This is a genomic window from Mucilaginibacter ginsenosidivorans (assembly GCF_007971025.1).
Classification (GTDB): Bacteria; Bacteroidota; Bacteroidia; order Sphingobacteriales; family Sphingobacteriaceae; genus Mucilaginibacter; species Mucilaginibacter ginsenosidivorans.
This window is the reverse complement of sequence record NZ_CP042436.1, coordinates 5,070,657-5,126,016: the sequence shown is the minus strand read 5'-3', so window position 1 is coordinate 5,126,016 and position 55,360 is coordinate 5,070,657. Positions and strand designations below refer to the sequence as shown.

Sequence of the window (55,360 nt, the reverse complement as noted above, 5' to 3'; positions counted from 1 at the left end):
GCCTGCCTGAAAACAAGGGATGTATTAAGCGAAGCGCAGATCAGTAAGCTGGAGAGCCTGGAGAAGGCGGTTAAATAGCTGACGGCGTTAAATGGCTGATAAAGTTGACAAGGGCATTCTAAAACAACTTATTCAAACTTAATCGGCCTAATCCAAGTTAAGTTGTTTAACTTTGCAACCCGTTACAAAGCATATGAAGATCACTTTTGATTTTGAAAAGCCTTTGGCCGATCTGCAAGCGCAGATAGATAAGGTGCAGCAGGTTGAAGAAAAGACCAAGGTAGATATGTCTGCAACTATTAATGAGTTGCAGGAGAAATTTGAAACTACCAAAACCCAGATATACTCGAATTTGACGGGTTGGCAGCGTGTCCAGATATCCCGCCACCCCGAAAGGCCCTATACCCTGCAATATCTTGAACTGATGTGCGACGATTTTATCGAACTGCACGGCGACCGTACGGTAGGGGACGATAAGGCGATCATAGGTGGTTTTGGGTCTATCAATGGCGAGACCGCCATGTTCATCGGTCACCAGAAGGGCCGCAACACCAAGGACAGGCAATACCGTAATTTTGGTATGGCTAATCCCGAAGGTTACCGCAAAGCGCTGCGCCTGATGAAGCTGGCCGAGAAATTCAATAAGCCTGTTATTACCCTGATAGATACCCCCGGAGCGTTCCCCGGTCTTGAAGCCGAAGAACGCGGGCAGGGCGAAGCCATCGCACGCAACCTGCTCGAAATGTCGGTGCTGCGTGTGCCTGTCATTTGTGTCATCATCGGCGAAGGGGCATCGGGCGGTGCACTTGGCCTCGCGATTGGCGACAAGGTATTTATGCTTGAAAATTCGTGGTACTCGGTTATCTCGCCCGAGAACTGTTCCACCATTCTTTGGAAAACCTGGGAAAATAAAGAAAAAGCGGCCGAGGTATTAAAACTGAGCTCGCCTGAAATGCTTAAAAATAAGCTGATAGACGGTGTAATAAAAGAGCCTATGGGCGGCGCGCACCAGGACCCTGTGGCTATGGCCACTATCCTGAAAAAGCACCTGATCAAAGATCTGAAAGAATTGAAAGCCAAAGATGTTGATCAGCTGGTAACCGAAAGGATAGATAAATTTTGCGCGATGGGCGTGGTTGTTGAGGACTAGTCAACGCTCATTTCAGGCACTTTTTATCCGTCCCGCACTTTTTTGAAATTAGCTTTTGAACTTCAAAAAATCGTCTTACATTTGCATTCCATTTTGAAAGGCAGCTTTTAAGGTGGAAATTGTCCGATAGTATAAGGGTAGTACAAGTGATTTTGGTTCATTTAGTCTTGGTTCGAATCCAGGTCGGACAACACAGAATTTCGGATTTCGGATTTTCAATTTCGGAGTAGTTCGATTGAAATTTCTAAATCCGAATTGTTTTTTTGTAGGTTAGATAAAAAAAATCTAAAACAGATGCCAGTACAATTTAACCCGATCAAATTATTTGCCGGTTCGGCCACTACCGAACTTGCAGACAAAATTGCCAAAGCTTATGGCAAAGAATTGGGGGAAGTTGACGTATCACGTTTCAGCGACGGTGAATTTCAGCCGCATTTCAACGAGACGGTACGCGGATGCGACGTGTTCTTAATACAATCGACATGCCCGCCGACTGACAACCTGATGGAACTGCTGATGATGATCGATGCTGCGCGACGCGCATCGGCGCATTATGTTACTGCGGTTATCCCGTATTACGGGCTGGCACGGCAGGACAGGAAAGACAGGCCGCGTGTAGCGATAGGTTCAAAACTGGTTGCCAATTTGCTGGTTGCCGCAGGCATCAACCGTATTATGACCATGGACCTGCACGCAGCGCAGATACAGGGCTTTTTCGATATTCCGGTTGACCATTTGGACGCGTCCATCATATTTGTACCGTATATCAAGAGCCTGGCGCTTGAAAGCCTGACTATCGCATCGCCTGATATGGGCGGATCGTACAGGGCAAGAAGCTTTGCCAAGTTCTTTAATGCCGAGGTGGTGATATGCGACAAGCGCCGTAAACGGGCCAACGAGATAGAATCCATGACCCTGATAGGTGATGTAACCGACCAGGATATTGTGCTGATAGATGATATTTGCGACACTGCAGGCACACTGGCAAAAGCTGCGGGCCTGATCATGGAGCGCGGAGCGCGCAGCGTAAGGGCCGTATGTACGCACCCGGTTTTATCGGGTAAGGCTTACGAGACGATAGAAAACTCGGTGCTTACAGAATTGATCGTAACAGATACTATTCCGCTGAAGCACGAAAGTAAGAAGATAAAAGTATTGTCGACGGCGGAATTGTTTGCCAAAGCGATACTGAATGTGAACGAACACGGCTCTATAAGCCAGTTGTTTAAGGTAGACTGATTTTTTGGTCCATGGTCGATAGACGATGGTCCATAGTTAAAAAGAAAATAAACTATCATCTATGGGCTATTGACCGTGGACTTTTAAATAAAAACAAACAAATAAAAAATAATGAAATCAATTGCTATTAGCGGTTCTCCAAGAGAGAACGTAGGGAAACGCGACGCTAAGGAACTGCGCTACCAGGGTTTGGTGCCTGCAGTACTTTACGGTGGGACAACCCAAACCCACTTTGCAGTGTCCGCAGCTGATTTGAAGCCGGTAATTTATACCCCGGTTGTTCATTTCATCGACATTACCGTTGCCGGTAAAACAACACAGGCTATCGTACAGGACATCCAGTTCCATCCGTTGACCGAGCAGATACTGCACGTCGACTTTTTGCAACTGGACGAAAAGAAACCTATCGCCATCGAGATCCCGATCCGTTTGACCGGAACTTCGCCTGGTGTTAAAATGGGTGGTAAACTGGTACAGAAACTGCGCAAACTGCGTATCAAAGCTTTGCCAAAAGATCACCTGGATAACATCGACGTAAGTATCGAAGGCTTGGAAGTGGGTAAATCTGTTCGTGTAAGCGACCTGAGCTTTGACAAACTGGTTATTACCAACGCCAAAGAAGATACCATTGTATCTGTAACTACCTCGCGTGCATTGCGCCAGGCCGAGCAGGAAGCTGCAGGTAAAAAATAATCAGGGGATTACACCGATAAGGTTGTGATTACACCGATTTGAATAGCGATAGGTAAAAGCCTGTCGCTATTTTTGTATAATTGAACTTTCGTGATATAGTTAGCGGCCATGCTATTGACCATCGACTATTGACCATTAACTACAATATGAAATATCTCATCGTCGGTTTAGGGAACATAGGACAGGAATATGCTGATACACGGCATAATATCGGCTTTATGGTGCTGGATGAGCTGGCCAAACAGGAAAATGTGGGGTTTTATAATATGCGGCTTGGATATTATACCGAAGTTCCGTACAAGGGACGGACGCTTTGCCTGGTGAAACCGACTACCTATATGAACCTGAGCGGCAAAGCCCTGAATTACTGGATGCAGGAGCTGAAAGTGCCCATAGAAAATGTACTGGTGATAGTAGATGATATTGCGCTTCCGCTCGGAACATTGCGGCTAAAACCCAAAGGCAGCGCCGCAGGGCACAATGGCCTGAAGCATATCGAAATGACCCTCGGGCATAATAACTACGCCAGGCTGCGTTTTGGTGTCAGCGATAACTTTCCAAAAGGCCGGCAGGTGGATTATGTGCTGAGTGGTTTCGATGATGACGAATTACCTGAATTACCCGCGCTGATAGAACGTTCTATCGAAATGATCAAAAGCTTTGCTACTGCTGGTACTGAACTAACCATGACCCGGTATAATAAATAGCAAGGGTTTGCGAGGGGTAGCCCCTGACGGGGCAAAATTATGTTATGATTCTTTCTCTATAAACAGGTAGCTCCTACGGAGCAACTGGGAATTTGCGGCCGCATAGTTTTACAGAATTGTTTTTCTACAAACAAGTAGTTGCCACAGGCAATTTGTGATCGCGCAGCAAACTAATGAAATTTTTTTTACTGATTTTCTGTTAGTTACAATGATCATAAAACAAACCTAAGAAAGATTTCTTACTTTTTATTTGGAATATAAGAAATTTTTCTTAGGTTTGTTTTATGAAATCATCTAAACAGGAAAATAACACTTCAGAACCAACCAAATCGGAATTGGAAATACTACAGGTGTTATGGCAATACGGGCCGTCGACCGTGAGATTTGTGAATGATAAGCTGAACGAGCAAAAGCGCGAGGTGAATTACATGTCGACCCAAAAGCTGATGCTGATCATGCTTGATAAAGGTTTTGTTACAAAAGACGCAAGCCAGATGACCCATATTTATAAGGCAGCGGTTGACGAAAATAAAACCAAGGGTTTCCTGCTCGATAGGGTGGTGGATAACCTGTTCAACGGGTCGGCAAGCAGCCTGATGATGCAATTGCTGGGCAATAAGAAAATATCGCCCGAAGAAATGGAAGAATTTAAAGAATTGATCAAAAAGATCGACCAAAAATCATAAAGCCATGAAAACATTCTGGACGCCGTATATTTCGGATCACACCATTAACGCCATTTGCTGGACACTGATCCATTCGCTTTGGATAGGTTTGGCCGCAGCCCTGCTAACCGGGCTCGTGATTACCTTTACCCGTAAATCGGCCGCCGCGTTACGCTACCGGTTGCTGTGTGGTATCCTGGTGCTTTTTGTAGCGGCGGCGGGTATTACATTTTATATACAAATGCGTTTTGGAACCCCGGTGCAATTATCGCCCGGAAAAAACATCGTAATCATCGGTCCGGTTAGTGCCGTTGGCACAGATTCTGCGGCTCCGGCTACTCACACGAGCCTTTTTACAGGGCTAACTACGCTTATTAAGCAAAATACGAGCATCATTTTCCTGGTATGGCTGCTGTTTTTCGTATTGAAGAGCCTGAAAATGGTAAGCGGGCTGCTGTATATACAGCGCATACGCAATTATAAAGTGCACGTTGTTGCCGGAGAAGTTAAACAGAAGGTACAACAATTCAGCGAACAACTGGGAATAAGCAGGGCGGTCAGGCTGATGCAATCCGAGTTGGTTAAAGTACCTGTAGCGGTAGGCTGGCTGAAGCCGGTTATCCTGCTGCCGGTGGGCATTGTGTTGCAATTATCGGCCGAACAATTGGAAAGCATTTTATGGCACGAACTGGCGCATATCCGTCGCCGTGATTATCTGGTGAATATTTTGCAGGGACTGGTGGAGACGGTATTCTTTTTTAACCCCGCATTGCTGTGGCTGTCGTCGCTTATTCGCGCCGAAAGGGAGGCCTGCTGCGACGATATGGTACTGAGCCGCATGAACCGTAAAGCCAATTACCTGGAGGCATTGCTCGCTTTTGGATATGAAGATACCAGCCGCACAAGCCTGGTTATGAGTATAGGATCGGGTAGCCAGTTGCGCGACCGTTTAAAAAGGATGGTGAGCCAGGAAAATAAAAGGTTAAGTATTGCGGAGAAGGCAGTGCTTGCCGCAAGCCTTATCTTGCTGTCGGCGTTTACGGCACTACCCAAAGCCGATAATGCCGTGCAATATCTGTCGCACCTCATTTTAAAAAACCCGGTAAAAGCCGCTTTGGCAAAACATCGAGCTGTCGGCACGGCTGCAAAAAAACAGCCGGTTTTTAACTACGCCGCACAACATTCAGGGGATACGACCATCAAAAAGCACGATACAACGATACATATCACAAGTGTTTTGTATAGTAAGAACAATGCCGACCCGGCGAATACAGAAATGAGCGTCAAAGATGATAAAGGGGATATTTATGACATGGTGGTTGCCAATAATAAGCTTACGTCCCTGCGTATCAACGGTACCAAAGTTGATGATAGCAAACTGGCGGATTACGACCATATTGTACGGGAGGTTAATCAACAGGTTGCGGAAAAGAGGCGGTTTATGGCCGATGATATGGCCGGCTTTAAGCCGATGTCATCCAAGGCTAAATTTAAAATGAAGGATTGGGCCGATACCGGCAAAGTGAAACTTCGCCTGGGCTGGACCAAACCCGATTCTGGCTTCACAAAATTGAAGTTGTTATCTGATAAACCCTTTCCACAAAAGATGACAAAGCAGGAGTGGCTTGGGTTGAGATTACAGCAGGACAGCGCCGGCTACACTGCCGACCAGGTAAGGGCCAATGCGGTGATTGCCGACCTGGTAGCAGAGAAGGTAGTAGCCAGCGCTACGGCTGTAAAATGGTTCGGGTTAAGCAATGATGAACTGATAGTGAACGGTCAGAAACAGCCTGATGCTTTGCACGACAAACTTAAAGCGAAATACGGCATAAGTGAAGATAACGGACTGTATTACGGGCCTGTTAAAATGACGGGTAAAGGAGTATTTGTTGATGACGAACCGCATATAAAATTCCAGCAGCACAGCCTGCAGAAGCTTATGCTGAAACAGCAGCAATTTGCTATGAACGACATGAAATTTAAGCCGATGCCCAAAAAAATGTGGGCGCCCGACAAACAATTTATGATGAAGCAGAAAAACCTGCTAAAGCTTGACCAGCAGCACAACGGTTTCTTCAAGTCAAATTTCTCATTAAACGAAGTTATATCATCGGTAACGGACGACCTGGTTGGTGAAAATGTGATCAAAGATAAAAGCGACCTTTCGTCGTTCAAATTAACCAATACCTTTTTGATGGTTAACGGTAAGAAGCAACCTGATGATATTCACGAAAAGCTGAAAGAAAAATACCTCGACCAGCCCGGCTACTCAATGGACCGGCAGATAACGCGCGATCCGCATTTCGGCATACATTATACAAAAAGCGGCAGCATGGGCATCGGTATTGATGTAGACCGGGACGATCCTTAACACCCCCCTGTAACGTGCGTGTTACAGCCCTTAAAATTGCCATCCCCCCATTAGGGGGATTTTTTTCCGGCAATAGTTAAAATATGTTAAAATCAGCCATTTAAGTGTTAAATAAGCATTTTTCACTGTAACGTTTTATGCTCCCGAACGTCATTTCGCGTAAACCGGCGTGTATGAAAATTTCTTTACTTGCATTACTATTTTGCTTTGTCGCAAGCCTTGCTTTTTCGCAGGCGGCACAGCCAACTGTCACCATAAAAGGTAATGTCCTCGACTCGGCTGCCAGCAAGCCATTGGGGTTTGTAACGGTGGCACTGCAAAATGCGAAAACCCATGCAGGCATCCGCAGCGGGTTGACGAGGGAGGATGGAAGTTTTTCATTAAGCGCCAACCCGGCGCAGCCACTGGAAGTAGCGTTCGTTTTTGTTGGGTATAAAACCAAAATTGTGCCGGTTACAGGCGCCGGGCTCAATATCGATATAGGTAAAGTGATGCTTTCGGCATCATCCAGCCAATTGCAGGAAGTATCGGTTACGGCTGCAAAACCGCTGATGAAGCAGGAAGTGGACCGTATTACCTATGATATCCAGGCAGACCCCGATAGCAAACAACAGTCGGTTTTGGATATGATGCGCAAGGTGCCTTTATTATCCGTGGACGCCAATGACAATATCAGGCTGAAAGGGAGCGGCAGTTACAAAATACTGATCAATGGCCGGGAGTCGGCACTGATGGCTAAAAATCCTTCTGATATACTAAAATCGATGCCGGCCGTCAATATCCAGAAGATTGAGGTAATAACAACTCCGCCGGCTAAATACGACGCCGAGGGCCTGGCAGGCATTATCAATATCATTACCAAAAGAAGGGTCGACCAGGGATATAACGTGGGGATATTTACACGGTTCAATTCGGTGTATGGTGCAGGTTATAATGTGAACGGCACATTTAAGCAGGGCAAATTTGGGATGGCCTTTTTTGGCGGATTCGGCAGAAGTTTTAACAGTACTGGTGGCAGCCAGCCAACAGCGCTGGGAAGCACCGAAAATATTTTTGCCACGCAGACAACCATTTCGCAATCGGGTACTACGTTTCAAAACGGTAATTTTCATTACGGCGGCACCGAATTAAGTTATGAGGTTGATACGCTTAACCTGGTGACCGCATCGGTCAATTTTTTCGGCGAGGACCTGAACCTGCATAACCTTCAGCTTTCAAATACAGATAGCCTTGACGTGCTGAAGCAAACCTATTACCTGCAAAGTACAGGTCATACCCATACCCTGGGATTTGACGGCGCGATCAACTACCAGATGGGTTTCAAAAAATCGAAGGACCGCCTGCTTACTTTTTCGTATAAATACAGCTATGCGCCAAACCGGCAATTTAACGATAACATGTTCAGCGACAGGTTTAATTATCCTGCGGGGTTATTTCCCGATTATCAGCAATACAATAACGCGGGCAACAGGGATCATACCATCCAGGTGGATTATGCCGGACCGTTCATCAAACGGGTAGAAATAGAGGCCGGTGCAAAAATGATACTGAGAAACAATTACAGCAATTTCCATGTTGACGACCGGGACACCGCCAGCCAGCAATACCTGACCAACAATGCACTGACCAATGATTTTAACTATCACCAGGATATCTATAGCCTTTATAACTCGTACCAGGTAAAACTGGACAAATGGACGGGCAAAGCGGGTCTCAGGCTGGAACGCACAGCCATAAGCGCCGACTTTATTTCGGCCCGGGTTACAACTGCGCCAAGTTACAGTAACCTGATACCGTCCGTATCGGTACAGCGCAGCTTTAAAAGCAGCAGTGTTAACCTGGGTTTTACGCAGCGGATACAGCGCCCGGGTATTTTCCAGCTTAACCCGTTTGTCGACAGTTCGAACCCGGCCTTCATCAGCACCGGGAACCCCGGTTTAAAACCTGAGCTTGATAATACTTTCGACCTTACCTATAGTAACTTTTCAAAAGGTTCCATTAATATCGACCTGAGTTACGCGTTTTCCAATAATTCGATACAGAATGTCTCCAGCCTGCATATCGAGGATGTGAATAACCGCACGGATACGGTTACCTACACGACTTTCGAAAACTTAGGAACAAATAAGACGCTGGGGCTCAATATAAACACGAATCTAAGCATAGGGAAAAACTTTACGCTGAACCTGAACGGGCAATTAAACCATATATGGCTGAGCGGTACATTTGCCGGAAGCCAGTATAAAAACAATGGCTTTACCGGAAGCGGATTTGGGAGCATGCGCTATAAATTTGGCGCCAGCGGCTTTGCTTTCTCTTTCAATGCGGGCTATTTCAGCGGCAACGTAAACCTGCAGGGCCGTACTGCCGATTTCATATTTAATCAATATTTGGTAACAAAAGATTTCTTCAACAAGAAGCTAACCGTTGGGCTTGCCGCTAATAACCCCTACTCTAAATTTTACAATCTTAAGAATACTACCCGCACGAACGACTTTTACCAGGAGACCAACACGCAGGTCTATAACCGTTCGTTCGCCCTGCGTTTCAATTATCGCTTTGGCAAGCTGAAGGGTGATATAAAAAGAAATCAGCACGGGATAGAGAACGACGACACCAAAGGAAAGGATAATGGCAATAAAGGAGGCGGAAATCAGAAGTAAAGCGTCATTTTTTAGGCAAACAGGTAAAAGCTCCGTTACAAAACTAATTAATTAGTTAAATTATGTTAAAATGTTTTCCTTTGCGGGCCGATGAATTTACCTTGTACTACCCTAAAATCTGAGCCTTTGCATGAAAACTTTTCTGACTATTATATTTTCCTTTTTACTTTCAACTTTTGCGCTGGCACAAACTGCGGTCGGACCCAATATTACGATCAGGGGAACAGTTGTTGATTCGGCCACCAAGGCGCCCATAAGTTTTGTGACGGTTACCTTACAGGATGCCGCTACCAGGCAGGCAATAAAAAGCGGCCTGACACAGGACAACGGCTCGTTTTCGATAAGCGCGCCGGAAGGCAAAAGCTACCAGGTAACCTTTGTTTTTATAGGGTATGCTAATAAAACCGTTCAGCTTACCGGAACAGGCAAGGAGGTCAATATAGGCATAGTAGCCCTTTTTGCAACAAGCAAACAATTACAGGATGTTTCGATAACGGCCGTGAAGCCGTTGGTGAAGCAGGAGATAGACCGGATAAGCTATGATGTGCAGGCCGACCCGGAAACCAAGACCCAAAACGTGCTGGACATGCTGCGCAAGGTACCGTTGGTGACAGTAGACGCCAGTGACAATATCCAGTTGAAGGGCAGTGGCAATTATAAGATACTGATCAATGGCAAGCCATCGTCGCTGATAGCGCACAACCCTTCGGATGTGTTCAAGTCGATGCCCGCAAGCAGTATTCAGAAAATAGAGGTGATAACCACGCCGCCTGCGAAATACGATGCCGAGGGGTTGACCGGTATCATCAATATCATTACCAATAAAAAAGTTGACCAAGGCTACAATGGAAACATCAACCTGCGCGAGAATACCATATACGGCCCCGGAGGCGGACTGTCGCTTACGGTAAAACAGGGAAAATTTGGCTTGTCGATGTATAGTGGCGCCAGTGACCGCACCAGGACAACCGTTACCTCCCAAAATACTTTGCAAACTTTTGATGATCAGAAGAACCTGCTGTCGAACCTGGCACAATCCAGTTCGAACTCGACCACGGGACATTTTCTGTACACCAGCGAGGAGTTCAGTTACGAAATAGATACCCTGAACCTGCTTACCGCTTCACTCGACCTGAACGGGGCGCATTTTAACAGCCTCGGTAATTCGTCCTCTCAAACCTTTGGGGGCGACGGCGGGCTTACGCAAAGTTATCTTCAAAACAACACCAGTCATACCAGGTGGAGCGGGTTGGATGCTGGTATCAATTACCAGCTCGGTTTTAAAAGCAACAAGGACAGGCTGCTGACGATGTCGTATAAATATGACAGGTCGCCCAATTCTAACGATAACATGATCGACATACTGAGCAGGTATAATTACGCGGTACCCAGTCTGCATCAAACTAACAGTACAGGAACGCGTGAGCAGACATTCCAGGTGGATTATGTACACCCGCTGAAAAAGATCAACATAGAAGGTGGCCTTAAGGCGATATTACGGAAAAATTACAGCGATTTTGAAACCGGCGACCTGGATACTGTAAACCATGTTTACGTCAATGATCCCAGGAGCGACAACACCTTTAATTATGAACAGAACGTTTATAGTTTTTACAATACTTATCAGTTAAACCTGAAGGATTGGGGTTTTAAGGCCGGCCTGCGGATCGAAAATACTGACGTGAACGCCAACTTTGTTACCGAAAATACGCCCCTAAAACAAAACTATACCAATTTTATCCCCTCTATATCCGTCCAACGCAAGTTTAAAGGATCGAGCCTGAATTTCGGTTTCACTAACCGGATACAGCGGCCGGACATTTCACAACTCAACCCCTTCGTCGACAGCCTGAACAGCAAGTTCATCAGCACGGGTAACCCGAATTTGCAGCCGGTTTTAAGCCATGCGTTCGAGCTTAATTACAGCAAATTCTCAAAAGGGTATATTAACCTGGGTATTAGCTACTCGTTCGCTAACAACACCATCCAGAATGTGACCAAGTTGCTCGACACAGTTACCTACACCACCTACCAGAATGTAGGCAGCGATAAAAACCTTGGGGCACACATCAGCCTGAATTACCCGATCACCAAAAAGTTGAACCTGAATATCAACGGAAACTTCTCTTACATTTTCCTGCGGGGCTATATCAACGGACAATTATACTCCAACGAGGGTTTCCAGGGGTATACTTTTGCCTATGCGGGCTACAAGATCAGCGATACCTGGCGGGCGGGTATCAACGGCGGCTTCTACAGCGCCAATGTGCTGTTGCAAGGAAAGTCGAGCGCATATGTGTTCACCTCTATCAGTACATCGAAGGATATATTGAATAAGAAAGGCTCTATATTTATTAATCTGTCCAATCCATATGCACGATATAAAACCAATCGCAGTACAACCAGGGATGTTAATTTTTACCGTACCAGTGCCTCAGAATTCCCATACCGCTCGCTTAACATAGGCTTTAGTTACCGTTTTGGCAAGCTGAAAGCGGAGATCAAAAAGAATAAGCACGGGATCGAAAACGATGATATCAAAGGCGGCAACAAGAGCGGCGATACCGGTAAATAGGATTTTATTGCTGACGTCAAATCAGTAATTTCGCCGCATGACAGTTTACGGGATACCTAATTGCGATACGGTAAAGAAAGCGCTTACCTGGCTAAAAGCCAACCATATTGATTTTGAGTTTCATGATTTTAAAAAACTTGGCATATCTGCCAAAAAATTGAAAGAATGGGATAAGAAGGCCGGCTACGAAAAATTCCTGAACAAGAAATCATCCGTGTGGAAAGACGTTGACGACCGGGTTAAAGAAAGTATAGTGACTCCTGATACCGCATTCCCTTTATTACAGGAGAAAACCAGCATCATCAAACGCCCGGTTATCGAGGACGGCAAATTTCTTTTCTTTGGGTTTGATGAAGCGGTATATAAGAAACATTTTTTGGGGAGTTGATTAGTCAATGGTCAATAGTGAATGGTCAATGGTCCATTGGCTATGGGCCGCATTCAAAAGCTACTCAACTTTATACCGAAAAACCTGCCTGCCGATATTCCCTTTTTCGTCCATACCTTCTATGGTTACTTTGCAGGTACCGGTTCCATCGGCATTGTAATACTCAAATGACGCATTGCCTTCTTTATCCGTTTTTAGCTCCGGCTGCCAGTAAATGGTGCTGCGCAGGTCCTTAAGGTTGGCGTTATTGCCGGGATGTTCATATTTTGGTGCGTAAAATTCACGGGCTTTGTAAAAACCATTAACGGTAATGGGTAATACGCCGGTCGATGAAATATCTTTTGCCTGCAAGCCGCTGCCCTGTTTTGTTGTAATGACAAGTACGCCTTTGGCGCCCTCCATGCCATAAATTGAAGCATTCGCATCATAGAACAATTCGACCGTTTCAACCGCGTTCGGGTTAATATAATCTAATGGGAAATTCCAGCGTACACCATCAAGCATTACAAGCCCGGGGAAATTTCCAGATGAAGTTATCGCATAACCGTATCTGCCACGAAACTTGCCGGCCAGTTTGATCGAAAGCATGCCACCGGTCTTTTCTAATTCTTCAGCATGTACCACCTGATTTGCATGTCCTGGCCCCATCAAACTTGATGACCGATAATTATTATTTTCCTTTATCCCTTTAATTTTAACCTCTTTCAACATCCGGCCCTTTTTACCTAACCCGAGCGCATTTAACTGCTCCTGCTGCTTTTCCGTATTCGCCAGGTAAGCTTTCATCGGCTGATCAATGTTGTCGTGATTTGATGCCGACGCCGCACTGACTGCTGGATTTATGTCCTTGTGATAAACCAATTTCGTATTGTTTTTCCCATTGGCATTCGTGGCATTCAGCACAAAATGAACAGTATCTGTAAAAACCAAATTACTAAACCTGAAATTTCCTTTTTCGTCTGTGGTTTGGCTTAATACAGGTCCGCCCATCTGCGAGATCAACGACACAGTACCTTTGTTGATTGGTTTGCCCAAAACGCTCGTCGCCACGCCGCTGATCTCCAGCCCCTTTTCAGGCTGATAAGCAGGTTTATTATCGGCGCTATCCAATACTTGTTTCCAGGTAAACCTGCAGTAACCGTGGGTCAGCATTACCAGGTCAAGTTCTTTGAGTTTTTGGCCCGTAATGTTGTTGAAGTAATAGTTGGGTTGTTCGATATATCCTTTCAGGTCGGATGTAAGCAGCAGGTCGGATAATATGGTGGTTTCATCATTTTCATCGGTTTTTACTTTGCTTTCATCGACCACGGACACCGAAAAATGACCCTTTGCAGCAGAATCCGCCCGTGTTTTGGCGTTTAGTTTGATGTTCACCTTATCCCGGGGATGATAGGTTTCCTTATCCGTCGCAACGTCGAGGTTTAACTGGTCGTAGTTCTGGATAAATATGAGCCTTTCACAAAGCGGTTCGTTAGCGGATGAAAACAGGGTGATGCGGGTTACACCGGTGAATAGTTTCCGTTTGATCAGGTCGACGGTAATAACATTACTATCGAGCCTGCAGTCAACGGTATTCGCTATGCCGCCCGAATAAATGACCAGGGTATAATCCTTACCTTTATTCTCATCGAAATAAGCTTTACCGGCGCGGATGCTGACGGTAGCCTTTTGCAGGGAGTCGTTGTTTACAGAGAGGGCGATACCCTTATCCCTTGCCTGTGGCAGCATCACTTCATCTTTGGTGCCATCAGTGTAAATCAATTCGGCTTTATAAGTTTTTCCTTCTTCGGGCATCATCGTAAAATAGCCCATGCCCAGCCTTGCCGATGCAAATTCGACTACCTGTTTCCCGGTGTTATCAGTAATGATCCCCTTTACATAAGTACCCAGCCCGTTTGTTCCAATCGCTTTAAAGGCGACCTTGTTTTCGATACCGCTTACCAGTTCGCCACCTTCGGGGAAGAACTGCAGGTCGGCCCTGGCGTTCACGGCTTTTGCAGTATTGCTTTCGGGTACTTTGTTGTTCACCTGTGAACCGATAACGATCTCCTTTTCAAAAAGACTGCCCGGATCGTTCCGCATCCAGTTCGTCCATGCACGAACGCGATAGGTTCCGTCAGGCAGGCTATCCGGCAGGGCAAAATCACCCCAGGCAACGCCATTTGTCAATTGCAGTTTGATCGATTGATCTATTTTGGCTTTCGTATTAATAAGGTCGGCATGCAATACACCGCTAATGCCGGAAGGCAAATGCTTTTCACCCATGGTAACATAAGCTTTGAAGTATATGGTATCGCCGGCTGCGTAATACGTTTTATCGAAATGGAGGTATGCTTTCTCGGTCGGATAAATTTTATTATGAGTTTTGAGTTTTTCGAACAGTTGTTTAACATGCTCATCGCCGGTCTGTGCAGATATTGCATTCGAGATGAATATCGGCACAAACATCAGGACGATTTGAAAAACCCTATTCATGTTTAGGCGGTAACTTAGGCGTCAAAGGCTATTGAAGTATAATGTACAATTAAATCTTACAGATAATTATCAGCCAGGGAAGATTTTTCTGAACGCAGATAGCTATGTGCAGCAATCACCTTATTTGGTAACAATTATTTTACCAGGTACGCAATTCTCTAATTTATACTAAATTGCGCGCTCAATTAACTAACTGAACTGAAATGAAATTGAAAATGATGGCCGGTTTTTCGCTGGCCTTATTGATTGCCGCAGGCGCAGTGAATGCGCAGCAAGCAAATCCCCCGGCTGCGCAGCAGCCTTCGCAAACCGCAACCAATTACGATTACCACGAAACTTTTGGCCCGCCGTTCTACTCAAAAAACGGCAACGAGTTCAGGGCGGCTGATGGCGCCCCGGGTGCAAAATACTGGCAAAACCGGGCCGACTACCAATTGGCTGCCCATTTGGACGATGCAACCAACCAGATAACCGGATCGGAAATATTAACCTATACCAACAATAGCCCGCAAAAGCTTGGCTTTTTATGGATGCAGCTCGATCAGAACCTGTTCAAGTTGGATTCGCGCGGTACGCAGATAGTGCCTCTGGTGGGCAACCCGCCAAAACAGCAAAGCCGCAACTGGGGCCGCGGGCAGGATTTTGACGCGGGCGACAAGATTAAATCGGTAAAATTGCTGAATGCCAAAGGTGCCGCTACCGACCTGAAGTTTTTGATAAGCGATACCCGCATGCAGGTTTTCCTGCCGCAGGACGTGGCGCCAAATGGCGGCCAGGTTAAGTTGCAGATCGAATATTCGTTCATCGAACCAAACTACGGATCGGACCGTACAGGTATACAGGAAACCAAGAACGGTAAGATATTTACTATTGCACAATGGTACCCGCGTATGTGCGTATACGACGATGTGATGGGCTGGAACACGCAGCCATATACCGGTCCGGGTGAATTTTACCTGGAGTACGGCGATTTCGACCTGCGCATTACCGCACCTGCAAACCATATTGTGGTGGCATCGGGCCAGTTGCTTAACCCGCAGGAAGTTTACACCCCTGAGCAACTGAAGCGCTGGGCAGAAGCCGAAAAAAGTGAAAAGACCGTTGTTATCCGCTCGGCCGACGAGGTTACACAAGCTTCATCGCGCCCGGCAGGCAAAAAGGAGCTTACCTGGCACTTTAAAATAAGCAATGCGCGCGACGCGTCATGGGCGTCATCGGCCTCATTTATTATAGATGCTGCTAAAATGGACCTGCCAAGTGGTAAAAAATCCATCGCCATATCAGCTTACCCGGTTGAGAGCGATGGTAATGATGCCTGGGGCCGTTCGACGGAATATGTAAAAAAATCTATTGAATTTAACTCGAAACAATGGTTCGAGTTCCCTTATCCTGCTGCTACGGCCGTTGCCGGTGTAGTTGGCGGTATGGAATACCCCGGTATAGTTTTTTGCGGGTATAAAGCAAAAGGCAGGAGTTTGTGGGGCGTGAACGACCACGAGTTCGGTCATACCTGGTTCCCGATGATCGTAGGATCGAACGAAAGGCTTTACGGTTGGATGGATGAAGGTTTCAATACATTTATTAATACGCTTTCGACCTATGATTTTAACAATGGCGAGTACCGGCATGGCGGTGAAGATATGCATGACCATGCATCAAGGTACACCCGTACAGGGCTTGAACCGATGCTGAGCCAGCCAGCCAACCTAAAGGAGCGGAACACCGGTTTATTATTATATGCGAAACCCGGCGCTGGTTTGACGATGCTGCGCGAGCAGATACTGGGCCCCGAACGTTTTGATTTTGCTTTCAGAACTTACATTAACAGGTGGGCATTTAAGCACCCCACGCCGGATGATTTTTTCCGTACCATGGAGAACGCCGGTGGCGAAAGCCTGCAGTGGTTCTGGCGCGGATGGTTCCTGAATAACTGGAAACTTGATGTTGCGGTTAGCGATGTGAAGTATTTTGATAACGACCCAACGAAAGGTGCTATGATCACCATTGATAATTTGGAGAAAATGGCTATGCCGGTTATACTGGAGATAAAGACCGTTAGCGGTAAAACCGACCGTGTGAAACTGCCGGTGGAGATATGGGAACGTAACAGCACGTGGAGCTTCAAGTATCCATCCACCGAGGCGATACAATCGGTAACGTATGATCCTGATAAAGTATTCCCGGATATTAACCCGGATAACAATACCTGGACGAACGACAAAAAATAAACATTCAACCCGGCGAAAGCCGGGTTTTTTGTTGCCCCCTGCCGACCTGCCAATAAGTAATTTTGTATAAAAATGGTAAGGGAACATAACAAATATTGAGCCGTAGGCTCTACCGGTTTGTAGCTACCAATCCAAAGCAGTTTTTTGCCTCGCAGAGGCTACCCTTTATCCGCCGTTTGCGGAAAAGGTAAAGAGCTGATCATCTGGCTGATTGCGGGTAGCCTCTACGAGGCAAATTTTTTGTTTATTACAGTTTCTACAAACAGGTAGACCCTATGGGTCATTTATCACCTGCCCTATTGCCGGTAGTCCCGATATGGCATAAAGCCTCAGTCATTATTTTATACAAAGCGGTAGAGCCTATAGCTCAAAACATGCGGGCTGAAAGGAAGAAAGATTGGAATAGGTTTGTATGGACCAGGTTTTTATTCATGCCGGCGTCAATTAAATGTTAAATTCGAAACCACGGGGCTAAAAAGTAAGTTTTAGTTATAAATAGCTTATATTTATGCTACCTATCTTTCTTCTATGAATATAAAGAGCTTCGGTATTATTTTTTTGCTGTTCATCAGCAGCGGGCTTTACGCGCAAACTTTGGTGAAGGGGGTAGTAGTTGAATACCGGGACGGCACTAAACTCGAAAATGTATTCGTGCGTGACCTGTCGAACAAACAGGCAACGCTTACCGACAAATCGGGCAGGTTTGAGATCCATACCGAAACAGGGCACCTTTTAATATTCTCGTCACCGGGATATATTGCCGATACGTTGTATGTGGTCGATCTATCCCAAAAGCATGTTGAACTAAAAACCCAGCCGATACAATTGCGTGAAGTTAATATCACTGCCACCCGGACACCTTCGTTTAACCCGCAAAAGGAATACCCCCAGGTTTATGAGAAAGCTAAAGTGTACCCGTTGTCGCCTTCCACATGGTTTGGCCGCGAAGCCCGTAACGCCCGCCGCCTGAAAAGGTATTTTAAGAACGAACAGGAGGAAAGGGTTGTGGATAAGGTATTTACGCGAAACTATGTAGGCAGCATTGTGCCACTGAAGGGGCAGGACCTGGAAGACTTTATGACGCTTTACCGGCCAACATACGCTTTTATTACCGGCAACAACAGCGAATCGCTGGCGGTTTACATTAACGATTCTTATAAAAAATACATGGCCCTGCCTGAGGATAAGCGCCATATCCAGCCTTTGGTTGAGAATTAATTTGTTGGTCGTTGGCCATTAGTGAATACACTTTTGGGCCTCTTTCTTTTGGTGTTCCGACTTATGCGGACTTTCGGACTACCCTATCAAACAAACAACTTCCTTTACTGCTTGTAGTTATATAAAATCTATAACTATGAAGAAGAAATTGATAAGTATGGTAGCACTTGCAGCTATGTGTGCCATTATGTTTACGAGCTGTGCGCCACGACATGGCCTGCCGCCACCACCACCAAAACCGCCTGCGCCATCGCGGTAATTATAATTTGTGGTTTACACCGATTTTAATTAATGATTACACCGATCTTACAGTGGTTATGCTGAATGGGTCGGTGTAATTATTTTAATTCTTTAAATACTCGGCAGGTATCGGGTTCCCTTTGCGTTCCGCATCATAGAACCAGCCCAATATCCAAAACCGGGCGCCATCAAAATAAAGCTCGATGCTGTTGATTCCCCGCTCGGTTACGGGCCCTTCTGCCGTGGCGCGCGACTCATACGTACTGAACACATGGTAAATGGCGCCGAAATGATCCACTTTTCGCGAGATCTCGCGCTCATAAAAACCCTCTTTTTCCAGGTATGGGTCGGACAAACGGTGAAATTCCTTCAGGCTCATATACCGAAACGACAGTTTGCCGCTTTTACCGACGCTTGTCATACCGACGTTAACATTGGGCCAATGCAGCAGGCTGTCCCGCTCGTAGCTGGCCTTTTCGCCTTTTTTTACGGTTACCACATCGTAATAGGCTTTCATGATACCGTCGAGCGTGCTTACGTTGTCGCCGAATTTGGTTGTCACCTGGGCAGATGATTGTTGTGTGATGAATATACAGGAGATGAACGTGAGCAGTAAGGTGAGCTTTCTCATTTTGGATGGTGGTTTTTATCAAAATTACCGAACTATGGTGTATTATATGTGTGTTTAAATCACTTTTTTGGCCTCACCCCAAGTCCTACGGTTGAGACGAGCTTTGTAACGCAGGGCTGCGGGCAACACAATTTATTTTCGGCAGAAAAACGTTAACTTTGAATAATGACCACATTAATTATTAAATCGGATTCTGATAAAAAAACAGACTTGCTCATCAGGTTTGCAGAAGAGCTTTGTTTGCAAACGGTAACCCAGGACTTTAAAGAACTGAATTCATCGGCTATGGCAAAAGGCATTGGCCGTAAGGCTACCGATGCAGAATTGATAGATTACCTGTTGCATGAACAAAATGCAGAATCCATCGATATAGAAACTGCTTTTTCCAGGTACTACATGTAAACCAGGGATCACTTTACCCCGCCCCATCTGGATAATTTGCGTTAACGATTGCAGCGGATACCGGCTATGTGATTAAGGCCTGCGCAGTATAAGCGGAAAGCGTGACCCTGAGGGACGAAGGGAACGCCCGTATCGGCAACCCAACAGCAACTTTTACAGCCTTTTACCTGTACAGAAAACTTTTTGAACCAAGCACTTGAAAATCAAAAAATAAGTCCGTACTTTTGCAGTCCTTAAAATAAGGATAAAACTGTAAAAGAAAAAAAAGCAAGAATGCCTACTATTCAGCAATTAGTTAGAAAAGGTAGAGTAGCTCTGGTTGACAAGAGTAAGTCGCCAGCGTTGGACAGCTGTCCACAGCGAAGAGGAGTGTGCACGAGAGTGTATACCACTACCCCTAAGAAACCAAACTCAGCAATGCGTAAAGTTGCCCGTGTGCGCCTTACAAACGGAAAAGAAGTGAATGCCTACATCCCAGGTGAAGGCCACAACTTACAGGAACACTCTATCGTGTTGATCCGTGGCGGACGTGTGAAAGACTTACCGGGTGTACGTTACCACATCATTCGTGGTGCACTGGATACCTCGGGTGTTAACGGCCGTAACCAGCGCAGAAGTAAATATGGTACTAAACGTCCAAAACCAGGCCAGGCAGCAGCCGCACCTGCAAAAGGTAAAAAGAAATAATTAAGGAGGATAGTAACAATGAGAAAGTCGAAACCAAAAAAGAGAATTATCCTTCCTGATCCAAAGTTCAATGATACTTTGGTAACAAGGTTTGTAAATAACATGATGTATGACGGAAAGAAATCGACCGCATACTCGATATTTTACGATGCTGTTGAAATAGTTGAAAAGAAAACCAGCGAAAACGGCCTGGATACCTGGAAAAAAGCGCTGAACAATGTAATGCCTGCTGTTGAAGTAAAAAGTCGCCGTGTAGGTGGTGCAAACTTCCAGGTGCCTACAGAAGTTCGCCCTGAACGTAAAGTTGCTTTGGGTATGAAATGGCTGATCACTTATGCCCGTCGCCGTGGCGAAAAAACCATGCACGAGAAACTGGCAGGCGAGATCATCTCTGCTTCAAAAGGTGAAGGTGCAGCAGTGAAAAAGAAGGAAGATACGCACAAGATGGCTGAAGCCAACAAGGCGTTTTCACACTTCCGCTTCTAACATTTGATTACACTGATTTAATAATACGATTACACCGATTTTGTTAAAATTACAAATCGGTGTAATCACAAATAATAATCGGTGGTATCCAAAAAATAAAAAATATGTCAAGAGACTTAAAATATACAAGAAATATCGGTATTGCCGCGCACATTGATGCCGGTAAAACCACTACTACCGAGCGTATCCTTTACTATTCGGGCGTTAGCCACAAGATAGGCGAGGTGCACGAGGGTGCAGCTACCATGGACTGGATGGCGCAGGAGCAGGAGCGTGGTATTACCATTACTTCGGCTGCTACCACAGTTAACTGGAAATACCGTGGCCATAACTACCACATCAACATTATTGATACCCCGGGGCACGTGGACTTTACCGTTGAGGTAAACCGTTCGCTGCGTGTACTGGATGGTTTGGTGTTCCTGTTCTCGGCTGTTGACGGCGTTGAGCCGCAGTCGGAAACCAACTGGCGTTTGGCTAACAACTACAACGTACCGCGTATCGGTTTCGTTAACAAAATGGACCGGTCAGGTGCCGATTTCTTAAACGTGGTAAAACAGGTTAAAGAGATGCTGGGCAGTACCGCCATTCCGCTGCAGTTGCCTATCGGCGCCGAAGATAACTTCAAAGGCGTGGTCGACCTGATCAACTTCCGTGGTGTGGTTTGGAACGAGCATGATAAAGGTATGACCTTTACCGAGGTGCCTATCCCGGATGATATGGTAGAAGAAGCTACCGAGTGGAGAGAAAAATTACTGGAAGCTGTAGCTGAGTTTGATGACGGACTGATGGAGAAATTCTTCGAAGATCCGACGACTATCACCGAGCGCGAAGTGCTTGACGCTTTACGCCAGGCTACTTTGGCCGGCAAGATAGTTCCGATGACCTGCGGTTCATCATTTAAGAACAAGGGTGTACAAACCATGCTTGATTATGTGATGGAACTGATGCCTTCACCTTTGGATTCAAAAGGTGTTATCGGTCATAACCCGGATACTGAAGAAGAAATATTGGTTAAACCGGATGTAAAAGAACCGTTTGCAGCATTGGCGTTCAAGATAGCTACCGACCCGTTTGTGGGCCGTTTGTGCTTTATCCGTGTTTACTCGGGTAACCTGGATGCCGGTTCGTATGTTTACAATACCCGTTCTGAAAACAAGGAACGTATATCGCGTATATTCCAGATGCACGCTAACAAGCAAAACCCTATCCCTAACGTGGGGGCAGGTGATATTGCAGCAGTAGTAGGCTTTAAGGATATTAAGACCGGTGATACTTTGTGCGATGAAAAACGTCACATCATACTGGAGTCGATGAACTTCCCTGACCCGGTTATTGGTTTGGCAATTGAGCCAAAAACACAGGCCGACGTTGACAAGTTAGGTATCGCCTTAGGTAAACTGGCCGAAGAGGATCCAACGTTCCGTGTACAAACCGACCAGGATACAGGTCAGACTGTGATCTCGGGTATGGGCGAGCTTCACCTGGATATTATCATGGACCGTTTACGCCGCGAATTTAAAGTGGAAGTAAACCAGGGCGCGCCACAGGTAGCTTACAAAGAAGCTATCACCGGTACAACCCAGCATCGTGAAACTTACAAGAAACAAACCGGTGGTCGTGGTAAATTTGCCGACATCCAGGTGGTTATTTCTCCGACGGACGACAACAAAGAAGGTTTACAGTTTGTGAACGAGATTGTTGGTGGTTCTATCCCGCGCGAGTTTATCCCATCTGTTGAGAAGGGCTTTAAAGCCGCTATGGACAATGGTGTACTGGCAGGCTATCCGTTAACCAGCTTAAAAGTAAGGTTGATCGATGGTTCGTTCCACGCGGTCGATTCGGATGCATTATCTTTTGAAATTGCAGCCCGTTCGGCTTACCGCGAGGCATTGCCAAAATGTAAACCAGTACTGCTGGAACCGATCATGAAGATCGAGATATTGACCCCTGAAGAAAACATGGGTGATGTTATCGGTGACATGAACCGTCGTCGTGGCCAGCTGCAGGGTATGGATACCCGTGCCGGTTCGCAGGTGATCAAAGCTATGGTGCCGCTTTCTGAAATGTTTGGTTATGTAACCCAGTTGCGTACCATCACTTCTGGCCGTGCAACTTCAACCATGGAGTTTGACCATTACGCTGAAGCACCGCGTAACGTACAGGAAGAAGTTATAGCTAAAAACAAGGGCCGCAAAAAAGGTACTGTAGACGTAGAGTAATAAAATATGATAACACCGATCAGTTTGTGATTCCACAGATCATCGGTGTAATCTAATAAATAATCAACAGGATCATTTCCTAATAAATAGCTCTTAGGGTGGTCTATTAACAAATCGGCGAAATCATCATTAAATCGGTGAAATCCCACAACAAAAACAAAAATGAGCCAAAGGATCAGAATTAAATTAAAATCCTACGATTACAACCTGGTTGATAAATCAGCCGAGAAGATCGTAAAGACAGTAAAGCCTACGGGCGCTGTAGTTAGCGGACCGCTTCCGCTGCCAACTGAAAAGAAAGTGTTTACTGTACTGCGTTCGCCGCACGTAAACAAAAAGGCACGCGAGCAGTTCCAGCTTTGCTCTTACAAGAGGTTGCTGGATATCTACAGCTCCAACTCAAAAACTGTTGACGCTTTGATGAAGCTTGAATTGCCAAGCGGCGTTGAAGTTGAGATCAAGGTGTGAGTTTATAGAACCAGGAGTCAAAAGACAAGATTCAAGACGATCATCATATTAAGCCATCCGGAAACGGGTGGCTTTTTTGTTTTGAACGATAACCCACCACGTCATTGCGAGGAACGAAGCAATCTCCCTTTAAGCAAATCAAGCAGAACTCATTCTTTTATAATGTCATCATATAGATCCTTCCAGTCGGGATTTAATGAGATAGCCAGGCTCTCTTTCTTTTTCCGATTACTGCCCTTTAATGTTTTTTCTGCTGCTATGGCTTCTTCGATCCTGGGATAAAACTGATAGTATATAAGTTTATTGCAATTGTATTTCGCTGTAAAACTGCCAGGGTATGTTTTATTCTTATGGTCCCAGGCACGCGCTATGAGATTGGACGTAACGCCGACATAAAGTACATTATGATATGGGTTGGTCATGATGTAAACGCAGCCGCCCTGTTGGAATACCATATGGCAAATTACTCAAAAAAAGATTGTGGTCCTTTGACCGGCAAAATTTGGCTGCCACAACTGTAGGGACCGTGTCTTACAATGACCGGCCGGGAATGTTGGCTAGCCGGGAGATTGCTTCGTCGCTACGCTTCCCGCCTGCCTGCCGGACAGGCTGGCAATGACGGGCGGAGAGTGTTGGCTAGCCGGGAGATTGCTTCGTCGCTACGCTTCCCGCCTGCCTGCCGGACAGGCTGGCAATGACAGGCGGGGAATGCCGCTTAGCCGGGAGATTGCTTCGTCGCTACGTTTCTCGCAATGACGGGCGGGGGTGTTGGTCGGGCGAGACATTGCTTTGTTGCTTTTAATAATATACAGGAATATCGGTTAGCTGGGGGATTGCTTCGTCGCTTCGCTTCCCGCCTGCCTGCCGGACAGGCTGGCAATGACGGGCGGAGAGTGTTGGCTAGCCGGGAGATTGATTCGCCGTTCCTTTCGCCAATAACCGTGGAAAATGTAAAATAAAAAGTATTTCCTGCAACGTTGACCAGCCCGGGGGCGTCTTTTAGAATATAATCATCAAAGTTTTGGGATATGATCAAGAACTACTTCAAAATAGCCTGGCGCAACCTGCTTAAAAGCAAGGTGTATTCGTCTATCAATGTTTTAGGTTTGGCTTGCGGCATGGCAGTAGCTATGCTCATCGGGTTTTGGATGTACGACGAACTGACGTTCAACCATTATCACGCCGATCATGAAAAGATAGCGCAGGTGATGGTCACCCAAACTTTTAATCACGAGACGGGTACAGGAAATGCTATGGCTATCCCGCTTGGCGCCGAATTGAAAAACAAGTATACATCGGATTTTAAATATGTAACGCTTACTTCCTGGAATTTTGGTTTTGTGCTGGGTGTAGGCGAAAAGAAACTGACCAGGACGGGAATGTGGGTGCAGCCGGATTTTCCAAAGATGATGGGGTTGCACATGATCGATGGCAACATCAATGCGCTTACCGACCCTTCATCGATGATGCTGAGCCAGAATGTTGCAAAGGCGATTTTCGGCGATGCCAACCCCATGGGCAAAACCGTGCGCGTTAACAATAAATTCGATTTCAAGGTAGCCGGTATTTACGAGGATATTGCCAAAAATTCGACTTTCAATGACACGTACATCCTGATGTCGTGGGATAAATATATGACCACCGAGAACTGGTTCAAACGGGCCGCTACCCAGTGGGACAACCACAGCTTCCAGATATTTGTGGAGATGAACGATCATGTGGACATGGCAAAAACTTCGGCCAAGATCGAACTGATAACCCAAAAATATGTGAAAAGGTCAGAAGGGAACGAACACCTGCTGCTGCACCCGATGGATAAGTGGAGATTGTACAGCGATTTTGAGAACGGCAAAATAAAGGGCGGGCGCATACAATATATCTGGCTTTTTGGTATCATCGGCGTGTTTGTACTAATGCTGGCCTGTATCAACTTTATGAACCTGAGTACGGCCCGATCGGAAAAAAGGGCCAAAGAAGTGGGTATACGCAAGGCGATAGGTTCGATGCGGAAGCAATTGATCGCGCAGTTTTTAAGCGAATCGGTCCTGATGGCCGGGTTGGCTTTGGTGCTGGCTATAGTGGTGACGCTGCTGTCGCTGCCGGTATTCAATTCGATAGCCGATAAATCGATGTCGATACCGTGGGCCAACCCGGTGTTCTGGCTGATCGTTATCTTATTTACTTTATTTACAGGTATCGTTTCGGGAAGCTATCCTGCATTTTACCTTTCAGGATTTAACCCTGTGAAGGTACTTAAAGGAACCTTTAAGGCAGGTAAGCTGGCCGCGTTACCGCGGCAAATACTGGTAGTGTTGCAGTTTTCCATATCGGTAACTATTATAATCGGCACCATCATCGTATTTAAGCAGATACAGTATGCCAAAAACCGCCCGGTAGGCTATACCCGCCAGGGATTGATTACTGTACCGATGAACACGCCTGACCTGTTCGGCCATTTCGATGCCATCCGGAACGACCTGCTCAACACAGGTGTGGTTGAAAATATGGCCGAATCATCAAGCCCTACTACGGCGGTTTACAGCAACAGCATAGGCTACAGTTGGGAGGGGAAAGACCCGGCGACAAACCCGCTTTTTGGCACTATTGCCGTAACGCATGATTTTGGCAAAACCATAGGTTGGCACATACGCCAGGGCCGCGATTTTTCAAGGGATTTTAAAAGCGATACTGCCGGCATGATATTAAACCAGAGTGCGCTGCAATTGATCGGCTTTAAGGACCCTGTAGGCAAGATCATTCATTTCAATGACAGGAATTACACGGTAGTGGGAGTTATTGACAATATGGTGATGCAGTCGCCTTATATGCCGGTGCAGCCGACCATTTTTATGATGGATTATGGTTGGGCCAACATGATCACGATCAAGATCAAACACGATGCGAAGCTAACCGATGCCTTAACTAAAATAGGAGGGGTATTCAAGAAATATAACCCCGGCAGCCCATTCGATTACCAATTTACAGATGAGGAGTACGCCAAAAAGTTTTCGGACGAGGAGCGTATTGGCAAACTGGCATCGGTACTGGCTTTTATCGCCATATTTATTTCGTCGCTCGGGTTGTTCGGACTGGCATCGTTCGTAGCGGAACAGCGTACCAAAGAGATCGGGGTAAGAAAGGTACTTGGCGCTTCGGTATTTAACCTGTGGGGCATGCTATCGAAGGATTTTGTGGTGCTGGTAACCATATCGTGCCTTATAGCCACGCCTGTTTCGTGGTTTTTCCTGGCGGGATGGCTGAAGAACTATAAATACCACACCGATATTTCGCTATGGATATTTTTGGTGGCCTGCCTGGGCGCAATGGTAATTACGTTGCTTACAGTAAGCTACCAGAGTGTAAAAGCAGCGTTGGCCAACCCGGTGAAGAGCCTTCGCTCGGAGTAAGGGACTGATACCGACCCGCTTACGCGGGAGAGCGGAGGTCAGGTTTCTGTTTAGAGTGGGCTATCCCCGTCCCAGCAACTCGTCAAGCTTATTGCGCTCGGTTTGCAGTTCGCGGGCCAGTTTGAGTTCCTTTTCGTGGGCCTTGGCTTTAAAGGTTTTATATTCTTCGTCAATTTCCTCGTAAAGTTCGGTGCGGTATTTGGCTTCGTGTTTGTGTTTGGCCGTGGTGGCTATAACAATTACCAGGGCGACCGCCAGTACGCCAACAGCACCAAACATTACCACGTTATAGGTGGATTTTGGCATCAGCATTCCAAATACACTGATGGCATCGGCTTTTGCGTTTGATTCGGTAAGCGACTGTTGTTTGCCCGTCAGATCGGTCTTGAGGCTGTCGACCGATTTTACCTGCGTACTAAGTTTGGCCTGGGCCGCTTTCAATTGACTGCGGCTTTGGTTCAGCGTGTCCATCGCGTTTTTCCATAAGGCCGCCAGCAGGGGCTGCTGGTAGTGATATACTTTGGTAAGCAGGTATTGGTATTGGCCGTTAAGGCTTTTGTCGTTCAGTTGAGCAGGGTCCATCTGCGCTTTTTGTGCCGAATCGGCGGCCGCGGACAGTTTGGGTAGTAACGGGCGGTGGTAAACAGGCTTTAAGCCCGTAGGTTTTACGGTGATTTTCGGAGGCGCGCTTTTTTTAGTCGTATCCTGTAAATGTGCCTGTGCGGTGAATGCGCTGAAGCATAATATCAAAACAAAAAAATAATTAAATAAGCGCCTTATCATCAGTATAAATTTTAAGTTTCGTAAGTTAATTATTAATTAATGGCCCATGCAAATTTTTTTCTAATGTCTTTATACTTCTCTTTTGAGATAAAAGATATACTAATTTAAATAAAAATCGATTGCAATGCTAAAACCAATGTTAAGCTTAAATTATAAAATACGCTCGTCATCGGTATATTAGCGCAATGAATATCGGGATCATAGGTTTAGGCGACATGGGGAAATTGTACGCCAAAGCTTTTGCCAAAGCCGGCTATACCGTTTGCGGATGCGACCTGCCGGAAAACATGCACCGGCTGGCGGAAGAAATGGAGCCCTTCGGTATAAAAATTATAGAACATGGCAGCGATGTGGCACGTTCGTGCGACCTGGTCGTTTATTCGGTAGAGGCCGACAGGCTGGCTGATGTGGTTGCAGCTTATGGACCATCTACCAAATATGGCGCTATAGTAGCGGGGCAAACATCTGTCAAACACCCCGAAATAGCCATTTTTGAGAAGCACCTGCCGGCAGATGCGCAGATCATCACTTTTCATGCCATGCATGGACCTGGTTTCGAGCCGAAGGGTCAGAAACTTATATTGATAAAGCACAGGGCGGGCGAAGCGGCTTATAAGAGGATGATGGAACTGTTTACTGCCGTGGAAACCGATATAGTTGAAATTGCCGACTATCACGAACACGACAAAATAGTAGCCGATACGCAGGCCGTAACGCATGTGGGGTTCGAAAGTATGGGAACCGCGTGGAAGGAAGCCGGCTTTTTCCCCTGGGATAATGGTTCGTACATTGGCGGGATAGATAATGTGAAAATACTGACCACCCTGCGGATATTCAGTTATAAGGCACACGTTTACGCTGGCCTGGCTATCCTTAATCCCTATGCCCGGCAGCAGGTGAAGCGCTATGCTATTTCTGAATCAGAGCTTTTTAAGCTGATGATAAAGGAGGAGGAAAAGGCATTCCGCGACAGGCTTTACCGGGCGCGCGATTTTGTGTTTCACGAAAGCCGCAAGCCCATTATGCTGAATGATAAAGTGATGCGCGAGTTTTCGCTGGGGCAAAATGCTGAAACGCGCAAGCCTAACTCGCACCTGAGCATATTGAGCATGGTTGATGCCTGGTACCATTTGGGCGTAAACCCTTATGATAACCTGATATGCCAGACACCGCCGTTCCGTTTGCGGTTGGGCATTGCCGAATACTTGTTTAAAAACGAAGAACTTTTAGAGGAGTCGATAGAAACGGCCCTGTATGATAAAACCATCCGCGGCGACGACCTGGAGTTTCATTCGGCGGTCCGGGAATGGTCGGCTATTATAGGTTACGGCGATATGGAGGGCTACAAAAAACATTTTAACGATGTGCAGGCCTTTTTTAAGGACCGGCTGGAGGACGGGAAAAAGCAAAGCGCCGAGTTGATAAGAAGGTTGATGATGGAATAAACTAATTAGCGACTAACCTTATCACATGAAGAGTTTTGTTGTAAAATTCAGACTAATATTTGTTCCCTATCTAATTGTCTCAACAGGAACAATAGTTATTTACAGCTTTTTGCGATGGTTGCTGTTTATAAAAAGCAACGCGATCGTTGTTGATGAGGATATCCTTAATTTTTGGGCGCCTTGTTTTCTTGTGTGGATACCAATCTATATATGGCTTGGACCGCGAATCAAAATATTGGATCTAACGGCCCGGGGAGTTCGATCAGATCCGTTTGCTGGCTTTATGCTTTTAGGGTCAATGGCCGTTCTTGCTCCTACTGTTTTAGCCCAAACTTATCTTGAAACAGCAACCGGGAAATTAACCAAACTCGATCGTATCAGCCAAATTGATAGCGTAGCGCAAACTAAATTCTACTCAGTTAAAACCTTTTATGCGGATAAGAAACTTGCACGATTCAAACCTTATATAGCAATAACAAACAAGTCTTCGAACTTTGATATGAGTCTGTACCTGGTAGTGCCTGTATATAATTCAAACCATGTAATTAAAAAATATAGTTATAGGATCGGAAAAAAGGGGGATACCGCCACCATGAACAATGCCCTACTGGTTATCAATGGGCATCCCAGCTTAAATGACACCCTTAGCTGGATCAATCCTCGTTCAATAAAGCACATACGTATGATATATGGTGAAACCGCAAAACGGCTTTTTGGAGAAAGAGCTGCAAAGGGTGCAGTCCTCGTTGAGACAGTTCCATATACAGGGCCAGATACATTGCAAACAATTATTAACGATAATGGGAGCTATAAACCGTATAGCTGGTTTGCTATACGGTATTTTAAAACGGTTAAGAATAATCTTTCATCAGAAGGGAAAGATAAGGCATATCAGCAGTTTGTAAAAGAAAGCCAGGCCGACTTTAATGACAAACCGTTAGATAAGTTCACCTATCTGGACCGTGTTCCTTACGGAAATGATATAAAAAAATACATTGCTGCTATCAACGCAGAAATTTATTCCCCAGTGTCGACGCCAAAGAATATACTGGTACCGATTTACGAATCTTTTGATAAACGAAATGGAAGTAATTTGCCCTGGATATTCGGTTCATTTGGCATCGGCTCCGCAGTATTGTTACTTTTGCTTTTATGGAAGCCGCTCAGGCCAGATCTCGAATATATGACTGATTCCCTTGACAAGACTCAACAAATCATCGACGAGATAACAGCTAAGCGTTAACCATCTACTTCGCACTAAACAACGTCCACGGGTAAGCCTTCATATCGCGCAGGTATTTGCTTTGCCATTTGTATTCGGGGTGTTTGGCAAAGTAGGGGGCCGCTAAAAAGTCGGCGCCGCCGGGGTGACCCATATGCGCCCAAAACTGCATCTTTTTGGCAAGGTCGCTGGTGGTTACTTTGCCCTGTACGGCGCCCATGGGATAGTACGGACCCTCGTTCCATTCGGGTACGCCCATCGGGTCTTCCTCTACGTGCCCGTCTATAACACAACGGTTCATGATCTGTTTATTATCGTAGGCGCTGTAAGTGTCGCCTTCTATCAGTTTCCCTGTCGAGTCCGTCAGTTTTCCTTTATAATCTACAGCCACCAGTTTTTCCATACGCAGTTTGCGGGCATTGGGCGAACTTGCCTTATTATTCACATCAAACGTGGTTTCCTCTTTGATCAGTTTGGGGTCGCTCGGGAAATTTGAACCGATAATGGCGGTATCCTTTGAACGCCATACACGGTAATCTTTCAACCCCAGTTCCAGCTTTGCCACTTCATTGGTTTTTGTGTCGCCTATCAGCCAGTCGTTAGCATAGCCTCCGTTATTTCCGGCGGTCATCATTTTTATCACATCATCTATGCTGTTGGCATATTGTACCGTGTGGCGCGCCCGCACAAATTCGGGTGTCTTGGTCGAGTCGAAGCCCTTAAATTGTGTTATGGTAGTTTCGGTAACCATAATACCGCTGCTGCTGATGGTAAAATCGTCGCCGCTATGGATAAATCCGGGTGCGCAGTCCATCAGGATATGGTTGCCTTTTGCCGGTTTTATGTCCGCGATAACATTCCACCGCTCCCCGATGATATAATCCGTCCAGTTGTTATGACCGATAACGATCTTGCCGTCTTTGGTATAACTGCCGGTAGCAATAAATGCGCTGCAATTGCCTGGAGCGCGGTTGTCGCCGCTGCCGGGTTTGGCCTTATTCATTTGCAGCGGTTCGTAGTACGATGTCAGTTCGATATTGCCATTCAGCACCACCAGGTCCAGCGAATCATATTTCATGCCTTTTGCACGCAACCCTGCGGCCATACCTACCAGTTCCTTCTGGTATTCGGTATCTATCTTGTTCCACCAGTTAAACCTGGCTGCTGCTGCCCGGAAATATTGCCAGCTGCGGTTAGTGGTATGGGGCAGGTAAAACTGGAACGCCTTTATTAAGGTGTCAATTTCTTTAGCCACCAGGTAACCGTGCTGGTAACCGATATCGTGCGGCGAACCTTCGAGGTGGATGTATATCCAGCCATTCTTGTCCTCGCGGCTCGAGTTGGCTAAAGGATCATGGGGTTTTTTTGTGCAACTGAAGAATAATGACAGGATGAGGAGCAGGGCTAAAGCGCGGGCGGCTGTTTTCATTTTTGCTAATGGATTGAGACGGATGAATTTAAGTATTTTTCTTTAAAATAATATGCGCCCTATTACCTACTTCGTACGCCATCCTCATATAATATATTAATTCGGCAGAAATATCTTCGGCATCATATAAACGTGCATGATGTACAAAAAACCGGTTGGCCAGGTTATCGATCTTGTAAAAACATAGCGTATGTTCAAAAGGCGCCGTCAGCACCAGGTGTATACCGATGTAATCGGGGCCGATCTTATTAACGGAGCAGAAACGCATTTTGGTTAATAAAGCCACACGCGTTTTAACAGGGTGCAGCTGGAACGGGCCGATCTTTTGGTACTCGGCCAGGAAGGTATGAAACAGTTCAACGCTTTGCGCCGGTTTGTCCTTCAGAAAATCATCAACGGTATAACTGCCGCAGGAGTGCGACTGATTTTTGTTGAAGAACGGATGTCCGCATTTTGGGCAGGTCCACATGTCGTATCCTGGTTGAATATAACCTTGTGATATTATATTTCATAATAACCACGGGTTCGTGGTTTTTAATGAGTTCAAATTCTTAAAGTCGTGCGTATTCCTCGTAACAAGTGTATAATTCAATGCAATTGAGGTTGCAGCGATAATTGCGTCAGGCGTTTTGATCTTGCTTTTCTTCCTGATCTCTATAGTATTCCTAACTATTTCATCATTTAGAGGTATCACTAAGGAGTCCTCAATAAACCCGTTAAGCAGGGTTTCAATTTCTGCAGGATTATTAAATCCCAAAACCTCAATTTGTGTTATGACTGAAACTACTGGGGTGTCATTTACAATATTATTCATAAATGCCATTCCGCTATCCGGCATTTGTCCGCTCAGGTAATCAATTACAGCATTGCTATCTATCACATATCCCATTCGCCGCGGCTTTGTTTAATGTGATCATGCAATTTTTTCGCGGCATCAGCAGGCAATTTACCTGCATATTTCTCAGATAGCTTTTCGGTTTTGTTTTCTTTTTTTAGAACCTTTATTAGGTGCAGCTTTTCCAGTTCATTTAGTAAACTGTATGCATTTTGATTAGTTACCTGAATGAGTAAAGTGTCCATTGTATTCCTTAAATAAATCAAATATAATCAAATCCTATACAATATAACAGGCACAAGTTAATCCACCGCACAACCAGCCCTTAAACTTGCGCCAGATTTTGGGAAGCACTCTGAAATTATTGTACGATATCTCGAATTATTGCTATGACAACATTAAGAATGAGTCCCAATATAATACCGACAATGATTCCAATCCAAACCTCTGGAACATCCTTGTTGTTCCCGGCAATAATCGCTCCTAGAATGGCCAGTACTGTTGGTAATACCCATCTATTTGATGGTTTTGTGCTTGCTGGCATTGCCGTAAATATTATTCCTCTGTAAGTTTCTAGCTTATTTTATGAACATCAAGATACACAGAAGATAAACCACAATTTTTCTTCAAGTCTATACCATATTTCCTTATGAAAGCATCTTGTACTTCATGGCCGCCGTTTGTGGTTAAAGGATTAGAATATGAAGAAGCGACTTCTACAGACATGCCTTGTTCGAGCTTAATGCCGTTTGCGTAATGTTTCTGTTTGACTACAATTCTAAATAAGGACATAATATTGTTGTTGCGTTAATTAGTTCTGTAATTAGAAATTTCGTATTGGTAGCCAGTTACATTGATCTGAAATTTTCCTTCGGCAGGAAAACTATGTCCATCAACTCCGTTATAACTCGTAAAGCCCTCGCCTCCTTGGTTGCCGTCGATATAACTGTTAAACTCATCCCTAGAAAAAACTAATTTGCTATCATAATAAAAATTGAGATGTTTTTTAGAGCGATCTACTACTAATTTGCCAAATGCACTGCTCACAACATCAAATTTCATATGATTGGGTGGTATAAATGTCTTTTTGTAAAGAGTACAGTTACCGGAATATATATCTACTTTTTGAGCAAAATTCGTTCTATTGCTATGCGAGCTTGCTATTAAAGCGAATATTGAGGCTAATAAATATTTCATTTGTAAAGGTTTGGTTATCTGGTTGACTCAAAGCTAAAAAAACGATTTCTCATAATCAAGAAATATGACTACTCGAAGAAGTACTTAAGCAGCTATAACCTCGCTGTCCGAAGTTTGTAACTTCGGACGACTATGGCGGTAGTCTGAGACTACAAGCATAATGGTTCGAAGTCGTGAGACTTCGAACAGCACAGTGATATAATAATGTAGCCTGCCTCCCACTCAATCAACCACTCACTTCATCAACCAATCCCACTCAAATCCCAGCCTGGTTTAAGGTTTTCCGCAGGGCGACTTAAATCTATGCATTAAAAGAAGGACTCCGTCCGGCAATAGTGACACGGATATTAAAGTTAAGAAGGGCTCTGATCCGAACGGAGTTCTCAATTTACTTCTATAATTTAAGAGCGCTGCGCTAAACTCTTAAACCAGGTTAGGGATCGTGCCAGTTAAACATCAACTTCGTCAACTAATCCTCCTCAAATCTCCTACTCAAAAAAATCTTAAAAAATTTTAGCGCAACTATTTGAGAGTTAATCTAAAGTTTCTATCTTTGCCGTCCCTTTCGGGGGGATTAAAATGTCTTGAGCGAGGCCCTACTGCTTCGATGGACACAAAGAAAATATTAAAATGTCAGGAATTATTGGTAAAAAAGTAGGTATGACCAGCATTTTCGACGAGTCAGGGAAGAACATTCCTTGTACAGTAATCGAAGCTGGCCCCTGTGTAGTAACTCAGGTTCGTTCTGTTGAAACAGACGGCTACGCCGCAGTTCAGCTGGCGTATGGTGAGAAAAAAGAAAAAAACACCCCTGCTCCTCTAAAAGGTCATTTCCAGAAAGCCGGCACTACTCCAAAACGCAGGCTGGTTGAATTCAAAACTTTCGAAGATCAAAAAAGCTTAGGTGACACTGTTACCGTGGATATTTTTGCCGCCGGAGATTTTGTGGATGTGGCCGGTACCTCAAAGGGTAAAGGTTTCCAGGGTGTGGTTAAGCGCCACGGGTTTGGCGGTGTGGGTATGCAAACACACGGGCAGCACAACCGTTTGCGTGCACCGGGTTCATTGGGCGCGTCGTCATGGCCGTCACGTGTATTCAAAGGCATGCGTATGGCTGGTCAAACCGGTAATGTTCGCGTAAAAGTTCAGAACCTCGAGGTTTTGAAGGTTTATCCTGAGCAAAACCTGCTGGTAGTTAAAGGTTCCGTACCGGGAGCTAAGGGTTCATTCGTAATCGTGGATAAATAAAATGGAAGTTAAAGTATTAAATATCTCGGGTAAAGAGACAGGTGCCAAGGTGCAGCTTTCTGATGCCATATTCGGTATCGAGCCTAACGACCACGCTATTTATCTTGACGTGAAGCAATTCCTTGCTAACCAGCGCCAGGGAACGCACAAAGCAAAACAGCGTAATGAAATTGCAGGTTCGACCCGCAAATTATATAAACAAAAAGGTACAGGTGGCGCCCGTGCCGGTAGCGTAAAATCACCATTGTTCAATGGTGGTGGCCGTATCTTCGGTCCGCAGCCGCGCGACTACAGCTTTAAGCTGAACAAAAAGCTTAAATCATTGGCCCGCAAATCGGCCCTGTCATACAAAGCAAAAGATAACAGCATTGTAGTATTGGAAGATTTCAGTTTCGACTCTATCAAAACCAAAAACTACGTAAAGCTGGTAGCCGACCTGAAAGTTACCGACGTGAAAACGTTATTGGTACTGGGCGCTGCAAATGAGAACGTTTATTTATCAAGCCGCAACCTGAAAAAGAGCAAGGTGATAACTGCCGATCAATTGAACACTTATGATGTGTTGAATGCAGGCACGCTTTTACTGACTACGGGTGCTGTTAAAACTTTGGAGGAAGCATTAGCTAAGTAATATGGAAATTTTAAAGAAACCCTTACTTACTGAAAAGGCAACCCAGCTTACTGAAAAGCTGAACCGTTACACCTTTAAGGTTGACCACAGGGCCAACAAGCTACAGATAAAGGGCGCGATAGAAAAAATGTACGGTGTTAACATAGTAGCGGTAAACACCAGCAAATACGTTGGAAAACTGAAAAGTCGCAACACGAAAGCGGGTATTGTGAGCGGTCGCGCTGCAACCTACAAAAAAGCGATAGTGACGTTGAAAGACGGTGAAGTTATAGACTTTTACAGCAATATATAACAGAGATGGCAGTTAAAAGATTTAAACCGGTTACCCCGGGTACCCGTTTCAGGGTAGACACCAGTACTTCGGATATTACAACGAACGTTCCTGAAAAGTCGTTGGTTGTAGCATCTAATAACAGGTCGGGCGGACGTAACAACAGCGGTAAAATGACTATGCGCTACATAGGCGGTGGTCATAAGAAAGCATACAGGCTGATCGATTTCAAACGCAATAAGTTTGATATCCCGGCTACAGTAGCGACTATTGAATATGACCCTAACCGTTCGGCACGTATTGCTTTGCTGCACTTTGCTGATGGCGAAAAAAGGTATATGATAGCCCCTGAAGGATTAAAAGTTGGACAGACCGTAGTATCGGGCGAAACAGCTGCACCTGAAGTTGGCAACACATTGCCTTTGAAAAATATCCCGCTGGGTTCTATCATTCATAATATCGAACTGAACCCGGGCCAGGGCGGTACCATAGCACGCAGTGCAGGTACTTACGCACAGCTTTCGGCACGCGACGGCAAATATGCCATCATCAAATTGCCTTCAGGCGAAACCCGTATGATATTATCGACTTGCCTGGCAACTATCGGTACCGTATCCAACGGTGAAAAAGCTAACGCTGTATTGGGTAAAGCAGGTCGCAAACGCTGGCTGGGCCGTCGCCCAAGAGTTCGTGGTGTAGCCATGAACCCGGTAGATCACCCTATGGGTGGTGGCGAAGGAAGGGCATCAGGTGGCCATCCGCGTTCACGCAAAGGTTTATTAGCCAAAGGCTTTAAAACCCGTGATAAAAAGAAAACATCTGATCGTTACATCATTGAAAGAAGGAAGAAATAATGGCTCGTTCAATTAAAAAAGGACCTTATATAGATCATAACCTTGAAAAAAAGGTAGTGACACTAAATGATTCGAATAAAAAATCAGTAGTAAAAACATGGTCACGTCGTTCCATGATCTCTCCTGATTTCGTTGGTCATACATTCGCGGTACACAACGGTAACAAGTTTATCCCTGTGTATGTAACAGAAAACATGGTTGGACACAAGCTGGGAGAGTTTGCCCCAACCCGTACATTCCGTGGTCACGCAGAAAAGAAAAAATAACAGGCAATGGAAGCAACAACAAAAATTAAAAAGTCTGTACTGATTAAACAGCGCAAAGACGCCGCCAAAGAAATTAAAGGCGGAGCTTCTGTTGCTAAGTTACAGAACTGCCCTACATCGCCACGCAAAATGCGTTTGGTGGTAGACCTGATCCGCGGCGAGAACGTTGAAAAGGCGCTTTACATATTGAAATATACCAATAAGGAAGCAGCTATACGCGTTGAGAAATTACTGCTGTCGGCTATTAAGAACTGGGAAGCGAAAAACGAAGGCGCGCGTGTTGAGGACAGCGGTTTATATGTGAAGGAAGTATCGGTAGGCGGCGGCCGCCAGTTGAAAAGACTGCGCCCGGCACCACAGGGCCGCGGATACCGTATCCGTAAACGCTCAAACCATGTAACTCTTATTGTGGACAGTAAAAACGATAACAATTAATTTAAGATGGGACAAAAAGCACATCCAATAGGTAACAGGTTAGGTATCATCCGTGGTTGGGATTCTAACTGGTTCGGTGGCAACAACTACTCCGATAAATTAGTTGAAGACGAGAAGATCCGCAAATACATTGCTGCCCGTATAGCTAAAGGTGGTATATCCAAAGTAGTTATCGAGCGCACCCTGAAACGCATTACCGTAACTATCCACACTGCCCGTCCGGGTATTGTGATAGGTAAAGGCGGCCAGGAAGTTGACAAGATCAAAGAAGAGTTGAAAAAACTGACCAAAAAGGACGTTCAGATCAACATTTTCGAAATAAAACGCCCTGAGCTTGATGCTCAGTTGGTTGCAGAAGGCATAGCAAAACAGCTTGAGGCACGTATCTCTTTCCGTCGCGCTATGAAAACCACCATCGCATCGACCATGAGAATGGGTGCCGAAGGTATCAAGGTAATGACATCGGGCCGTTTAGGCGGTGCTGAAATGGCACGTACCGAGCAGTATAAAGAAGGAAGGATCCCTCTGCATACTTTCCGCGCCGATATCGATTACGCTTTGGCCGAAGCTTTAACTACTTATGGTAAAATAGGTGTTAAAGTATGGATTTGCAAAGGCGAGGTTTACGGCAAACGCGACCTGTCGCCAAATATTGGTGCAGCAAGCGGTGCAAGCGGTAAAGGCGGACGCCCTGAAGGTTCGGCATCATTTGGCGGACGCAACGAAAGAGGCGGTGAGCGCGGTGGCGAACGCAGGAGCAATGACCGTCGTGGCGGAAACGACCGCGGTGGCGACCGTAACAGAGGTGGCGGTGGTAACCGTCCGGGCGGACAGAACCGCGGAGGTGGCAATCGCCCAGGCGGACAAAGCGGAAGAAGATAATAATAGAATAAATCAAGTCGAGACAGACATCGTTTAGATATAAAAGCTTAAAAAAATGCTACAGCCAAAAAGAACGAAGTTCAGAAAAATGCAAAAAGGCAGAATGAAGGGGATGGCCACTCGTGGCGCTGAACTGGCATTCGGTTCTTTCGGTATAAAATCACTCGAGCCGGCCTGGATCACCAGCCGCCAGATCGAGGCTGCACGTATCGCTGTAACACGTTTTATGAAACGTGAAGGCCAGGTATGGATCAGGATATTCCCTGACAAGCCTGTAACCAAGAAACCGGCGGAAGTACGTATGGGTAAAGGTAAAGGTGCTCCGGAATACTGGGTAGCGGTAGTTCGCCCCGGCAGGATCATCTTCGAAGCAGAAGGTGTACCACTGGAAGTTGCTAAAGAGGCGTTGCGCCTTGCAGCACAGAAGTTACCGGTACAAACCAGGTTTGTAACACGTAGAGATTACGTAGAGGCGTAAACAAGTTAGCAGTTTTGAGTTTGCAGTTATCGGTTTGATAAAGCGGGCTTGGGACTAAAAACTCAAAATAACTAATAAAGAAAATGAAGAACTCAGAAGTTTTAGAGCTATCAACTGAAGAATTGACCGCAAGAATAAGCGAGGAAAGGAACAACCTTACCAAGCTTAAGTTTGCTCATACAGTTTCGGCTATTGAGAATCCGACCCGTATTACGAAAGTGCGTAAGGATATTGCTCGTTTAAATACTGAATTAACAAAGCGCAAAGCGGCGTCAGCTTCCGAAAATAAATAATTTTTTAAGCTCGAAATGGAAAGAAATTTAAGAAAAACGCGTACCGGCCTGGTAGTAAGCAATAAGATGGAAAAATCTATTGTAGTTGCCGTTGAGCGTAAAGTAAAGCACCCGATCTATGGTAAGTTCGTGAAAAAGACTACCAAATTTATGGCTCATGACGAAGCTAATACCTGCGGTATTGGCGATACCGTATTGATTATGGAAACGCGCCCATTGAGCAAAAACAAAAACTGGAGATTAGTTCAAATATTAGAAAGGGCTAAATAACGATGGTACAACAGGAATCAAGATTAAACGTAGCCGATAACAGTGGCGCTAAAGAAGTTTTAGTGATCCGCGTTTTGGGCGGTACCGGTAAAAGATATGCTTCTATTGGCGATAAGATAGTAGTTACCGTTAAAAGTGCTTTGCCATCGGGCAACATCAAAAAGGGTACTGTATCAAAGGCAGTAGTAGTAAGGACCAAGAAGGAAATACGCCGGAAAGATGGTTCTTATATCCGTTTCGACGACAACGCAGCAGTTTTGTTAAATAATCAGGACGAGCCGAGAGGCACCCGTATATTTGGCCCGGTTGCGAGGGAATTGCGCGAAAAGCAATTCATGAAAATTGTATCATTAGCACCGGAGGTATTGTAAAATGACAAAGAAACAAGAAGTAAAACCTGCCAAATTAAAGATCCGCAAGGGCGACCTGGTAGCGGTAATTGCAGGTGATTCAAAAGGATCGCAAGGTAAAGTCCTTGAGGTAATTATAGATAAAAACCGCGCTATAGTGGAAGGTGCAAACATGGTATCGAAACATACCAAACCAAATGCAACCAGCCCTAACGGCGGTATAGTAAAAAAGGAAGCTGCTATCCATATTTCGAACCTGGCGCTGGTTGACCCTAAATCGGGCAAACCTACCCGCGTGGGCCGTATTAAAAATAAAGCAGGCAAACTGGTAAGGGTGGCTAAAAAATCAGGGGAGGAAATTAAGTAATGGCAACTGCAAAAACATACGTTCCGAGATTAAAATCGAAATATAAGGAAGAGATACGCACCAACCTGAAAGATAAATTTCAGTACAAAAGCGTAATGCAGGTTCCTAAGCTGGAAAAAATTGCTATCAACCAGGGTGTTGGCGGTGCAACTACCGACAAAAAACTGATCGAGCAAACCATCAATGAACTGAGCACGATTACCGGTCAGCAGGCTGTTTCGTCAAAATCGAAAAAGGATATCTCGAACTTTAAATTACGTAAAGGTATGCCGGTTGGCGTACGTGTAACTTTACGCGATAACAATATGTACGAGTTTCTTGACCGTTTGATAGCTGTTGCATTGCCACGTATCCGTGATTTCAAGGGTATCAACGATAAAGGTTTCGACGGTCGCGGCAATTATACGCTGGGCATCACCGAGCAGATCATTTTCCCTGAGATCAACATTGACAAGATCAATAAGATACAGGGTATGGACATCACCTTTGTAACCTCGGCCAATAACGACGTGGAAGCATTGGAACTGCTGAAAGAATTTGGATTACCATTTAAAAATCAAAATAAATAATGGCTAAAGAAGGTGTAAAGGCACGTGAGATCAAACGCGCCAAATTAGTAGCTAAATACGCTGAAAAAAGAGCAGCTTTGAAAGCAGCCGGCGAATGGGAAGCATTAGACAAATTGCCTAAAGCATCGTCGCCGGTAAAACTGCACAACCGTTGCAAACTTACAGGCCGCCCGCGTGGTTACATGCGCCAGTTTGGTATTTCGCGCGTAACATTCCGCGAAATGGCCCTGGAAGGCAAGATACCGGGAGTGAAGAAAGCAAGCTGGTAATTGGTGAGTGGTGAATAGTCAATGGTGAATAACCTTATTGACCATTCACTATTGACCATTGACAAAATGAATATGAACCGATAGAAGGTCTACGGAAACCACTATCATAAAACAATAAAATGAATACAGATCCAATCGCAGATTATCTTACAAGAGTAAGGAATGCTATTAAAGCCAACCATAGGGTTGTTGAAATTCCTGCATCAAATCTGAAGAAGGAAATCACGAAAGTGCTTTTCGACAAAGGTTACATCGCTAACTTTAAGTTTGAAGAAGTTGGTCCGCAAGGCATCATCAAAGTTGCTTTGAAGTACCACCCGATAACTAAAGTTCCTGCTATCCGCAGCATATCGCGCATCAGTAAACCAGGTTTGAGAAAATACGCAGGCATGGGCAATATGCCAAGAGTATTAAATGGTTTAGGTATCGCTATCCTATCAACCTCAAAAGGTGTAATGACCGACAAAGAGGCACGCCAGCAAAATATTGGCGGCGAGGTATTGTGCTACGTTTATTAATCAAATCAGGAGGAAATTAAGCAATGTCAAGAATAGGAAAAGCACCTATAGCAATACCTTCGGGAGTTACCATTACTGTTAGCGATGCTAACGTAGTTACGGTAAAAGGCCCTAAAGGCGAATTGCACCAGGCAGTTGATAGCGATATCACTGTTGCACAGGAAGACGGGAACCTGCTGGTTCAGCGTCCGACCGACCAGAAACGCCACAAGGCATTACACGGTTTATATCGTGCACTGCTTAACAACATGGTTGTTGGCGTAACATCAGGTTACAAAATGGAGCAGGAATTAGTTGGTGTGGGTTACCGCGCTACTAACCAGGGCAACACTTTGGACCTTGTATTGGGCTACTCTCACCATTATGTGTTTGAACTGCCTAAAGAAATTAAAGTTACCACTACTGCTGAAAAAGGTAAAAACCCAACCATCATCCTAGAGTCGATAGACAAACAGCTGATCGGCCAGGTTGCTGCCAAAATACGCTCGCTGCGCGCACCAGAGCCTTACAAGGGTAAAGGTATCAAGTTTGTTGGCGAACAATTGAGAAGAAAAGCAGGTAAATCAGCATCTAAAAAATAATCGTCATGACAGGTAAATTATCAAGAAGAGACAGAATCAAAAAGGGGATCAGGAAACGGGTTTCAGGATCTTCCGAGCGTCCGCGCTTGTCAGTATACAGGAGCAACAAAGGTATTTATGCCCAGGTGATTGACGATGTGACCGGAAAAACTTTAGCATCTGCATCATCTTTATCAAAAGATTTCAGCGCAAAAGGCAATAAGTCAGAACAATCAGCTGCCGTAGGCAAACTGGTTGCTGCCAAAGCCGTTGCGGCAGGAATTAAAGATGTAGTGTTCGACAGGAACGGTTACTTATATCACGGCCGTGTGAAATCACTGGCTGAAGGTGCACGTGAAGGCGGTTTAAACTTTTAACAGGAAAGAGCGATGTCAACAATCAATATAAAAAGAGTAAAAACCAGCGAGATCGAATTGAAAGATCGCCTGGTGAGCATACAGCGTGTAGCCAAAGTAACCAAAGGTGGCCGTACTTTCAGCTTCTCTGCCATCGTGGTAGTAGGCGACGAAAATGGCGTTGTAGGTTACGGTTTGGGTAAAGCAAAAGAAGTAACCGAGGCTATTGCCAAAGGTATTGACGATGCTAAGAAGAACCTGGTAAAAGTGCCTATCATTAACGGCACCATACCGCACGAGCAGGTAGGTAAGTTTTCGGGTGGTTTTATCTTCTTAAAACCGGCTGCAAACGGTACCGGTGTTATAGCAGGTGGTGCAATGCGCGCCGTGCTTGAGTCGGCAGGTGTACACAACGTATTGGCAAAGTCAAAAGGTTCGTCAAACCCGCACAACGTGGTAAAGGCAACCGTATCGGCACTGTCGCAAATGCGCGATGCTTATACCGTGGCACAGCACCGCAACATTAGTTTAGGTAAAGTATTTAACGGATAATCGTCATGGCAAAGATCAAAATAACACAGATTAAGAGCGTGATCGATAGGAATTTGCGCCAGAAAAAAACCATCGAAGCATTGGGTTTAAAGAAAATTAACCACAGTGTTGAGGTGGAAGCTACGCCTGCTATCATCGGCATGGTACGTAAAGTTAATCATTTGGTAGCTGTTGAAAATATTTAATATCATGAATTTAAGTAATCTTAAACCTGCAGAAGGTTCTACTAAAAACAGGAAGAGAATTGGCCGTGGTACAGGTTCGGGCCGTGGCGGCACGTCAACCCGTGGTCACAAAGGGGCCGGTTCACGCTCTGGTACAAGCACCAAGATAGGTTTTGAAGGCGGCCAGATGCCGTTGCAGCGCCGTGTGCCAAAGGTGGGCTTTAAAAACCCTAACCGTGTGGAATATGTGAGCATCAACCTGGACGCATTACAAAAATTAGCAGAAGCTTACAAGATTTCTGCAATTGATTTTGCAACTTTGAAGGAACATGGTTTGGTTTCGCGCAACGACCTGGTTAAAATACTGGGACGCGGCGAGCTGAAAGCCAAACTGGAAGTAAAGGCTCATGCTTTTTCAGCAACCGCTCAAAAAGCAATTGAAGCAGCCGGTGGTACTATCGTAAAGTTGTAAATCCCAATGAGGAAGCTATTCACTACATTATCCAACATCTGGAAAATTGAAGACTTAAGAGTGCGTATTATTAACACACTCTTATTTCTTTTAATATATCGTATAGGAACATATGTGGTTTTACCAGGTGTGATCTATTCGAGCCTGAGCAACTCGCAGGGCAAGGAAGGCCTCGTGGGCCTGCTGAATATGTTTGCGGGCGGCGCGTTCTCCCATGCATCTATTTTTGCGCTGGGTGTGATGCCTTATATTTCGGCATCTATCGTGGTGCAATTGCTGGGCATTGCGGTGCCATACTTCACCAAATTGCAAAAAGAGGGTGAAAGCGGCCGTAACAAACTTAACCAATGGACCCGTTACCTTACTATCGGTATCACCGCTTTACAGGCCGTTGGTTATGTAAAATCGCAGCTGCAGCCTAACCAGATAAGCCCCGAGATAAACGCATTTACATTTAACCTGATGTCGGTAGTTATATTGACCGCGGGCACATTATTCGTGATGTGGCTGGGTGAGAAGATAACCGACAAAGGTATAGGAAACGGTATTTCGCTCATCATCATGGTGGGTATCATTGCACAGCTACCAGGCGCGTTCCTGACGGAGTTCAGCGTACGTACCGGCGGTAAAGGCGGTTTGATCACATTCATTGTGGAACTTATCGCTCTGATAGGCGTGGTAATGCTTACCATACTTATTGTGCAGGGTACAAGAAAAGTTGGTGTGCAATATGCCAAACGTATCGTGGGTAACAAGCAATATGGCGGCGTGCGCCAGTATATCCCTTTAAAGGTTAATGCTGCCGGTGTAATGCCTATCATCTTTGCCCAGGCACTGATGTTTATCCCGGCGTATATACCTCAGCTGTTCCCATCTGTGTCAACTAATCCCATCGTTATGTCGATGGCTAATTACACCTCGTGGGCACACAACCTGCTGTTTGCGATATTGATCATTGTGTTTACGTATTTCTATACGGCCATCACGATCAACCCGAACCAAATGGCTGACGATATGAAAAAGAACGGCGGCTTTATCCCGGGAGTAAAACCGGGAAGGACGACGTCTGAATTTATCGACGGTATTATTTCGAGGATCACGTTGCCGGGATCTATTTTCCTTGCCTTCATCGCAATCATACCTGCTTTTGCTTCGGCAATTGGTGTGCAGCCTATTTTCTCAAGGTACTTTGGCGGTACATCGCTCATCATCCTTGTAGGTGTTGTGCTGGATACTTTGCAGCAGATAGAAAGCCACTTGCTGATGAGGCATTATGACGGCCTGATGAAAACAGGACGTATCACCGGACGGACGGCTACGCCTACTTCGGCAGGTACAACGCCGCCGGTCATCTAATTTAATAACATGTCAAAGATCAATTATAAGTCTGTCGAAGAGATAGAACTGATAAGAGAAAGTTCTTTACTTGTTGCCAAAACCCTTGGGGAGATAGCCAAAGTTATACGCCCCGGAATAAAAACTATAGAATTAAACAAACTTGCCGAGACTTTCATCCGTGATAACGGGGGAGTGCCGGCATTTTTAAATTATGGCGGTTTCCCTTACTCGCTTTGTATATCGCTGAACGACCAGGTGGTACACGGTTTCCCCGGCCAGCATGAGCTGGTTGAAGGCGACCTGGTATCGGTTGATTGCGGCGTATTGATGAATAAGTATTATGGCGACTCGGCTTACACCTTTGCCATAGGCGAAGTTGATGAGACCGTAAAAAAACTGATGCGGGTTACCAAAGAGTGTCTTTACCTGGGTATTGAAAAAGCAGTAGCCGGTATGCGCGTTGGCGATATAGGTTACGCCGTTCAGGAACATGCGGAGAAGAATGGTTTTGGGGTTGTAAAGGAACTGGTGGGCCACGGCGTAGGAACACACCTGCACGAAAAACCGGAAGTGCCCAACTACGGCAAACGCGGATCGGGCATTAAGCTGGAAGAAGGTATGGTTATCGCTATCGAGCCGATGATCAATGCGGGCCGGGCAGGTGTTAAGTTCTGGAACGACGGGTGGACCGTATCAACATCAGACAAAAAGCCATCGTGCCATTACGAGCACACCGTGGCAGTAAATAAAGGGAAAGCAGACATCCTTTCAAGTTTTTCATACGTTGATGAAGTTTTGAAAGAAAAAGTTAATATTTAGAAAAAAAATACTTAATTTTGCATCCCGGTTTTAAAGCGGATAATAAAGTATAAAAGACAATAGATGTGAGATTTGAGATGTGAGGTTTCATTTATCAAATCGACATTTTAACGGAAAGACTTTAAAAAAACGGATAGAGGAATAGAGTTAAGGGGGGACAAAAAGTCTCAAATCTCAGTTCTCATATCTCAAATCTAAAAAGAAAATATGGCTAAACAATCTTCGATTGAACAGGACGGAACAATTCGGGAGGCATTGTCGAACGCAATGTTTCGGGTTGAACTGGAGAATGGCCATGAGATTATTGCACACATATCCGGTAAAATGCGTATGCACTACATCAAAATTCTGCCTGGCGACAGGGTGAAACTGGAGATGAGCCCGTACGATTTAACAAAGGGTAGAATAACCTATAGATATAAATAATAAAGCGATGAAAGTTAGAGCATCCATTAAAAAGCGCAGTGCTGATTGCAAGATCATCCGTCGTAACGGGAAACTTTATGTGATCAACAAAAAGAACCCAAAGTTCAAACAGCGCCAGGGATAAGAATAGTTATTGAATTATAGAATTATTGATTTACCGGATCAGAAGTTAAGTAATCACTAATTCAACAATTCAATAAATCGATAATTAAAATATTGTATCGATTCGTACAACGGTAGCCGCCGTTCGGTCGATTACTTAAAACAAAAAGAAAAATATGGCAAGGATTTCAGGTATTGATTTACCAAAGAACAAAAGAGGAGAGATCGGACTTACTTACATTTATGGTATCGGCCGCTCAACCGCGCAGAACATTCTGAATCAGGCGGGTGTGGATCTGAATACTAAAGTACAAGACTGGACCGATGAGCAGCTTACTGCTATCCGTACAATTATCAACGACCAGATCAAGGTGGAAGGCGCCCTCCGTTCGGAAGTGCAGCTTAACATCAAGCGCTTAATGGATATAGGATGCTACCGCGGTACACGTCACCGTAAAGGTTTGCCTTTGCGTGGCCAGCGTACCAAAAACAACTCGCGTACCCGTAAAGGAAAACGTAAGACAGTTGCTAACAAGAAAAAAGCTACTAAATAGTAAATAGATTTGAGATGTTAGATTTGAGATATGAGAATCATATCAGGTTTGCCATCTCTGTTAAAATAGAAAGATAAAAAGGATACTGATGTATTTGAAATGAGATATTAAATCTCACATCTCAAATCTCATATCTCAAACCTCAAAAAAAGATGGCTAAAACTAAAAAAGTTACCAAAAAGCGTATAGTTGTTGTTGAGCCTGTTGGCGAAGCGCATATCAACGCTACCTTTAACAATATCATTGTAACCCTTACCAACAAAAGCGGGCAGGCTATTTCGTGGTCGTCGGCAGGTAAAATGGGTTTCAAAGGATCGAAGAAGAACACCCCGTATGCTGCAGGACAAGCTGCTGCCGATTGCGGTAAAGTTGCTTATGACCTGGGCCTGCGTAAGGTTGAGGTATTTGTAAAGGGCCCCGGTGCAGGTCGCGAGTCGGCTATCCGTACTTTGCAAACCACCGGTATCGAGGTAACTACTATTAAGGATATCACCCCGCTGCCGCATAACGGCTGTCGTCCTTCAAAACGCAGAAGAGTTTAATTAATATAATTTTTTAAAGCTAAGAGTCGCCGGCTGCGGGCCGGTTGATACTTTAAAAACCAACAAAATGGCTAGATACACAGGACCAAAATCCAAAATTGCGCGTAAGTTCCGCGAGCCCATCTTCGGCCCGGATAAAGCGTTAGAAAGAAAAAATTACCCTCCGGGTATGCACGGCGTTTCAAAACGCAGGGGCAAACAATCCGAGTACTCTGTACAGTTGCAGGAAAAACAGAAAGTTAAATACACCTATGGTGTGTTGGAACGCCAGTTCGAGAACCTGTTTCACCGCGCTTCTGCTAAAGAAGGCATCACCGGCGAGAACCTGCTGAAACTGTTAGAGGCACGTTTGGATAACGCAGTTTACCGTTTAGGCATTGCGCCAACCCGTTCGGCAGCACGCCAGCTGGTGGGCCACAAGCACATCAACGTAAACGGCCAGGTAGTGAACATTGCTTCATACAGCCTGAAAGCCGGCGACGTAGTATCGGTACGCGAAAAATCAAAATCACTGGAAGCCATCAGCAACTCGGTTGCAGGCAGAAAGATCAATAAATACAGCTGGCTTGAGTGGGATGCTGCCAATTTAACAGGCAAATTCCTGAGCTATCCAAACCGCGACGAGATACCTGAGAATATCAAGGAAAACCTTATCGTCGAGTTGTACTCTAAATAAGATATGAGATTTTAGATGTGAGATATGAGACAAACTCAAATCTCACATCTGATTTTATATAGAAGTAAATTATAAGATTTTGAAAGTAAGAAAAGAGATAAGCAGAAAAAATCTCACATCTCAGATCTCACCTCTCAGATCTAATCAAGTAAACAATTAACAAAGGATATAAATGGCAATTTTAGCATTTCAAAAACCAGACAAGGTTATCATGCAGAAATCAACGGATTTCGAGGGTACATTTGAGTTTCGTCCCCTTGAGCCCGGTTTCGGTGTAACCATTGGTAATGCTTTACGTCGTATCTTACTTTCATCTTTGGAAGGCTTTGCAATTACGTCTGTTCGTTTTTCGGGCGTAACGCATGAGTTTTCGACCATCAAGGGTGTTGTTGAGGACGTTACCGAGATCATTCTGAACCTGAAACAGGTGCGTTTGAAAAAATCGGGTGACTCGGGCGATACTGAAAAAGTATTTGTGATCGTAAACGGTCAGGATGCTTTCAAAGCCGGCGACATTACCAAGTTCTCGAATAACTTTACCGTTCTGAACCCCGACCTGGTGATCTGCAACATGGATACTGCGGTAACCCTGGAGATCGAACTGACCATCAATAAGGGCCGCGGTTATATTCCGAGCGAGGAAAACAAAAACCCCGACGCTAACGTTGGCGTTATCGCTATCGACTCTATCTACACCCCGATAAAGAACGTAAAATACACCATCGAGAACTATCGTGTGGAGCAAAAGACAGACTATGAAAAATTAGTTCTGGATATTGCTACCGACGGCTCTATCCATCCTGAAGATGCATTAAAGGAAGCTGCCAAGATATTGATCCAGCACTTTATGCTGTTCAGCGATGAGAACATGATGCTGGAGGCACAGGCTAAAGAAGAGACCAAGGAAGTTGACGAAGAGATACTGCACATGCGCAAGATCCTGAAAACTGAACTGGTTGACCTTGACCTTTCGGTGCGCGCACTGAACTGCCTGAAAGCTGCCGACATACGCAGCCTGGCCGACCTGGTGTCTTACGACGTTGCAGACATGTTGAAGTTCCGCAACTTTGGTAAGAAATCATTAACAGAAATACAGGACCTGGTTAAATCAAAAGGCTTATCTTTTGGAATGAACCTGGCCAAGTATAAATTGGACGAAGAGTAATTAGACGTGAGATTTGAGATATGAGATTTGAGACAGACATCCTGAATCTTATATCTAAACCTCAAGTCAAATAATAAACAACAAATAACAGGGTTTGGGAAAAGACACGAGATAAATCTCATATCTCACGTCTCATATCTCAAATCTAACAACCGCGTAATTCCGAGGGCTTGACGGCAACGCCGCCCGACGGTATGCACGTGCCACAACAAACAAAACAATGAGACACGGAAAAAAAGTAAATCACTTAGGCCGCACCGACAGTCACCGCAAGGCGATGCTGGCGAACATGGCTTCGTCGCTTATCCAGCATAAGCGCATCACAACTACACTGGCAAAAGCAAAAGCGCTGCGCGTCTATGTCGAGCCTATCCTCACCAAAGCTAAAAGCGATACCACGCATTCGCGCCGTACCGTATTCAGCTACCTGCAGGATAAAGATTCGGTAAGCATCCTGTTCCGCGATATTGCTGAAAAAATTGCAAACCGCCCCGGAGGTTATACCCGCATCATCAAAATGGAAAACCGTTTGGGCGATAACGCCGAAATGGCCATGATAGAACTGGTAGACTACAACACCGTTTACACTAAGGATGGTGCCGCTGTAGCCAAGAAATCAACCCGCCGCCGTGGTGGTTCGGGCAAAGGAGGCGCTAAAGCTGCTGCACCTAAAGCTGAAGCCCCTGCTGTTGAAGAAGCAGTAGTGGTGGAAGAGCCAGAGGCCGAAGCACCTGTAGTTGAAGCTGCTGCTGAGGTTGAGGAAGCTCCTGCTGCTGAAACCCCATCTGCCGAAGAAGCTGCCGATAACGAGGAGCAAGCTGAAAAAGGCGAATAATTGTATAGACGCATAATTATGCGTCTATACATAAGATAAACAGGCCCCGACGAAAGTCGGGGCTTTTTGTTTTACTCTCCTTTCAAACTGTCATGCTGAACCTGCCTGCCGGTAGGCCCATGCACTGGTTTACGTCTTCCGAAGGGCGACTTAAATCTATGCATGAAAAGAAGGACCCCCTACTGGTTTAAGTCTTCCGAAGGGCGACTTAAATCTATGCATGAAAAGAAGGACTCTGTCCGGCAATAACATCAGGAATGTTACTTGCACCATGATTCTAACCCGAACGGAGTTCCCCATTTAATTTTTGGGTTTTAAGACCCCTGAGAGATCCTGAAACAAGCCCGCCTGCCGGCAGGCAGGTTCAGGATGACGCGAGGGATTGAGCAGGACGTTTTGGTGTTTTACGGTTTATTTGGTGTAATGCCCCTTTGCAGATAAAATAAAAATGGTAGTATTTCTAACTTCGTAAATGATACGATGTTCAGAACTGATCCCCTTGACCATTTGCCTGCGTACCCGTGCTTTAATGGCTCTGGTTTACCTATGCCGGTAAAGGGTGTCTCTTTGATAGAGTTGAGGAGTTTTTCGATCTTTTTGACAAGATTGGATTACCCGCTTTTTAGAAAGAACCTGATATCGTCTTTTGCCGTATCGGTTATTATAAGTTCCATATATCAGCAGGTTCAATTTTTGACGTTCTCCCTGCTTTTATGTCCTCTTCGCTTTGCTTAATTTTTGCAACAAACTCAGCATTATATGGGCCCTCTGTACTTTTTTCGGTCGTGAAGTCGACTTTAAAAGCCTTCATAATTCCTTTTAACGCAGCTAACTGCTCTTTGCTCCTGGGGTGTACAATCAATGTTTCCATATACAAATTTAAGTGTTTTTGAGAAACTTTTGATCTGGCTATGTATTGTTTTTATTATGGACGTTATCCGCCTTTTGTCACGCTGAGCCAGCCGCAGGCAGGCTCAGCGTAATAAAAATTAAATTACAACCCCTTTACGATCGCCAGCGACTTTTCGACATGGTCGGTGGGCGAGATATGGTCGGTTTCGGATGAGAATACCGCTATGATCTTACCGTTTTTACCGATGACATAGGTGGTGCGGGGGATGAAACCGTGGGTAAGGTCCTGGCCCAGGGCATCTTTAATGCCGGTACGGCCGGCCGCCATGGTGAGGCCGTAGGATGCCGCAATTTTGCCGTCGGCGTCGGAAGCTACCGGGAACTTACCTGCACAGTACGCCGGGTCGGACGAAAATTTGTTCAGCCGCTGTATATCGTCGGCTGATACGCCGATGATGGTGGCCCCGGCGGCGGTAAATTTATCCTTGTCTTCGGCAAAGGCATGTGCCTCGGCATCGCAGCCACCAGTGTAGGCCGAAGGATAGAAATAAACCACAACGGAACCTTTGGCAAGGGCCTTTTTTAACGAAAACTGGAATTCGCTGCCGGCCAGGCTGGCATTAGCGGTAAATGCGGGCGCTGCATCGCCTTTTTTAAGCATGGCAGTTTGGGCAAAGCCGGGACGCGCTGCCAGCAAAAATAAGCCGGCAATTAAAAACGATAAATGATATTTCCTGATCATGATTGTTGGATTGGGACAATTAATGGTGTTTTATCAAAGCTACGATAGTTTGGGCAGATGCGTTGTGTGGTAGTGGAAATTTTACGTGATGGGCACGAGTAAGCCGCCCGCGGGCCGTGCCCTGTATGATCGAGCCAGTTGGTGAAAATTGGGTGTTTTCACGGGTTGACCGCTTCCCTGAACGGCCTTATCTTTATAATGCCTTAAACAACTGACCAACTTGTATCACAATGGAAGAAACTATTTTTTTTCAAAGCGGAGGCGTAACAGTCACTCAATCGAGATATATCGTAGACAACAAGACATTTGCAATGCGGAATATATCGTCTGTCCAGGTTGGAGTTATTCTTGCGAAAAGAGGATTTGGATTTTTTTTATTAGTTGTTGGCCTTATACTGGCAGTGTCCTCAAATGACGCACGGACAGCCGGAATAGTTGTATTGATTTTAGGTGCCTTATTCGCTTTCTTGCCTAAAGACAAGTTTACAGTTCGTATAAGTACAAATTCAGGTGAAACTGACAGCTTATGGTCAAAGGACCGACAGTCCATCCAAAGAATAGTTGATGCTTTGAATGAAGCGATGATTCATAGGGGATAATTATAATAAGACATACGCGACATTCTGGTACTAGCATTGGAAAAGATGGTCAAACGGATAATGCATATGGATATGATTAGTTCACTATGCACTGATTTGGGTAAAAACTGGACTTTAAGAAACTCGCTTTCGTAGTACCTCACAAAGATGATTAATCGCTTACTGTACGATATTGGTTATATAATAATTTTGACAAATGATTTGACATAAGAATACTAGGTACCTCAGACATAGTAAAAGGTAACATGGTAAAAGAATTTAGAGACGGAGATGATACATTTGATACTTTATCATATATCATTAAGAAGAGAATAAATTGGGTGGATTTTAAAACCACCTTGAAGGGGAATTACAAAGATCGATTAATCAAACCAGATGACACTGTATATGCATAGGTTATTTTTAGACTCTTATCTATGTGATCTTTATCCATCTTTATGAGTGACTGGATATCACATATTGTAACGAATACGATTTTTTTAACGTGGATTGGCGCACTGTGTGGGCATATTCTTTCTTTATATTCACATGATTTTGCTGGAGCTAAGCCATTTTTAGAAAAAATATTCCCCGACCATTCAAATAAGTTTTACGATAGATTGGAGCTTATAATAGTACCAGTAATTGGCGCGTTATTAGCTTTTGTTCTATTAGATCCCACCAACTTAAAATCATCAATCTTTGCTGGATTAAGTTGGAGTGGGACACTTTCTTCATTATTAAAAAGAAATAGTAAAAATACATCTAAAGATGTTGATCAATGAATAGTTTGCCGATTTTAACCTTTCTCGCTTCAATTGCCGTAATGCTGACAACGGTCGTGCAATTATTTATAAGTTTCAAAAGCTTCAAAAAAGCTTCAAAATCTGAAAGTAAGCTGGCTGACGTTGTTAAAAGAGTACCTCTTTTGGCCGTTGCCGCCGTATTGATAGGAGTTTTTTATCTTAACTTTTACTATACAAGCGAGTTAAATAAGGAAGAAAAGGATTTCGAGGCTTTGCTTTTAAAATCTCATAATAAATTGGATTATCAGTATTATATGTTAGATAATGCGAGGAAAAAGAGAGTGATAGATAGTTTAAATAATTATACAGCCGAATTAAAGGCTAGTGTAGCTAGAATAAAGAAACAACAATATATAACCGGGAAAAATACTATTCCAATTTCAAATGCAAGTTTGGTTTTGAACAAGACTAACGAAGAGATTAGAAATATTGAAAGTTATAATGAGATTATAAACCCTCAATCTATTCTTCTCAATCAGAAAGGGTTGACAACGTCTGGAACAACTTCAAATTTTGTATTCTCTTGTCCTAAAGATAGATTTTCCGAATATGTAGATCTTAAATTGGAATTTCTCGACAACAAAATTATTGATAAGATCGCTTGTATATACTTGACCGTATATAAAGATACAATTGTCAATAGCGAAATATCTGAATGGTCGTTATTTGAACAAGCTTATAAACCAAAATCCGGAATAAACTTAATCAAGATCAGGAATTATTTAAGGCAACCTAAAGTAAAATTAGAAATCGGTTATATTCTTAAGTCAGAAAGTTTAAAAGAATATCCAAGATTTGAAAAAGTCACATGCGAATGATAACACCTCATTCCGGCTCACGCAAGATAAGTATCCTCCTGCTGACGCGCGTAGCACACGTGCGCCTATAAAGTTCATCCTATCTCAATTAGCTTAATAATTGTTCGGATAATAAAGCCTCGAGCACTTGCCGCGTTAAGAATTGCATCGAATACCGGCCTTCGCGCCTAAAACCTGTGCAGTGTAATCCCCCCAACTGGCGCGAGTATGCAGCGCTGCCCAAAGCGTGGCGCACTCGTGACCTTAAACATTCCGGAATCTAAGAATGGTACAAATTGATCCATTACGCCATCTGCATCTTAAACTTGCGCGGACTAAATAAGCGGAAATGGCCCGGTCAGCTTAAGGCAAATAGTTCTATTACTCCCCATATCAATAGCACCAATAGCGCGACGCCGATAAGTATCCATAGCAGGGTGCCGTGGGCGAAAAACAACCAGACAACCTTGAGCAGGAACACGCCGATGCAGATGCCTGCAGCCGGGATGACGGCATCGCTGACGTCGTCACGGTCCAGGCTACCCCAGCTGATCCACGACCCGATGACCAGGATGAGGAATATGAGCACGCTTATGACCAGGCATACCACTATCCAGGTGTACCATGCGGATGGGGTTGTTTTAGCGAAGGCGGTGAAAATGCTGATAAATTGCAGTTCGAGGCTGTGCAATGCCGGCGCCTGTTTGGTACTGGCATTGTACAGCCAGTTGACGACAGATTGTACATGCTCGTCTTTACTCAGCGCTTCTTTTAACGAAAAGATAGCGGCCAGCAGGCCTATAAAAGTGGAAAGTTTTTTCATATACCTAATTTATTGAGATTAGATAATACACTCTCTGTCAATTATTTCAAAAAGAAGGGTCGGGCGAAATAATAAATTAAGATAGGAGTTTTTTTCGGAATTGCAAATGGGTTGTGAGCGATAAGGACGGGTTTATGCATGAATTTACAGGTACTTTGAACGGCAATACTTCTGACCTCTTTGGTTACACCACAAGGGGGAAGATGGGGACTATTGAAATTACCATTTTTTGTAAGCAGTAATTTAATATATTTACAACATCCCCGATTAGCATGTGTAGAGATGCCCACGCTGCCGCTCGCCATGACGTGGTAGAGAAGCGCCGCGTTAGCGATGGCAGCGGATACCGGCCATGAGCCCAATGCCCGTGCAGTATGATCCCGATTTTCATCGGGACAGGTCTCCCAGCGCGGGCCCGCTTCTATCGGCGGGCAACGCCCAAATTGTCTTAACCCGAATTATCCCCCTACTGCGTAATGGTGACCGGCGTAGCAAAATCTAAATTGAATTTGCCGTTGGTTACGCTTTTAACTTCGCCGTTGTTAGCCGGGGAACCGCTGAAGGTACCCTGTACATTGGTACTGGTAAAGGCGGTAATGCTGACGCTGACCGGGCTGGGATAGCTGGCGATATATTGTTTGCCCGGCATGATATAGCTTATGGTGACGTTGATG

General features: G+C 45.0%; 69 protein-coding genes (2 of these 69 only partly in view). 54 read left to right on the top strand and 15 right to left on the bottom strand.

Features of this window, described 5'->3' with window-relative positions:
* From FRZ54_RS23420 to FRZ54_RS23370, 10 genes are all read left to right on the top strand, one after another.
* Nucleotides 1–78, top strand: partial view of a hypothetical protein gene (locus FRZ54_RS23420; protein WP_147034221.1) — the 3' portion only. Its footprint begins 690 nt before the window's first position; the window shows 78 of its 768 coding nt (coding positions 691–768); the start codon falls outside the window, past its left edge; its stop codon occupies nt 76–78.
* A 115-nt stretch (nt 79–193) separates the two neighbouring features.
* Nucleotides 194–1,150, top strand: a complete 957-nt coding sequence (locus tag FRZ54_RS23415) for an acetyl-CoA carboxylase carboxyltransferase subunit alpha (RefSeq protein WP_147034220.1) — start codon at nt 194–196, stop codon at nt 1,148–1,150.
* A 294-nt stretch (nt 1,151–1,444) separates the two neighbouring features.
* Nucleotides 1,445–2,389: a ribose-phosphate pyrophosphokinase gene (locus tag FRZ54_RS23405; protein ID WP_147034219.1), complete on the top strand. Its 945-nt coding sequence runs from the start codon at nt 1,445–1,447 to the stop codon at nt 2,387–2,389.
* A gap of 111 nt (nt 2,390–2,500) precedes the next feature.
* Nucleotides 2,501–3,082 carry a 50S ribosomal protein L25/general stress protein Ctc gene (locus FRZ54_RS23400; protein WP_147034218.1) on the top strand — a complete coding sequence of 194 codons (582 nt, stop codon included), beginning with the start codon at nt 2,501–2,503 and terminating at the stop codon, nt 3,080–3,082.
* A 146-nt stretch (nt 3,083–3,228) separates the two neighbouring features.
* Complete coding sequence (gene pth / locus FRZ54_RS23395) at nt 3,229–3,789, top strand: aminoacyl-tRNA hydrolase (protein ID WP_147034217.1); 561 nt, start codon at nt 3,229–3,231, stop codon at nt 3,787–3,789.
* A 284-nt stretch (nt 3,790–4,073) separates the two neighbouring features.
* Nucleotides 4,074–4,475 (top strand): BlaI/MecI/CopY family transcriptional regulator, encoded by a 402-nt coding sequence (locus FRZ54_RS23390; RefSeq protein WP_147034216.1) that lies wholly within the window; start codon nt 4,074–4,076, stop codon nt 4,473–4,475.
* Between the two features lie 4 nt (nt 4,476–4,479).
* The gene (locus FRZ54_RS23385) at nt 4,480–6,825 is read left to right on the top strand and encodes a M56 family metallopeptidase (protein WP_147034215.1); all 2,346 of its coding nucleotides are present in this window, start codon (nt 4,480–4,482) and stop codon (nt 6,823–6,825) included.
* Between the two features lie 173 nt (nt 6,826–6,998).
* A complete protein-coding gene (locus FRZ54_RS23380) occupies nt 6,999–9,488 on the top strand; it encodes an outer membrane beta-barrel family protein (protein WP_187359702.1) in 2,490 nt (829 codons plus the stop codon).
* A gap of 130 nt (nt 9,489–9,618) precedes the next feature.
* On the top strand, nt 9,619–12,063 hold the full coding sequence (locus FRZ54_RS23375; protein ID WP_147034213.1) for an outer membrane beta-barrel protein: 2,445 nt from the start codon (nt 9,619–9,621) through the stop codon (nt 12,061–12,063).
* A gap of 37 nt (nt 12,064–12,100) precedes the next feature.
* A complete protein-coding gene (locus FRZ54_RS23370; protein WP_147034212.1) occupies nt 12,101–12,451 on the top strand; it encodes a Spx/MgsR family RNA polymerase-binding regulatory protein in 351 nt (116 codons plus the stop codon).
* Between the two features lie 60 nt (nt 12,452–12,511).
* On the opposite strand, the gene FRZ54_RS23365 is transcribed toward FRZ54_RS23370, so the two are convergent.
* Nucleotides 12,512–14,926, bottom strand: a complete 2,415-nt coding sequence (locus tag FRZ54_RS23365; RefSeq protein WP_147034211.1) for a TonB-dependent receptor plug domain-containing protein — start codon at nt 14,924–14,926, stop codon at nt 12,512–12,514.
* A gap of 203 nt (nt 14,927–15,129) precedes the next feature.
* On the opposite strand from FRZ54_RS23365, the gene FRZ54_RS23360 reads away from it, so the two are divergent.
* The 3 genes from FRZ54_RS23360 (at nt 15,130) to FRZ54_RS24860 (ending at nt 18,631) form a co-directional block, all read left to right on the top strand.
* Complete coding sequence (locus tag FRZ54_RS23360) at nt 15,130–17,154, top strand: M1 family metallopeptidase (protein ID WP_147034210.1); 2,025 nt, start codon at nt 15,130–15,132, stop codon at nt 17,152–17,154.
* A gap of 528 nt (nt 17,155–17,682) precedes the next feature.
* Complete coding sequence (locus FRZ54_RS23355) at nt 17,683–18,372, top strand: carboxypeptidase-like regulatory domain-containing protein (RefSeq protein ID WP_147034209.1); 690 nt, start codon at nt 17,683–17,685, stop codon at nt 18,370–18,372.
* Between the two features lie 136 nt (nt 18,373–18,508).
* Nucleotides 18,509–18,631: a hypothetical protein gene (locus tag FRZ54_RS24860; protein ID WP_262712278.1), complete on the top strand. Its 123-nt coding sequence runs from the start codon at nt 18,509–18,511 to the stop codon at nt 18,629–18,631.
* Nucleotides 18,632–18,715: 84 nt separating this feature from the next.
* Here the strand turns inward: FRZ54_RS24860 and FRZ54_RS23350 are convergent, their stop codons facing one another.
* Entirely contained in the window at nt 18,716–19,243 is a 528-nt protein-coding gene (locus FRZ54_RS23350; protein ID WP_147034208.1) for a hypothetical protein, read from the bottom strand.
* Between the two features lie 165 nt (nt 19,244–19,408).
* Between FRZ54_RS23350 and FRZ54_RS23345 the strand changes: the two genes are divergently transcribed.
* The 5 genes from FRZ54_RS23345 (at nt 19,409) to rpsJ (ending at nt 23,508) form a co-directional block, all read left to right on the top strand.
* On the top strand, nt 19,409–19,645 hold the full coding sequence (locus FRZ54_RS23345) for a hypothetical protein (RefSeq protein WP_147034207.1): 237 nt from the start codon (nt 19,409–19,411) through the stop codon (nt 19,643–19,645).
* 273 nt (nt 19,646–19,918) lie between these two features.
* The gene (gene rpsL / locus FRZ54_RS23340) at nt 19,919–20,332 is read left to right on the top strand and encodes a 30S ribosomal protein S12 (RefSeq protein WP_107826625.1); all 414 of its coding nucleotides are present in this window, start codon (nt 19,919–19,921) and stop codon (nt 20,330–20,332) included.
* A gap of 18 nt (nt 20,333–20,350) precedes the next feature.
* A complete protein-coding gene (rpsG, locus tag FRZ54_RS23335) occupies nt 20,351–20,818 on the top strand; it encodes a 30S ribosomal protein S7 (RefSeq protein WP_147034206.1) in 468 nt (155 codons plus the stop codon).
* 104 nt (nt 20,819–20,922) lie between these two features.
* Nucleotides 20,923–23,040, top strand: a complete 2,118-nt coding sequence (gene fusA / locus FRZ54_RS23330) for an elongation factor G (protein ID WP_147034205.1) — start codon at nt 20,923–20,925, stop codon at nt 23,038–23,040.
* 162 nt (nt 23,041–23,202) lie between these two features.
* On the top strand, nt 23,203–23,508 hold the full coding sequence (gene rpsJ / locus FRZ54_RS23325; protein ID WP_078347761.1) for a 30S ribosomal protein S10: 306 nt from the start codon (nt 23,203–23,205) through the stop codon (nt 23,506–23,508).
* Nucleotides 23,509–23,657: 149 nt separating this feature from the next.
* Here rpsJ and FRZ54_RS23320 read toward each other — a convergent pair whose 3' ends face one another.
* Nucleotides 23,658–23,963, bottom strand: a complete 306-nt coding sequence (locus FRZ54_RS23320) for a GIY-YIG nuclease family protein (RefSeq protein ID WP_228462577.1) — start codon at nt 23,961–23,963, stop codon at nt 23,658–23,660.
* 573 nt (nt 23,964–24,536) lie between these two features.
* Between FRZ54_RS23320 and FRZ54_RS23315 the strand changes: the two genes are divergently transcribed.
* The gene (locus FRZ54_RS23315; protein ID WP_147034204.1) at nt 24,537–26,915 is read left to right on the top strand and encodes an ABC transporter permease; all 2,379 of its coding nucleotides are present in this window, start codon (nt 24,537–24,539) and stop codon (nt 26,913–26,915) included.
* 60 nt (nt 26,916–26,975) lie between these two features.
* Here FRZ54_RS23315 and FRZ54_RS23310 read toward each other — a convergent pair whose 3' ends face one another.
* Nucleotides 26,976–27,698, bottom strand: a complete 723-nt coding sequence (locus FRZ54_RS23310) for a hypothetical protein (RefSeq protein WP_147034203.1) — start codon at nt 27,696–27,698, stop codon at nt 26,976–26,978.
* 185 nt (nt 27,699–27,883) lie between these two features.
* On the opposite strand from FRZ54_RS23310, the gene FRZ54_RS23305 reads away from it, so the two are divergent.
* Both FRZ54_RS23305 and FRZ54_RS23300 read left to right on the top strand, forming a co-directional pair.
* Nucleotides 27,884–29,143: a prephenate dehydrogenase gene (locus FRZ54_RS23305; RefSeq protein ID WP_147034202.1), complete on the top strand. Its 1,260-nt coding sequence runs from the start codon at nt 27,884–27,886 to the stop codon at nt 29,141–29,143.
* Between the two features lie 25 nt (nt 29,144–29,168).
* Entirely contained in the window at nt 29,169–30,386 is a 1,218-nt protein-coding gene (locus tag FRZ54_RS23300; protein WP_147034201.1) for a hypothetical protein, read from the top strand.
* 4 nt (nt 30,387–30,390) lie between these two features.
* Here the strand turns inward: FRZ54_RS23300 and FRZ54_RS23295 are convergent, their stop codons facing one another.
* From FRZ54_RS23295 to FRZ54_RS23280, 4 genes are read right to left on the bottom strand one after another with little or no spacing between them, the layout of a single operon-like run.
* Nucleotides 30,391–31,794 (bottom strand): C45 family autoproteolytic acyltransferase/hydolase, encoded by a 1,404-nt coding sequence (locus tag FRZ54_RS23295; protein ID WP_147034200.1) that lies wholly within the window; start codon nt 31,792–31,794, stop codon nt 30,391–30,393.
* 28 nt (nt 31,795–31,822) lie between these two features.
* On the bottom strand, nt 31,823–32,263 hold the full coding sequence (locus FRZ54_RS23290) for a DUF5655 domain-containing protein (RefSeq protein WP_147034199.1): 441 nt from the start codon (nt 32,261–32,263) through the stop codon (nt 31,823–31,825).
* Nucleotides 32,264–32,302: 39 nt separating this feature from the next.
* The gene (locus FRZ54_RS23285) at nt 32,303–32,683 is read right to left on the bottom strand and encodes a type II toxin-antitoxin system VapC family toxin (protein ID WP_147034198.1); all 381 of its coding nucleotides are present in this window, start codon (nt 32,681–32,683) and stop codon (nt 32,303–32,305) included.
* The gene (locus FRZ54_RS23280) at nt 32,671–32,874 is read right to left on the bottom strand and encodes a hypothetical protein (protein ID WP_147034197.1); all 204 of its coding nucleotides are present in this window, start codon (nt 32,872–32,874) and stop codon (nt 32,671–32,673) included. Before FRZ54_RS23280 ends, FRZ54_RS23285 begins: the two co-directional genes overlap by 13 nt.
* A gap of 144 nt (nt 32,875–33,018) precedes the next feature.
* Between FRZ54_RS23280 and FRZ54_RS23275 the strand changes: the two genes are divergently transcribed.
* Nucleotides 33,019–33,198 carry a hypothetical protein gene (locus tag FRZ54_RS23275; protein ID WP_147034196.1) on the top strand — a complete coding sequence of 60 codons (180 nt, stop codon included), beginning with the start codon at nt 33,019–33,021 and terminating at the stop codon, nt 33,196–33,198.
* A 4-nt stretch (nt 33,199–33,202) separates the two neighbouring features.
* Here FRZ54_RS23275 and FRZ54_RS25005 read toward each other — a convergent pair whose 3' ends face one another.
* Complete coding sequence (locus FRZ54_RS25005; protein WP_147034195.1) at nt 33,203–33,421, bottom strand: DUF6140 family protein; 219 nt, start codon at nt 33,419–33,421, stop codon at nt 33,203–33,205.
* A 15-nt stretch (nt 33,422–33,436) separates the two neighbouring features.
* Complete coding sequence (locus FRZ54_RS23265; RefSeq protein WP_147034194.1) at nt 33,437–33,826, bottom strand: hypothetical protein; 390 nt, start codon at nt 33,824–33,826, stop codon at nt 33,437–33,439.
* A 630-nt stretch (nt 33,827–34,456) separates the two neighbouring features.
* Between FRZ54_RS23265 and rplC the strand changes: the two genes are divergently transcribed.
* The 29 genes from rplC (at nt 34,457) to rplQ (ending at nt 50,088) form a co-directional block, all read left to right on the top strand.
* Nucleotides 34,457–35,074 (top strand): 50S ribosomal protein L3, encoded by a 618-nt coding sequence (gene rplC, locus FRZ54_RS23260; RefSeq protein WP_147034193.1) that lies wholly within the window; start codon nt 34,457–34,459, stop codon nt 35,072–35,074.
* Nucleotide 35,075: 1 nt separating this feature from the next.
* The gene (gene rplD, locus FRZ54_RS23255; RefSeq protein WP_147034192.1) at nt 35,076–35,705 is read left to right on the top strand and encodes a 50S ribosomal protein L4; all 630 of its coding nucleotides are present in this window, start codon (nt 35,076–35,078) and stop codon (nt 35,703–35,705) included.
* Nucleotide 35,706: 1 nt separating this feature from the next.
* Entirely contained in the window at nt 35,707–35,997 is a 291-nt protein-coding gene (rplW, locus tag FRZ54_RS23250; protein ID WP_147034191.1) for a 50S ribosomal protein L23, read from the top strand.
* Between the two features lie 5 nt (nt 35,998–36,002).
* Nucleotides 36,003–36,830 (top strand): 50S ribosomal protein L2, encoded by an 828-nt coding sequence (rplB, locus tag FRZ54_RS23245; protein ID WP_147034190.1) that lies wholly within the window; start codon nt 36,003–36,005, stop codon nt 36,828–36,830.
* Nucleotides 36,830–37,096: a 30S ribosomal protein S19 gene (gene rpsS / locus FRZ54_RS23240; RefSeq protein ID WP_147034189.1), complete on the top strand. Its 267-nt coding sequence runs from the start codon at nt 36,830–36,832 to the stop codon at nt 37,094–37,096. Before rplB ends, rpsS begins: the two co-directional genes overlap by 1 nt.
* 6 nt (nt 37,097–37,102) lie before the next feature.
* Nucleotides 37,103–37,531 carry a 50S ribosomal protein L22 gene (rplV, locus tag FRZ54_RS23235; RefSeq protein WP_147034188.1) on the top strand — a complete coding sequence of 143 codons (429 nt, stop codon included), beginning with the start codon at nt 37,103–37,105 and terminating at the stop codon, nt 37,529–37,531.
* Nucleotides 37,532–37,537: 6 nt separating this feature from the next.
* Nucleotides 37,538–38,413: a 30S ribosomal protein S3 gene (gene rpsC, locus FRZ54_RS23230; RefSeq protein ID WP_147034187.1), complete on the top strand. Its 876-nt coding sequence runs from the start codon at nt 37,538–37,540 to the stop codon at nt 38,411–38,413.
* Nucleotides 38,414–38,468: 55 nt separating this feature from the next.
* On the top strand, nt 38,469–38,891 hold the full coding sequence (gene rplP / locus FRZ54_RS23225) for a 50S ribosomal protein L16 (protein ID WP_147034186.1): 423 nt from the start codon (nt 38,469–38,471) through the stop codon (nt 38,889–38,891).
* An 83-nt stretch (nt 38,892–38,974) separates the two neighbouring features.
* Nucleotides 38,975–39,184 carry a 50S ribosomal protein L29 gene (rpmC, locus tag FRZ54_RS23220; protein WP_147034185.1) on the top strand — a complete coding sequence of 70 codons (210 nt, stop codon included), beginning with the start codon at nt 38,975–38,977 and terminating at the stop codon, nt 39,182–39,184.
* 15 nt (nt 39,185–39,199) lie between these two features.
* On the top strand, nt 39,200–39,454 hold the full coding sequence (gene rpsQ / locus FRZ54_RS23215) for a 30S ribosomal protein S17 (protein ID WP_100342673.1): 255 nt from the start codon (nt 39,200–39,202) through the stop codon (nt 39,452–39,454).
* A gap of 2 nt (nt 39,455–39,456) precedes the next feature.
* Complete coding sequence (gene rplN / locus FRZ54_RS23210; protein WP_066006038.1) at nt 39,457–39,825, top strand: 50S ribosomal protein L14; 369 nt, start codon at nt 39,457–39,459, stop codon at nt 39,823–39,825.
* 1 nt (nt 39,826) lies between these two features.
* The gene (rplX, locus tag FRZ54_RS23205; RefSeq protein ID WP_147034184.1) at nt 39,827–40,171 is read left to right on the top strand and encodes a 50S ribosomal protein L24; all 345 of its coding nucleotides are present in this window, start codon (nt 39,827–39,829) and stop codon (nt 40,169–40,171) included.
* On the top strand, nt 40,171–40,740 hold the full coding sequence (gene rplE / locus FRZ54_RS23200; RefSeq protein ID WP_147034183.1) for a 50S ribosomal protein L5: 570 nt from the start codon (nt 40,171–40,173) through the stop codon (nt 40,738–40,740). Before rplX ends, rplE begins: the two co-directional genes overlap by 1 nt.
* Complete coding sequence (rpsN, locus tag FRZ54_RS23195; RefSeq protein ID WP_147034182.1) at nt 40,740–41,009, top strand: 30S ribosomal protein S14; 270 nt, start codon at nt 40,740–40,742, stop codon at nt 41,007–41,009. The genes rplE and rpsN overlap by 1 nt, the downstream gene beginning before the upstream one ends.
* A gap of 119 nt (nt 41,010–41,128) precedes the next feature.
* Entirely contained in the window at nt 41,129–41,527 is a 399-nt protein-coding gene (gene rpsH, locus FRZ54_RS23190) for a 30S ribosomal protein S8 (protein WP_147034181.1), read from the top strand.
* 23 nt (nt 41,528–41,550) lie between these two features.
* A complete protein-coding gene (gene rplF / locus FRZ54_RS23185; protein ID WP_147034180.1) occupies nt 41,551–42,108 on the top strand; it encodes a 50S ribosomal protein L6 in 558 nt (185 codons plus the stop codon).
* A 5-nt stretch (nt 42,109–42,113) separates the two neighbouring features.
* Nucleotides 42,114–42,464, top strand: coding sequence for a 50S ribosomal protein L18 (rplR, locus tag FRZ54_RS23180; RefSeq protein WP_147034179.1), 351 nt, complete (start codon nt 42,114–42,116; stop codon nt 42,462–42,464).
* A 12-nt stretch (nt 42,465–42,476) separates the two neighbouring features.
* Nucleotides 42,477–42,995 (top strand): 30S ribosomal protein S5, encoded by a 519-nt coding sequence (gene rpsE, locus FRZ54_RS23175; protein ID WP_147034178.1) that lies wholly within the window; start codon nt 42,477–42,479, stop codon nt 42,993–42,995.
* 5 nt (nt 42,996–43,000) lie between these two features.
* Nucleotides 43,001–43,180 carry a 50S ribosomal protein L30 gene (rpmD, locus tag FRZ54_RS23170; protein WP_147034177.1) on the top strand — a complete coding sequence of 60 codons (180 nt, stop codon included), beginning with the start codon at nt 43,001–43,003 and terminating at the stop codon, nt 43,178–43,180.
* 4 nt (nt 43,181–43,184) lie between these two features.
* Nucleotides 43,185–43,631: a 50S ribosomal protein L15 gene (gene rplO / locus FRZ54_RS23165; protein WP_147034176.1), complete on the top strand. Its 447-nt coding sequence runs from the start codon at nt 43,185–43,187 to the stop codon at nt 43,629–43,631.
* 6 nt (nt 43,632–43,637) lie between these two features.
* Nucleotides 43,638–44,987: a preprotein translocase subunit SecY gene (secY, locus tag FRZ54_RS23160; protein WP_147034175.1), complete on the top strand. Its 1,350-nt coding sequence runs from the start codon at nt 43,638–43,640 to the stop codon at nt 44,985–44,987.
* A 9-nt stretch (nt 44,988–44,996) separates the two neighbouring features.
* Complete coding sequence (gene map / locus FRZ54_RS23155; RefSeq protein ID WP_147034174.1) at nt 44,997–45,788, top strand: type I methionyl aminopeptidase; 792 nt, start codon at nt 44,997–44,999, stop codon at nt 45,786–45,788.
* A gap of 207 nt (nt 45,789–45,995) precedes the next feature.
* Nucleotides 45,996–46,214 (top strand): translation initiation factor IF-1, encoded by a 219-nt coding sequence (infA, locus tag FRZ54_RS23150; RefSeq protein WP_022833270.1) that lies wholly within the window; start codon nt 45,996–45,998, stop codon nt 46,212–46,214.
* A gap of 7 nt (nt 46,215–46,221) precedes the next feature.
* Complete coding sequence (gene ykgO, locus FRZ54_RS23145) at nt 46,222–46,338, top strand: type B 50S ribosomal protein L36 (protein WP_022833269.1); 117 nt, start codon at nt 46,222–46,224, stop codon at nt 46,336–46,338.
* A gap of 154 nt (nt 46,339–46,492) precedes the next feature.
* Entirely contained in the window at nt 46,493–46,870 is a 378-nt protein-coding gene (gene rpsM / locus FRZ54_RS23140; protein WP_147034173.1) for a 30S ribosomal protein S13, read from the top strand.
* 152 nt (nt 46,871–47,022) lie between these two features.
* A complete protein-coding gene (rpsK, locus tag FRZ54_RS23135; protein WP_147034172.1) occupies nt 47,023–47,412 on the top strand; it encodes a 30S ribosomal protein S11 in 390 nt (129 codons plus the stop codon).
* Nucleotides 47,413–47,479: 67 nt separating this feature from the next.
* Entirely contained in the window at nt 47,480–48,088 is a 609-nt protein-coding gene (gene rpsD, locus FRZ54_RS23130; RefSeq protein WP_147034171.1) for a 30S ribosomal protein S4, read from the top strand.
* Nucleotides 48,089–48,260: 172 nt separating this feature from the next.
* A complete protein-coding gene (locus FRZ54_RS23125; RefSeq protein ID WP_147034170.1) occupies nt 48,261–49,253 on the top strand; it encodes a DNA-directed RNA polymerase subunit alpha in 993 nt (330 codons plus the stop codon).
* 220 nt (nt 49,254–49,473) lie between these two features.
* On the top strand, nt 49,474–50,088 hold the full coding sequence (rplQ, locus tag FRZ54_RS23120) for a 50S ribosomal protein L17 (protein WP_147034169.1): 615 nt from the start codon (nt 49,474–49,476) through the stop codon (nt 50,086–50,088).
* Nucleotides 50,089–50,492: 404 nt separating this feature from the next.
* On the opposite strand, the gene FRZ54_RS23115 is transcribed toward rplQ, so the two are convergent.
* From FRZ54_RS23115 to FRZ54_RS23105, 3 genes are all read right to left on the bottom strand, one after another.
* Nucleotides 50,493–50,681: a type II toxin-antitoxin system YoeB family toxin gene (locus FRZ54_RS23115; protein ID WP_377026791.1), complete on the bottom strand. Its 189-nt coding sequence runs from the start codon at nt 50,679–50,681 to the stop codon at nt 50,493–50,495.
* A 68-nt stretch (nt 50,682–50,749) separates the two neighbouring features.
* Entirely contained in the window at nt 50,750–50,959 is a 210-nt protein-coding gene (locus FRZ54_RS23110) for a DUF2683 family protein (protein ID WP_147034168.1), read from the bottom strand.
* A gap of 123 nt (nt 50,960–51,082) precedes the next feature.
* Nucleotides 51,083–51,682, bottom strand: coding sequence for a peroxiredoxin (locus tag FRZ54_RS23105; protein ID WP_147034167.1), 600 nt, complete (start codon nt 51,680–51,682; stop codon nt 51,083–51,085).
* Between the two features lie 230 nt (nt 51,683–51,912).
* Here FRZ54_RS23105 and FRZ54_RS23100 point away from each other — a divergent pair, with 230 nt between their 5' ends.
* From FRZ54_RS23100 to FRZ54_RS23090, 3 genes are all read left to right on the top strand, one after another.
* The gene (locus FRZ54_RS23100; RefSeq protein WP_147034166.1) at nt 51,913–52,281 is read left to right on the top strand and encodes a DUF6232 family protein; all 369 of its coding nucleotides are present in this window, start codon (nt 51,913–51,915) and stop codon (nt 52,279–52,281) included.
* 437 nt (nt 52,282–52,718) lie between these two features.
* Nucleotides 52,719–53,045 carry a hypothetical protein gene (locus FRZ54_RS23095; RefSeq protein WP_147034165.1) on the top strand — a complete coding sequence of 109 codons (327 nt, stop codon included), beginning with the start codon at nt 52,719–52,721 and terminating at the stop codon, nt 53,043–53,045.
* Nucleotides 53,042–53,884 (top strand): hypothetical protein, encoded by an 843-nt coding sequence (locus tag FRZ54_RS23090; protein ID WP_147034164.1) that lies wholly within the window; start codon nt 53,042–53,044, stop codon nt 53,882–53,884. Before FRZ54_RS23095 ends, FRZ54_RS23090 begins: the two co-directional genes overlap by 4 nt.
* 337 nt (nt 53,885–54,221) lie before the next feature.
* On the opposite strand, the gene FRZ54_RS23085 is transcribed toward FRZ54_RS23090, so the two are convergent.
* On the bottom strand, nt 54,222–54,686 hold the full coding sequence (locus tag FRZ54_RS23085; protein WP_147034163.1) for a hypothetical protein: 465 nt from the start codon (nt 54,684–54,686) through the stop codon (nt 54,222–54,224).
* A gap of 466 nt (nt 54,687–55,152) precedes the next feature.
* Nucleotides 55,153–55,360 carry the end of a hypothetical protein gene (locus FRZ54_RS23080; protein WP_147034162.1) on the bottom strand. The gene runs 302 nt beyond the window's last position, so only the last 208 of its 510 coding nucleotides appear in the window; its start codon lies beyond the right edge, outside the window; the stop codon is at nt 55,153–55,155.

Coding starts and splice junctions, on each gene's coding strand:
- FRZ54_RS23415 (WP_147034220.1), top strand. CDS start 194: ATGAAGATCACTTTTGATTTTGAAAAGCCTTTGGCCGATCTGCAAGCG.
- FRZ54_RS23405 (WP_147034219.1), top strand. CDS start 1,445: ATGCCAGTACAATTTAACCCGATCAAATTATTTGCCGGTTCGGCCACT.
- FRZ54_RS23400 (WP_147034218.1), top strand. CDS start 2,501: ATGAAATCAATTGCTATTAGCGGTTCTCCAAGAGAGAACGTAGGGAAA.
- pth (WP_147034217.1), top strand. CDS start 3,229: ATGAAATATCTCATCGTCGGTTTAGGGAACATAGGACAGGAATATGCT.
- FRZ54_RS23390 (WP_147034216.1), top strand. CDS start 4,074: ATGAAATCATCTAAACAGGAAAATAACACTTCAGAACCAACCAAATCG.
- FRZ54_RS23385 (WP_147034215.1), top strand. CDS start 4,480: ATGAAAACATTCTGGACGCCGTATATTTCGGATCACACCATTAACGCC.
- FRZ54_RS23380 (WP_187359702.1), top strand. CDS start 6,999: ATGAAAATTTCTTTACTTGCATTACTATTTTGCTTTGTCGCAAGCCTT.
- FRZ54_RS23375 (WP_147034213.1), top strand. CDS start 9,619: ATGAAAACTTTTCTGACTATTATATTTTCCTTTTTACTTTCAACTTTT.
- FRZ54_RS23370 (WP_147034212.1), top strand. CDS start 12,101: ATGACAGTTTACGGGATACCTAATTGCGATACGGTAAAGAAAGCGCTT.
- FRZ54_RS23365 (WP_147034211.1), bottom strand. CDS start 14,926: ATGAATAGGGTTTTTCAAATCGTCCTGATGTTTGTGCCGATATTCATC.
- FRZ54_RS23360 (WP_147034210.1), top strand. CDS start 15,130: ATGAAATTGAAAATGATGGCCGGTTTTTCGCTGGCCTTATTGATTGCC.
- FRZ54_RS23355 (WP_147034209.1), top strand. CDS start 17,683: ATGAATATAAAGAGCTTCGGTATTATTTTTTTGCTGTTCATCAGCAGC.
- FRZ54_RS24860 (WP_262712278.1), top strand. CDS start 18,509: ATGAAGAAGAAATTGATAAGTATGGTAGCACTTGCAGCTATGTGTGCC.
- FRZ54_RS23350 (WP_147034208.1), bottom strand. CDS start 19,243: ATGAGAAAGCTCACCTTACTGCTCACGTTCATCTCCTGTATATTCATC.
- FRZ54_RS23345 (WP_147034207.1), top strand. CDS start 19,409: ATGACCACATTAATTATTAAATCGGATTCTGATAAAAAAACAGACTTG.
- rpsL (WP_107826625.1), top strand. CDS start 19,919: ATGCCTACTATTCAGCAATTAGTTAGAAAAGGTAGAGTAGCTCTGGTT.
- rpsG (WP_147034206.1), top strand. CDS start 20,351: ATGAGAAAGTCGAAACCAAAAAAGAGAATTATCCTTCCTGATCCAAAG.
- fusA (WP_147034205.1), top strand. CDS start 20,923: ATGTCAAGAGACTTAAAATATACAAGAAATATCGGTATTGCCGCGCAC.
- rpsJ (WP_078347761.1), top strand. CDS start 23,203: ATGAGCCAAAGGATCAGAATTAAATTAAAATCCTACGATTACAACCTG.
- FRZ54_RS23320 (WP_228462577.1), bottom strand. CDS start 23,963: ATGGTATTCCAACAGGGCGGCTGCGTTTACATCATGACCAACCCATAT.
- FRZ54_RS23315 (WP_147034204.1), top strand. CDS start 24,537: ATGATCAAGAACTACTTCAAAATAGCCTGGCGCAACCTGCTTAAAAGC.
- FRZ54_RS23310 (WP_147034203.1), bottom strand. CDS start 27,698: ATGATAAGGCGCTTATTTAATTATTTTTTTGTTTTGATATTATGCTTC.
- FRZ54_RS23305 (WP_147034202.1), top strand. CDS start 27,884: ATGAATATCGGGATCATAGGTTTAGGCGACATGGGGAAATTGTACGCC.
- FRZ54_RS23300 (WP_147034201.1), top strand. CDS start 29,169: ATGAAGAGTTTTGTTGTAAAATTCAGACTAATATTTGTTCCCTATCTA.
- FRZ54_RS23295 (WP_147034200.1), bottom strand. CDS start 31,794: ATGAAAACAGCCGCCCGCGCTTTAGCCCTGCTCCTCATCCTGTCATTA.
- FRZ54_RS23290 (WP_147034199.1), bottom strand. CDS start 32,263: ATGTGGACCTGCCCAAAATGCGGACATCCGTTCTTCAACAAAAATCAG.
- FRZ54_RS23285 (WP_147034198.1), bottom strand. CDS start 32,683: ATGGGATATGTGATAGATAGCAATGCTGTAATTGATTACCTGAGCGGA.
- FRZ54_RS23280 (WP_147034197.1), bottom strand. CDS start 32,874: ATGGACACTTTACTCATTCAGGTAACTAATCAAAATGCATACAGTTTA.
- FRZ54_RS23275 (WP_147034196.1), top strand. CDS start 33,019: ATGACAACATTAAGAATGAGTCCCAATATAATACCGACAATGATTCCA.
- FRZ54_RS25005 (WP_147034195.1), bottom strand. CDS start 33,421: ATGTCCTTATTTAGAATTGTAGTCAAACAGAAACATTACGCAAACGGC.
- FRZ54_RS23265 (WP_147034194.1), bottom strand. CDS start 33,826: ATGAAATATTTATTAGCCTCAATATTCGCTTTAATAGCAAGCTCGCAT.
- rplC (WP_147034193.1), top strand. CDS start 34,457: ATGTCAGGAATTATTGGTAAAAAAGTAGGTATGACCAGCATTTTCGAC.
- rplD (WP_147034192.1), top strand. CDS start 35,076: ATGGAAGTTAAAGTATTAAATATCTCGGGTAAAGAGACAGGTGCCAAG.
- rplW (WP_147034191.1), top strand. CDS start 35,707: ATGGAAATTTTAAAGAAACCCTTACTTACTGAAAAGGCAACCCAGCTT.
- rplB (WP_147034190.1), top strand. CDS start 36,003: ATGGCAGTTAAAAGATTTAAACCGGTTACCCCGGGTACCCGTTTCAGG.
- rpsS (WP_147034189.1), top strand. CDS start 36,830: ATGGCTCGTTCAATTAAAAAAGGACCTTATATAGATCATAACCTTGAA.
- rplV (WP_147034188.1), top strand. CDS start 37,103: ATGGAAGCAACAACAAAAATTAAAAAGTCTGTACTGATTAAACAGCGC.
- rpsC (WP_147034187.1), top strand. CDS start 37,538: ATGGGACAAAAAGCACATCCAATAGGTAACAGGTTAGGTATCATCCGT.
- rplP (WP_147034186.1), top strand. CDS start 38,469: ATGCTACAGCCAAAAAGAACGAAGTTCAGAAAAATGCAAAAAGGCAGA.
- rpmC (WP_147034185.1), top strand. CDS start 38,975: ATGAAGAACTCAGAAGTTTTAGAGCTATCAACTGAAGAATTGACCGCA.
- rpsQ (WP_100342673.1), top strand. CDS start 39,200: ATGGAAAGAAATTTAAGAAAAACGCGTACCGGCCTGGTAGTAAGCAAT.
- rplN (WP_066006038.1), top strand. CDS start 39,457: ATGGTACAACAGGAATCAAGATTAAACGTAGCCGATAACAGTGGCGCT.
- rplX (WP_147034184.1), top strand. CDS start 39,827: ATGACAAAGAAACAAGAAGTAAAACCTGCCAAATTAAAGATCCGCAAG.
- rplE (WP_147034183.1), top strand. CDS start 40,171: ATGGCAACTGCAAAAACATACGTTCCGAGATTAAAATCGAAATATAAG.
- rpsN (WP_147034182.1), top strand. CDS start 40,740: ATGGCTAAAGAAGGTGTAAAGGCACGTGAGATCAAACGCGCCAAATTA.
- rpsH (WP_147034181.1), top strand. CDS start 41,129: ATGAATACAGATCCAATCGCAGATTATCTTACAAGAGTAAGGAATGCT.
- rplF (WP_147034180.1), top strand. CDS start 41,551: ATGTCAAGAATAGGAAAAGCACCTATAGCAATACCTTCGGGAGTTACC.
- rplR (WP_147034179.1), top strand. CDS start 42,114: ATGACAGGTAAATTATCAAGAAGAGACAGAATCAAAAAGGGGATCAGG.
- rpsE (WP_147034178.1), top strand. CDS start 42,477: ATGTCAACAATCAATATAAAAAGAGTAAAAACCAGCGAGATCGAATTG.
- rpmD (WP_147034177.1), top strand. CDS start 43,001: ATGGCAAAGATCAAAATAACACAGATTAAGAGCGTGATCGATAGGAAT.
- rplO (WP_147034176.1), top strand. CDS start 43,185: ATGAATTTAAGTAATCTTAAACCTGCAGAAGGTTCTACTAAAAACAGG.
- secY (WP_147034175.1), top strand. CDS start 43,638: ATGAGGAAGCTATTCACTACATTATCCAACATCTGGAAAATTGAAGAC.
- map (WP_147034174.1), top strand. CDS start 44,997: ATGTCAAAGATCAATTATAAGTCTGTCGAAGAGATAGAACTGATAAGA.
- infA (WP_022833270.1), top strand. CDS start 45,996: ATGGCTAAACAATCTTCGATTGAACAGGACGGAACAATTCGGGAGGCA.
- ykgO (WP_022833269.1), top strand. CDS start 46,222: ATGAAAGTTAGAGCATCCATTAAAAAGCGCAGTGCTGATTGCAAGATC.
- rpsM (WP_147034173.1), top strand. CDS start 46,493: ATGGCAAGGATTTCAGGTATTGATTTACCAAAGAACAAAAGAGGAGAG.
- rpsK (WP_147034172.1), top strand. CDS start 47,023: ATGGCTAAAACTAAAAAAGTTACCAAAAAGCGTATAGTTGTTGTTGAG.
- rpsD (WP_147034171.1), top strand. CDS start 47,480: ATGGCTAGATACACAGGACCAAAATCCAAAATTGCGCGTAAGTTCCGC.
- FRZ54_RS23125 (WP_147034170.1), top strand. CDS start 48,261: ATGGCAATTTTAGCATTTCAAAAACCAGACAAGGTTATCATGCAGAAA.
- rplQ (WP_147034169.1), top strand. CDS start 49,474: ATGAGACACGGAAAAAAAGTAAATCACTTAGGCCGCACCGACAGTCAC.
- FRZ54_RS23110 (WP_147034168.1), bottom strand. CDS start 50,959: ATGGAAACATTGATTGTACACCCCAGGAGCAAAGAGCAGTTAGCTGCG.
- FRZ54_RS23105 (WP_147034167.1), bottom strand. CDS start 51,682: ATGATCAGGAAATATCATTTATCGTTTTTAATTGCCGGCTTATTTTTG.
- FRZ54_RS23100 (WP_147034166.1), top strand. CDS start 51,913: ATGGAAGAAACTATTTTTTTTCAAAGCGGAGGCGTAACAGTCACTCAA.
- FRZ54_RS23095 (WP_147034165.1), top strand. CDS start 52,719: ATGAGTGACTGGATATCACATATTGTAACGAATACGATTTTTTTAACG.
- FRZ54_RS23090 (WP_147034164.1), top strand. CDS start 53,042: ATGAATAGTTTGCCGATTTTAACCTTTCTCGCTTCAATTGCCGTAATG.
- FRZ54_RS23085 (WP_147034163.1), bottom strand. CDS start 54,686: ATGAAAAAACTTTCCACTTTTATAGGCCTGCTGGCCGCTATCTTTTCG.